The organism is Actinomyces wuliandei, assembly GCF_004010955.1.
In the GTDB taxonomy this organism is placed as follows: domain Bacteria; phylum Actinomycetota; class Actinomycetes; order Actinomycetales; family Actinomycetaceae; genus Actinomyces; species Actinomyces wuliandei.
In genome coordinates this window covers 922747-979993 of sequence record NZ_CP025227.1, presented here as the reverse complement: position 1 = coordinate 979993, position 57247 = coordinate 922747, and the positions used below count along the sequence as shown (strand labels likewise).

Below are 57247 nucleotides of genomic sequence, written 5' to 3'. Positions count from 1 at the left end.
AAGCGCTCACCGAGCTCGGCGCGGCTGAGGGGGCCGGAGGCCACCAGTGCCACCAGGACCCGCGCCCCCAGCGTGCGTCCGCTACCTGCCGTAGACCTCACGAGACCTCACACCTCACGTCGAAACCCTGGTTCATCCCTGATACCGCCCGCAACAATAGTCGCCGTCGCCCCGCAGGCCCAGCACCCCGGACACTGCCCCCAAGCATGGCTGATCTCACAGAGTGACCCAAGGCACCGAGGTGCTAACCTTTCTTTTCAACTTACAAGAAACTGGTTCCCACCACCCCTGGAAGGACGATGATGACCCTCCACCTGCGCAACGCGGGCACCTCCCTGGTCCTGGACCTCCCCGAGGACCGTCTCCCGGTGGTGCGCCACTGGGGCCCGGACCTCGGCGACGTCGAGGGCGCTGAGCTGGCTGACGCGGCCGCAGCCGCACGCACCAGCCTGGGCAGCAACACCCACTGGATGCTCAACGACCTGCCGGTCCTCCCCCTGCCCCACCTGGGCTGGTCCGCCCGCCCGGCGGTGGGGGTGTCGCGCACCGACGGCGACGCCTTCTCCCCCCACCCCACCAGCCTCTCCCACGAGTACTCCCAGGAGGTGGCTCCCACCGGCACCACCCACCGGGTCCGCTCGCTCGCCACCGACCCGGTCCACCTCCTCACCCTGGGCACCGAGCTGCGGCTGGAGCCCTCCGGCCTGGTGCGCCTGCGGGCCTGGGTCAGTGACGACCGCGACGACCATGACGACCGCGATGGCCGCCCTGCCGGGAGCGAGGGAGCAGACCTGGTGGTCACCGAGCTCACCCCGGTCATGCCCGTGCCCGACGCCGCGGTAGAGCTCCTGGACACCAGCGGGCACCACCTCCTGGAGCGCCAACTGGTCCGCACCCCTTTCTCTCCCGGTGCGCGGGTCCGCGAGTCCTGGGAGGGACGCCCCGGCCACGACGCCGCCACCTGGCTGGCAGCAGGCACCCGGGGCTTCGGCTGGCGCAGCGGGCGGGTCCACGCGGTCCACCTGGGCTGGTCCGGCAACAGCCGCCACCTGGCGCTGAGCACCACCGCAGGCCCCAAGCTCCTCGGCGCCGGGGAGCTGCTCCTGCCCGGCGAGGTGACTCTGGGACCAGGGGAGGTCTACACCACGCCGTGGGTGTACTTCTCCTGGGGGGAGGGACTGGACGCCCTGTCCCACCGCAGCCACGACTGGCTGCGGTCCCTGCCCTCCCACCCTCAGCGCCCCCGCCCCGTCCTCCTCAACACCTGGGAGGCGGTCTACTTCGACCACGACCTCGACACGCTCAAAGAGCTCGCCGACGCGGCCGCCCAGGTCGGTATCGAGCGCTACGTGCTGGACGACGGGTGGTTCGGCTCCCGGCGCGACGACACCTCCGGCCTGGGTGACTGGCAGGTCTCCGCCCAGGCCTGGCCCCAGGGGCTGGAGCCCCTGGCGGAGCACGTGCGCTCCCTGGGCATGGAGTTCGGGCTGTGGTTCGAGCCGGAGATGATCAACACCGACTCCGACCTGGCCCGGGCACACCCTGAGTGGATCCTCTCCGACGGTGCCGGGGGCGCCCCCGAGCACCGTCACCAGCGGGTCCTGGACCTGACCGCCCCGGGTGCCTGGGACTACCTCCTGGAGGCGATCTCCTCCCTGGTGGAGCGCCTGGGCATCGCCTACATCAAGTGGGACCACAACTCCCCCCTCCTGTCCCCGGGGCACATGACACCCAACCCCGGGCTGGGGACCCGGCTGGGGGCTGCGGCGGTGCACGACCAGACCCTGGCCTACTACCGCCTGCTGGACGCCCTGCACGAACGCTTCCCGGAGCTGGAGATCGAGTCCTGCGCGGGTGGGGGCGGGCGCGTGGACCTGGGCGTAGCAGAGCGGGTCCAGCGCGTGTGGGCCTCGGACTGCATCGACGCCCACGACCGCCACGACATCCAGCGAGGCACCTCACTCCTGCTGCCTCCCGAGCTCGTGGGGACCCACGTGGGCTCGGGCCGCGCCCACACCACGCTGCGCGACCTCGACCTCGACTTCCGGGTCGGCACGGCCCTGTGGGGCCACATGGGCGTGGAGTGGGACCTCACCGCCGCCGACGAGCCCACGCGCCAGCGCCTGGCTGCCGTCATCGCGCTGCACAAGGAGCTGCGCGGGCTCCTCCACTCCGGGCGGACGGTCCACGCCGACCTCGACCAGGACGAGGCCCTGCGCATTGAGGGCGTCGTCGCCGACGACGGCTCCCAGGCCCTGTTCGAGATCGCCTGCCTGGCCCAGCCCCTGACCTGGCCCACTGCGCCACGGCCGCTTCCCGGCCTGGACCCGGGCCGTCGCTACCACGTCCGCCTGGCGGCGCCCCCCTACCCCGAGCTGGGGTACCAGGCCGGGTGGATGGGCGAGGACGGTGTCGTCCTGCCGGGGTCGTTCCTGACCACCACGGGCCTGGCTCTTCCTGTCCTCCACCCCGACCACCTGGTCCTGGTACGCGCCACCGCCTCGGACTGAACCCGCTGGGCCAGCGGGCCTACTGAGCCCTCCGCGCACGCGCCGCCCCGGCCCTGAGCACCCGTCCACAATCTGTCCGCACCACAGCCCCTGCCCGCAGTCTGTCCATAATCACCGTCGATTTGGAGACCCGATGTCAACCTCGACCCCGGTCGCGCGACAAGCCAGTCGCAGACCCCGCTCCGACCTCAGGCTGGGCCTGGCCTTCATCGTCCCCGCGACGATCGGCCTGGTCGCCTTCTTCCTCTGGCCGCTGGCCCGCGGTATCTGGCTCTCGTTCACCGAGTACAACCTGCTCACCCCCGAGCAGTTCACGGGGTTGTCCAACTACCAGCGCATGGCCTCCGACTCGACCTTCTGGAACGCCGTGTGGGTGACCCTGGAGTACGTCGTCATCAACATCGGCCTCCAGACGGTCCTGGCCCTGGCCATCGCCGTACTCATGCAGCGCCTGACCCAGTCCACTCTGGTGCGCTCGATCGTACTGACCCCCTACCTGGTCTCCAACGTGGTCGTCGCCATGCTGTGGCTGTGGATCCTCGACAACACGCTGGGTATCTCCAACGAGCTCATCCAGGGCCTAACCGGTGAGCGGGTGAACTTCTTCTCCTCGGCCCTGGCCATCCCCACCATCGCCGTCATCAACGTGTGGCGGCACGTGGGCTACACGGCCCTGCTCATCTTTGCCGGGCTCCAGTCGATCCCGGCCACCGTCTACGAGGCGGGCAAGGTGGACGGTGCCAGCGAGTGGACCATGTTCTGGCGTATCACGGTCCCGCTGCTGCGTCCCATCCTGGCCCTGGTGCTCATCATGACGATGATCGGCTCCTTCCAGGTCTTCGACACGGTGTCGGTAACCACCCAGGGAGGTCCGGTCAACGCCAGCCGGGTGCTGCAGTACTACATCTACGACATGGCCTTCGACCGCTTCCAGTTCGGCTACGCCTCGGCCATGGCCGTGGGGCTGCTGGTGGTCCTGGCCGTCATCACGGTCGCGCAGTACCGCATGACCCGCGCCAACGAGACGGACCTGGACTGAGAGGGGAACCACGATGAGCACAGACACCACCAGCACAGCCGTGGCGGGAGCCGGGAGGGCCGCGACCGGGACCATAGCACCGGCCACTGCGCCCAGGAGCGCCACCTCCGAGGAACGGCGCCTCAACCTGGGACGGGCACTGGCCTGGGTCGCCATGTCCCTGGTCATCATCATGACGATCCTCCCCTTCTACTGGGTGCTGCGCACCGCCCTGTCCTCCAACGCCGGGCTGGCCTCGGACCCCACCTCCGTGCTGCCGGTGGACACCAACCTGCGCGGGTTCGCCCGGGTCTTCGGCATGCAGTCCACCGAGGAGGCCATCGCCGACGGTGGCTCCGGCGCCTCAATGAACTTCTGGCTCTACCTGCGCAACTCCGTCATCGTGGCCACCCTGGTCACCGTCTGCCAGGTCTTCTTCTCCGCCATGGCGGCCTACTCCTTCGCCCGCCTGCGCTGGCCAGGCCGGGACACCGTCTTCTCGGTCTTCCTGGCCGCGCTCATGGTGCCGTCGATCTTCACGCTCCTGCCGAACTTCGTGCTCGTCAGGCAGCTGGGACTCATTGACACCCTGCTGGGCGTAGCCATGCCAACAATGTTCATGACCCCCTTCGCGGTCTTCTTCCTCAAGCAGTTCTTCATGAACATCCCCAGTGAGCTGGAGGAGGCGGCCCTGCTGGACGGCGCCTCGAAGATCCGCGTGTTCTTCCAGCTGATCCTGCCCATGGCCAGGGCCCCGATCACCACGCTGGCGATCCTGACCTACATCACCGCCTGGAACGACTACTTCTGGCCCCTGCTGGTGTCCTACACCGACTCCTCCCAGGTGCTGACGGTGGCCGTGGCCGTCTTCAAGTCCCAGACCCCCCAGACCGGCCCCGACTGGTCCGCTCTCATGGCAGCCACCCTGGTGGCCGCCCTGCCCATGCTGCTGCTGTTCATGGCTGCGGCCAGGCGCATCGTCAACTCCATCGGCTTCACCGGGATCAAGTGAGGAACAACGATGACCCCCACATTCTTCAGACGCACTGGCCTCGCACGCACTGACGGCTCCGGCCCCGCTGCAGCGCCCTCCTCCCTCCTGCTGACCAGACGGACCGCGCTGTCAGCCCTAGCCGCCTCCACTACCGCTCTGACCCTGGGTGCCTGCGCCCAGAGGTCCTCTGACGGGGACGCCAGCACCATCGACTACTGGCTCTGGGACGCCAGCCAGCTGCCCGGGTACCAGCAGTGCGCGAAGGTCTTCGAGGAGAAGACCGGGATCACGGTGCGTATCACCCAGCTCGGCTGGGACGACTACTGGACCAAGCTGACTGCGGGCCTCCTGGCGGGGACCGCCCCGGACGTCTTCACCGACCACATCGCCCGCTTCGCTCAGCTTGCGGACCTGGACGTCCTGGTCCCCCTGGAGGAGCAGCCCGCCTGGGCCGAGGTTGACGAGTCAGCCTTCCAGGAGGGCCTTATCGACCTGTGGAAGGGTGAGGACGGCCACCAGTACGGCTGCCCTAAGGACTGGGACACCGAGGCAGTCTTCTACAACAAGGACATGGTGGCCCAGGCCGGCCTCACCGAGGAGGACCTGGCAACCTGGGAGTGGAACCCCGAGGACGGGGGCACCTTCGAGAAGATCCTGGCCAGGCTCACCGTGGACCGCAACGGGGTGCGCGGGGACGAGGAGGGCTTCGACCCCCAGCACGTCGCCACCTACGGCATCGGTATCCAGGACTCTGGGGGCTCTGACGGCCAGACCCAGTGGAGCCCCTTCACCGGCACCCTGGGGGACTGGATGTACACCGACCAGGAGACCTGGGGCACCCGTTACCGCTATGACGACCCCCAGTTCCAGAAGACCATCGACTGGTACTTCGGCCTGGTGCGCAAGGGGTACATGAACCCCAACGGCGCCTTCTCCGACGCCACGGGCACCGACGTCCAGATCGGCTCGGGCAAGGTTGCCCTGGCCATCCACGGCGCCTGGATGTTCAATACCTTCGCGGGCCTGGACGTCAACATCGGGATCACCACCACGCCCAGGGGCCCCAACGGCACCTCCGCCTCCCTGCTCAACGGGCTGGGTGACTCCATCGTCAAGCAGTCCACGAAGATCGAGGCCGCCTCCAAGTGGGTGGCATTCCTGGGAACCGCTGAGGCACAGGACATCATCGCCTCCCAGGGGGTGGTCTTCCCGGCGATCGCCTCCTCCACCCAGAAGGCTGTGGCCGTGTTCGAGGAGACGGGCCTGCCCACGCGGCCCTTCACCAAGCACGTGGAGGAGGGGACCACCTTCTTCTTCCCCCTGACCTACTTTGGCTCCGACGTCACCGCCATCATGACGCCCGCGATGGAGGACGTGTGGGCCAACGGGGTGCCGGCCTCCTCCCTCACCGGCTACAACGAGCAGGTGAACCTGCTCTTCGAGACCTCCACGCACGAGGACGAGGAGTAGTCGAGAAGCAGTCGGCAGCCGAGCCACCCAGCACCCTGGCACCGGCACGGTCCTGGTGCCAGAGGCAGCAAGCAGCTCGCCCCGGTGACCCCTGACGGAAGGGAGCCACCGGGGCGAGTGCGTCTCAGGGCGCCCCTACGCGGACTCGTATGCAGACTCGTCCCCGGCCTCCGGCACCGCCAGGGCCACAGCGCGCAGGGTCAGCTCGTGGCCGTACCCCTTGCGCCCCAGGTAGGCGCTGAGGCGCCGCCGCCGCACGGCGGCCGGAAGAGCGGTCATGGTGGCCGCACGTCTGCGTGCCAGGCGCAGCGCTGCCGCCTCCTCGTCCTCAGAGGTGATCTGCTCCAGGGCGCAGGAGACAGCCTCCTCCTCCACGCCCTTGCGTCGCAGCTCCTCAGCGACGGCCCGCCTTGCCACACCTTTCTCTGCGAACCGCGTGCGGGCCAGGGTGGCGGCGTAGGCCTGGTCGTCGACAACTCCTGCCGCCTCCAGCCGGTCCAGGACCTCTGCGGCGACCGAGGGGTCCACACCCTTGCGCTCCAGCAGGGAGGCCAGGGCAGCCCGGGGTACCGCACTGCGGTCGAGGCGACGCAGGACGATGTCACGGGCGGCCTCGACCGCCTCAGCGCGGGGGTCCGCAGCAAGCCACGGCATCAGAAGCCGCCCGCGTCCTCACCAAAGATGGTCTCTGCGGCCTCTGCGGGGTCCGTGGTGGCCTTGGCGGCTGCCATCCCAGCCTCCGAGGCCTGTCTGCCGCCACCCCTGGTGGCAGACCCCTTGGCCCGGCCGCCGGGCTCCCGCGCGGTCTTCCTACCCCGCCCCCGCGCCCGGGGCGTCTCAGCAGGTGGGTCAGCCTGCGGCGAGGCGGTTGCACCCCCACCTGCAGCCTGCAGCGCGGCCTGCGCCTCCTCCTGGGCGGCCTCCTCACGAGCCCGGCGCCCCGGCTCACCAATCCCCAGGGCGGCCAGGATCTTCTCCTCGATCTCCGCAGCAAGCTGGGGGTTGTCCTTGAGGAAGGTGCGCGCGTTCTCCTTGCCCTGGCCCAGCTGGTCCTCCCCGTAGGTGAACCAGGCACCGGACTTGCGCACCACCGCGTGCTCGACCCCCAGGTCCAGCAGGCTTCCCTCCCGGGAGATCCCCTGGCCGTAGAGGATGTCGAACTCAGCCTGCTTGAAGGGCGGGGCCATCTTGTTCTTGACGACCTTGACCCGGGTCCGGTTGCCCACGGGCTGGTCACCGTCCTTGAGGGTCTGGGTGCGGCGCACGTCCAGGCGCACCGAGGAGTAGAACTTCAGCGCCTTCCCCCCCGTCGTGGTCTCCGGGTTACCGAAGAAGACGCCGATCTTCTCCCGCAACTGGTTGATAAAGATAGCCGTGGTGCCTGTCGAGGACAGCGCTCCGGTGATCTTGCGCAGCGCCTGGCTCATCAGCCGGGCCTGCAGGCCGACGTGGGAGTCCCCCATCTCCCCCTCGATCTCCGCCTTGGGCACCAGGGCGGCGACGGAGTCGATGACGATAATGTCCAGTCCTCCCGAGCGCACCAGCATGTCGGTGATCTCCAGGGCCTGCTCACCAGTGTCAGGCTGAGAGACCAGGAGGTTGTCGATATCCACCCCCAGGGCCTGGGCATAGACCGGGTCCAGGGCGTGCTCGGCGTCGATGAAGGCCGCGTTGCCGCCAGCAGCCTGCGCGCTGGCCACGGCGTGGAGGGCCACGGTCGTCTTCCCTGAGGACTCCGGTCCGTAGACCTCGATAATACGGCCCCGGGGGAGCCCCCCCACACCCAGCGCCACGTCCAGGGCGACCGAACCGGTGGGGATGACGGACACCGGCGGGCGTGTGTCGTCACCCAGGCGCATGACGGAGCCCTTGCCGAAGGACTTGTCAATCTGTGCGAGGGCGGTGGCCAAGGCCTTGGAACGGTCCTGGGTCTGGGTGGCTGCAGGCATGTGCTCTACCTCGGGTACTCGGGCGGCTCTCAGCCGCGGTGGGCGTGGCTGGTCATTGCTGAGGTCCCCTCTCCGGGGCTCACGGACGACGGTATGCCTGACCACTGACACGTAAGACTGCCTCTGGACATCCTGTGGAGCCGAGGGGTAGCGGCGTCGTCTGTGGAGAAGAGTAACCGAACACGTGTTCGACTGCGAGGCCACCAGGACCGGCGTGTCAGCGTGTCACAGAGCGTCCGTCACAGAGTCTTGTCAGGCAAGCGTGACCGTCGCCGGGAGTCGTCGCGCAGCACCCACCGCTCCGCGTCACTTCGCTGCGTCTCGTCGCACAGGGCGTGCCACACCCTCCGGGGAGCGACGCCGTCAGCCAGCGCCTCCAGGCAGGTCGCCCCCAGGCCGGGCAGAACCAGGTCCTGAGCCAGGGAGCGGCCGTAGCCGGACCCGAAGACAGCCTCCACCGCCTCCCAGAACTCCGAGTACCTCACCCAAGCCTCCCACCACCGGCTCGCCCGCTGCCAGCCGGACCGTGCAGACTCTTCCGGGAGACAGGAGCAGGCCCCCGGGCCACCAGCAGCGGCTCGAGGACCCGGGGACACACCGCCGCGCGCAGCGGCAGAGAGAAAGAACCTGGGAGGAGGTCAGTGTAGAGAGGCACTCTGCTGACGGATCAGCTCGTCAGGGACAGTGTCAGGGATGACGACACCCTCGGTCAGGGCGATCCTGTCAGAGACCTCACGCAGCACCGTGGACAGCGGCGCCCCCAGTGCCTGGCAGATCGAGGCCAGCAGCTCGGAGGAGGCCTCCTTCTGCCCCCTCTCCACCTCAGACAGGTAGCCCAGGGACACACGTGCCTGACTGGAGACCTCTCGAAGGGTACGGCCCTGATGCTGACGCACCGAACGGAGCACCTCACCAATCTCCCGGCGCAGGAGGACATTATCTTGCTTGGTCGTGTCCACGGCAGCAGCATAGCCCGTTGTGGACGCGCCCTGCATCGGCATCTTGCTGAGCGGACGGGTGGTGCGGGTGCGAGTCACGTTGTTCATCATCTGGCACAACCATTCGCGTCGTGGATTCATTCCCGTCCTCGTTGACACAGCCTCCGAAGACGTCACGACGATCTTCACCGCCCTTCCTGAAAGCAATCTCAAAAACCTCTTAGCCACACCCTTGTCATCCGTCGCGCACCTATGCGCGCAGGAGAGCTCTGTTGGTCGGGGAACGGACGGTACGGGCGGCTCAGCCCCTCACTGACGCACGCCCCCGGACAGGTCAGTCCCCCTCGGTCTGCCGACCGCCCTCACCCGGCACACCAGAGGTCAGGAGCTGCGTCACCATCTCAAGCGCCTTGACCGTCGTCGCGTACCGCACCTGTGTCCGCCCGCCCGGAAGGCGCAGCCCCTGGAGCCGCGCACCCCGGCCGGAGACTACCGCGAGGTAGACCGTGCCCGCCTCGTGACCGTCAGCACTGCCCGGTCCGGCGACACCGGTTGTGGCCACACCAAGATCGGCACCCATGAGACGCGACACCCCTGCCGCCATCTGCTCGGCAACAACACTGTCCACCGGGCCGACCTCCGCCAGGCGCACCGGGTCGACGCCAAGGACCTGGTGCTTGACCCTCGTGGCATAGGCCACGACGGCACCGACGAGCACACGAGAGGCACCGGGCACGTCAGCAAGAGCCGAGGCCACCATGCCTCCGGTCAGGGACTCCGCCACCGCCAGGGTCAGGTGCCGTCGACCAGCCTCGTGCAGCAGGCGCTCCGCAGCCTGGCGCACCTCCTCAGCCATCTCCCTAGTCACGTGCTTAGTCATGCGCCACTCACCCCTGTACCACCCTCGCGCGGGACAGAGCCACCGCCTGGCGCACGTAGTCCAGGCCGGTGACCACCGTGACCACCAGCGCGGCGGCAATAACACCATAGAAGACCTGCACCAGGAGACCTGCGACAGAGGCGGACAGAAACAGGCCCCAGGGAGCGAGCAGCCCGATCAGCCCGATCATCTGGAGGGTCGTCTTGACCTTGCCGCCACGTGACGCCGCCATGACAGCGCGACGCAGCATCACGAAGCGCATCGCCGTGATCCCCAGCTCTCGCATCACGATCAGCGCGGTCACCCACCACCACAGGGTCCCGTCAATGCTGAGAAGGACGAAGGCCGACAGCGTCAGTGCCTTGTCCGCCACCGGGTCAGCCAGCTTCCCGAAGCTGGTCACCAGGTTCCGGGACCGGGCCAGCTGTCCGTCGAGACGGTCGGTGACGGCCGCGACGCAGAAGACCACGAGGGCAGCCACCCGCGCAGCGCCTCCCGGAAGCAGCATGAGCCAGACAAAGACCGGGACAAGAAGTAGTCGCAGGACGGTCAGGACGTTGGCGATGTTAAGCAGGGGAGGCTGCTCAGACGGCAGGTCGGGGGCCGGGGTTGCGCTCATCAGGGACAGCGTAGCCTCCCTCACTCCGCAACGGGGCCGAACGCCCCGGCCACCCGGTCCGGGACGGACGGGGCACAAGGCTGCAGGGCGCCCAGCACCGCGCCCGCCGGGGCATCGGCCGCAGCACCCGACAGAACCTGCGGCTACTCGTCGGCACTCCGTCGGCACCTCTGTCGCGGGTCAGCGCCCTCCTACCACGAAGGGCCCCGGCCGGTCAGGGACCAGGCGTCCTCAGAGTCCCCCTCGGCGGAGTCGTCCCACGGCTCCGCCTCAGGCGCACCCGAGCCCGCCCTCAGAGGATCTGTGCTGTAGCGGCGGGGCGAGGAGGAGGCGCCTCCACGTCCGACCGCCTCCGGCTCGTCCTGGGAGGCCTCCTGCCCGGAGCCCTCCGCCACGCTACGCGTCCCGTCCTGCCCGTCCTCCTCAGCCTCTACAGCCTCCACGGCACTGCCCGGTGAGCGGGCACCGCCTCCGGGAGCCGTGGCGTCGCCCTTGATCCACGCCAGGGTCTCCTCCAGCTGCTCCGGGGCCACCAGGACCTCACGGGCCTTGGAGCCCTCGGAGGGGCCGACGACCTCACGCGACTCCAGCAGGTCCATGAGTCGTCCCGCCTTGGCGAAGCCCACCCTCAGCTTGCGCTGCAGCATTGACGTCGAGCCGAACTGGCTGGAGACGATGAGCTCGGCGGCCTGCAGCAGCAGGTCCATGTCGTCACCGATCTCCTCGTCGATCTGCTTGCGGGCCTCCGGGACCACGACGTCCTCGCGGTACTCGGGTGTCAGCTGAGCCTTGACGTGGTCCACGACCTGACGGATCTCGGACTCAGTGACCCAGGACCCTTGGATACGTACCGGCGCCGAGGCCCCGGGCCCCAGGTAGAGGGCGTCACCCTGACCGGTCAGGGTCTCGGCACCGTTCTGGTCCAGGATGACGCGCGAGTCCAGCTGGGAGGCCGTGGCAAAAGCCAGCCGGGAGGGGACGTTGGACTTGATGAGGCCGGTGACCACCTGGGCCACAGGGCGCTGCGTGGCCAGGATGAGGTGGATGCCCGCAGCCCGGGCCAGCTGGGTGATGCGCTGGATGGAGGCCTCCACGTCCTTGGGAGCAGTCATCATGAGGTCAGCCAGCTCGTCGACGACGACCAGCAGGTAGGGGTAGGCGCTGATCTCCCGCTGGGAGCCGGGCAGCGGCTGCACCTCCCCGGCCCTCACCGCCTTGTTGAAGTCGTCGATGTGCTTGTAGCCGAAGGAGGCGAGGTCGTCGTAGCGGGTGTCCATCTCCCGTACCACCCACTCCAGGGCCTCGGCCGCCTTCTTCGGGGAGGTGATGATCGGGGTGATGAGGTGCGGAATGCCCTCGTAGATCGTCAGCTCCACACGCTTGGGGTCCACCAGCACCATGCGTACCTCCTCAGGGGTGGCACGCATCATGATCGAGGTGATCATGGAGTTGACGAAGGAGGACTTTCCCGATCCCGTCTGGCCGGCGACCAGCAGATGGGGGGTCTTGGCGAGGTTGGTCACCACGTAGTCGCCCTCGACGTTCTTGCCCAGCCCCACCACCAGGGGGTGGGACTGCCTCCTGGCCGCCGAGGAGCGCAGGACGTCACCGAGGTTGACCATCTCACGGTCGGAGTTGGGGATCTCGATACCGATGGCGCTCTTGCCCGGGATCGGGGTGAGCAGGCGGATCTCGTCGGAGGCCACCGCGTAGGCAATGTTCTTCTCCAGGCCAGTGATACGCGAGACGTTGACCCCACGACCACGCTGGACCTCATAACGGGTGACCTGAGGGCCTCTGGTGTAGCCGGTCACGGTGGCGTCAACGTTGAACTCAACGAAGACGGCGCTCAGGGCCTCGACAATGCGGTCATTGGCCTCCGTACGGGTGGCGTGTCCCGGCCCGGCCGACAGGAGCTCCTCCTGGGGCAGGCTGTAGGTGGAGCCGTCAGGCAGCGCCATGGCGCCCAGGGCGATCTGGTCGGCAAGGTCCTCCAGGGCCTGCCCCCTGGCACCCGTGACCTCGGGGGTCTCGACCGTGACGGCGTCAAAGTCGGGCGAGCCCGGGTCCGGGGCAGCCGACTGGCTCGCGGAGCGGGCAGAGGCAGGCCCCCCACGGCTACCCCGGCCTGCACCTGTCCGGGCAGCCGACTGCGGTGAGGTGTCCATGACTGTCGTCGCCGAGGTGCCCGAGCCCACTAGCGCGTCGTCGGCCCCGGCAAGGACCTGGGTCCCTGCGGGCTCGTCAGGGCCGCTGTCAAGAGCGGAGGAGCCTGCCTGGGAGTCGGGTCCGGGCAGCACCGAGGTGGACCCCCCTGCCTGCTGCCGCCCCCCACGGCCACCGCCCTGCTGGAGACCGTGCTCCACCGAGCGCCGACGGCGACCGCTGCCGCGCGGGCGCTGCCTGGTCTCCCCCGGCGTCTCCCCCGGGTCCCTTCTCTCCTCCGCCTCCTTCTCCTCTGTCTCCAGGGCGGAGCGGAAGGCCTCATCACCGTCGTAGGAGTCCAGGACCGTAGTCTCGGCAGACTCGACCACCCGGGCGCCTGCCCTGGCACCACGCCCGCGTCCTGCGCCGTCCCGGACGCGTCCCAGGGCGCGCCGGGCCAGCGAGTCCGCCCTCGCCCCGGGGCCGCCGTCCGCGGCGTCCTGCTCACGGTAGGCGGCTGCACGCTCGCGCAGCTCGGCCACGGTTGTCCCCGACAGGACAAGGGTGGAGAAGGCAGTCAGGAGGACAAACAGCAGGAAGGCCCCGACGGAGGAGAACAGCACGACCAGGGGGTAGCCCACCACCCAGCCGAGCAGCCCGCCAGCGTCCTCCAGCCCGGCGATACCGTCGACAAGACGAGGGTTCCCTGCGCCTACCTGGATCATGCCGGTGACAGCCACGAGGAGCCCCAGGCAGCCTACCGCCACCCTGGCATGGACCGCTCCAAGCCGGTAGGAGCGCAGCATGGCCACGCCCAGAGCCGCCAGCAGCAGCGGCACCACCAGGCTCAGGACCCCCACAGGCCCAGCCGCGACGTGGTGCAGCACACCGCCGGCGGTCCCGGACACGCCGAACCACTCGCGCAGGCCCAGCAGCACCGCCAGGCCGATGATCGCAAAGCCCCAGGCCGTGCTCCAGTAGCGGCCGCCCACAGGCCCACCACGCCCGGTCCCGGCAGGACCAGGAGCGGAGGCACCCCGGCTCCCCCCCCGCCCCTGGGACGCGGAGGAGGACGCTGCGGAACGGGAGCTGCTCACGGTTCGACGAGTGGCCATGATGCCCAGAAACTATCGGAATCTGCCCGGGTATCCGCCTGCCACGCCGCCGGTCCCCGGTGCGACCACTCACGTCCCGACGCAGGCCTGTGACGGGTCAGCCCTGGCGCAGCAGGGCGTCGATCTCCTCGCGTCGTGGCGCTCGTGCCGGGCCGACGCGTGCCACCGCCAGCGCCGCCGCCGCGTTCGCCCGGTAGGCGGCAGCCACCGGGTCCAGCCCGTCCATAAGACCCACGACCAGGACCCCCGTGTGGGTGTCACCCGCTCCTGTCGTGTCCACGACGTCACGCGCGAAGCCGGGGACCTCGGCGCGGTCCTGCCCCACCGGCCACAGCACGCAGCCGCTCCCCCCCGTACGCCACACCAGGAGGGCGTCCGGACAGGCCTCTCGGATCTCCTCAATGGCTCCCATCCGGGCGGCCAACCGTGTCATCTCCAGGTGGTTGCCGGTCAGCAGGGAGGTACGGCGCAGCAGGGGAAGAAGCACCTCGTCAGGGATGTCCGGCTGGACCGGCCCGAGGTCCACGACCAGGCCCACCCCCGGGGGCAGGGCCACGAGCCAGTCCACCAGGACCGCACGGCTGCTGGGGTGCACCAGGTCGTAGCCCGTGGCGTGGACCCAGTCCCCGCGCATCAGGTCGAGGCGCTCCAGGTCCTCCCGCTGCGGCTCCGCCTCGACGCCCTCGGTGGTGACGTAGGTACGTCGTCCTGAGGGCTCGATCAGCGTGGTACAGGTACCGATGTCCCCGACAAGCTCCTCGACGAGGAGCTCGATGCCGTCGATCCTCATGGACTCACGCACCTGGGCGGAGTTGGGTCCGGTCCCCAGGGTGGCAGCCAGGGCGGCAAACGTCCCTTGGCGGGCCACGGCAGACACGACCGTGTAGCCGCCGCCCACCATCGGCCCCGAGGAGACTCCGGTGACCGCACCTCCCGGCGCGGGGAAGCGCCCCACGTGCAGGGGCAGGTCGATCAGGACCGAGCCGGTGGAGATGAAGCAGGCTGGACGGAGCCGAGTCATGGTCTACCTCACGCCTCAATGACCACGGGGACGATCATGGGCCGCCTCCGCAGCCGCCGCCCCACCCACCGGCCCAGCGTGCGCCGCATGACCTGCTGGAGCGAGTAGGCGTCAGCACGACCGCCTTCCAGGGCCTGGGCCAGGGCCTCAGTGACGTCGGGCAGGACGTCGTCGAAGACGGCGTCGTCCTCGGCCATCCCCCGAGCCTGGATGTGGGGGCCCGCGAGGATCGTCCCGGTTTTGGTCTCCACGACCGCGTAGACCGACACGAACCCCTCCTCCGCCAGGATCCGGCGGTCCTTGAGCTCGGTCTCGTCAATCTCACCCACCGAGGCGCCGTCAACGTAGACGTAGCCGCACGGGACCTGCCCCGCGATGGCGGCCCTGCCGTCAACGAGGTCGACGACAACACCATCCTCGCACAGGACCACCCGCTCCGGGTCGATTCCCGTCTTGACCGCCAGCGCGCCGTTGGCCACCAGGTGCCGGATCTCGCCGTGGATCGGCATGACGTTGCCGGGGCCGACGATGTTGTAGACGTGGAGCAGCTCCTCGGAGGAGGCGTGGCCGGAGACGTGGACCTTGGCGTTGCCCTGGTGGACGACCCGGGCGCCCAGCCGCATCAACTGGTTGATGACACGGAACACCGAGTTCTCGTTGCCAGGAATGAGAGAGGAGGCGAAGACCACGGTGTCACCCGGCTCGATCGTCACCGACCGGTGCTCGGAGTGGGCCATGCGGGACAGCGCCGCCATGGGCTCTCCCTGGGAGCCTGTCACCATGAGGACGCGCTCGTCGGGGGGCAGCGTGGTGACGTCACGGGGATCGATCAGCACCCCGTCAGGCACCTTGAGGTAGCCGCGGGCGGAGGCGATCCCCATGTTGCGCACCATGGAGCGCCCCACCAGCGCCACCCGGCGGTCGTGGAGCGCGGCGGCGTCGAGGACCTGCTGGACGCGGTGGACGTGGCTGGCGAAGGAGGCAACGACGATCTGCCCCGGGGAGTCGGCGAACACCCCGTCGAGCACCGGACCGATCTCCCCCTCGTGGCCGATCATGCCGGGGACCTCCGCGTTGGTGGAGTCCACGCAGAACAGGTCCACGCCCTCCTCCCCGAAGCGGGCGAAGGACCGCAGGTCGGTGACACGTCCGTCGATAGGCAGGGAGTCCATCTTGAAGTCACCGGTGACCAGGATGCTGCCCGCGCTGGTGCGGACCATGACAGCCATGGCGTCGGGGATGGAGTGGTTGACGGCCACGAACTCCAGGTCAAAGGGGCCGTAGGCGGTGCGCTCGTGCTCACGGACCTGGTGCAGGACCGGACGGATGCGGTGCTCGGACAGCTTGGCCTCCACGAAGGCCAGCGTGAGCTCGGAGCCCACCAGAGGGATGTCCTCACGCAGCCTCAGCAGGTAGGGCACCCCGCCGATGTGGTCCTCGTGACCATGGGTGAGGACCAGGGCGACGATGTCGTCGAGCCGGTCCTCAATGGAGGTGAAGTCCGGAAGAATAAGATCGACGCCGGGCTGGTCCTCCTCTGGGAAGAGCACGCCGCAGTCAACCACGAGCAGCCTGCCCTCGACCTCGAAGACAGTCATGTTGCGCCCGACCTCCCCAAGCCCCCCCAGGGCGGTGACACGCACCGCTCCCTCAGGAACCGGGCCGGGAGCCTTCAGTGCAGGAAAGTTCGTCACCTCGGAAGTGTAAGCCAGCCGAGAAGGTCCCCCGGCAAAGGAGCCCGGTTGAGCAGACACGTGCCGCACCTGCTCAACCGGGCTTCGAGGCACTCCAGGCCTCCCCGTACCCCCAGCCGGATTCGAACCGGCGCCGCCGCCGTGAGAGGGCGGTGTCCTAGGCCGCTAAACGATGGGGGCAAGTCAGTATGAAATTGTGGTCGGAAGACATAACGAGTCCACGCTCAGCACCACGGCGCATGACCGAAGGACCCTGACTACGGCAACTGACCACAGCCGAGCACGTGCTCCGTCTCCGTACCCCCAGCCGGATTCGAACCGGCGCCGCCGCCGTGAGAGGGCGGTGTCCTAGGCCGCTAAACGATGGGGGCAAGTCAGTATGAAACTGTGGTCAGGAGCCGAGAGGCTCCGCTGGGGTACCAGGACTCGAACCTAGAATAACTGAACCAGAATCAGTCGTGTTGCCAATTACACCATACCCCACAGGAGAGCCTTCCGAAAGCCGGTTGCTCCCGTGCAGCGGATAGTAATGTACACGTCTGGCAACCCGGCAGCCAACTCGTCTCGGCGTGAGTGCAGCCACAGCAGGACGACAGCCCCTCTGCGACTCCCCCCGCCCCCGGGCGTCACCTAGAATCACTCCCGTCATACCTCCCAGCCCACCCATCCCGTTCCAGAGGTTCCCGTGAACACACCCACCTCCCCTTCAGGCCTGAGGCGCTCCCGCCAGGTCCGTGCCGTCGCGGTGTCGACGCTCCTGGCAACCACCCTGGTCCTGGGAGCATGCGGCCTCCTGGGCGGCTCCGAGAACAGCACCCGGGCAGGATCGGCCACATCCGCCTCACCACGCCCCCCACAGGCGACCCCGGCGGCGGAGGAGTCCCCGACCCGCTCCGGAGCGGTCGTGACCCGGCAGCCCAGCACCGCGACGCCCACTCCTGCCACCACCACACAGCCCTCCACCGCCCCCACGCAGTGGCCCGGCCCGGACGTGAAGTTCTACAACGAGGACGACTCGATCTGGTACCAGGACGACAGCGTCGCCAACTCCGAGGCCGTCGGGGACGAGGGCAACATTGAAGGGTACCGCACCAACAACCACGCCTGCATCGGCTACGTCGCCCGGGAGTCGGGTGAGGAGCTCTTCTCACCCGACGGCAACGACAACTCCCTGACCAAGACGCAGATTGAGAGCAGGGAGAGCGCGCTGGAGGACTACGCCGCCGACGACCCTGTCATCGTGGACCTGGTCAGGGACGACGACGCCACGATGGAGGGCTACGAGGCCACCTTCACCGCGACCTACGGGTCCGGCCCGGTCGAGGGCCACCGCTTCGCCAGGACCGTGAGCCAGCAGGGCTTCCTGTTCTCCGCCATGGTGATCTGCGACTCCGGGTCCGGCCTGACCACCGAGCAGTGGCACACCGTCCTGTCGGGGCTGCGGCTGGAGGGCATCGACGCCGCGCCAATGTGAGCCGCCCGTGTGCGCCTCCCGGCGGTCCAGGCGCCTCATGAGCCCTGGGGCTGGGCTCAGCCCAGGCGCGCCCTCAGGGAGCGCAGACGGCTCAGGCAGGAGACGGCCCCCAGGATCTCCATCGACTCGAACAGCGGCGGAGACACCTGGCGCCCGGTGATGGCCACGCGCAGGGGGCCGAAAGCCAGGCGAGGCTTGATGCCCTCCCCTCCTGGCATGCCCGTGCCCTCCACGACCGCCTCGCGCAGCAGCTCCTCGACCCGTGCTGCCGACCACTGCTCGGGCTCCAGGCCTTCCAGGGCTGCGATCCCCGCGTCCAGGACGGCAGGCGCGGAGTCCTTGAGCCTGGCCACGGCCCTGTCGTCGGTCATCCTGGCGGTGAGCTCCTCATCGCTGACGAGCAGGAAGCCCAGCATGTCCCGGCTCTCGCGCAGCAGCTGGACGCGGGTCTGGATGAGCGGCGCCGCCTGGTCCAGGACCTCCTGCTCACGGGGCGTGAGCCCGGAGTACGTCGGCGCGCTGACCAGCGGTACCTGCGCCGCCTCACCAGCAGGGTCGGGGTAGGCGTCAGCGAGGTAGGGCACCAGACGGTCCCGGAAGTCCTCAGGCGCCAGGAGCCTGATCTGCTCAGCGTTGATCGCCTCACACTTCTTGAGGTCGAAGCGCGCCGGGTTGGGGTTGACGTCATGGACGTCGAAGGCCTCGACCAGCTCACGGGAGGAGAAGACGTCGCGGTCGGCGCTGAGCGACCAGCCCAGCAGGGCAAGGTAGTTGAGCAGCCCCTCGGGCACCATGCCCCTGTAGCGGTGGATGAGCAGGTTGGACTCAGGGTCACGCTTGGACAGCTTCCTGCTGCCCTCCCCCATGACATAGGGCAGGTGGCCGAACTCGGGCACACCCGGGGCCCGGCCAATGGCCACAAGGGCACGGTAGAGGGCGATCTGGCGCGGTGTGGAGGACAGCAGGTCCTCCCCGCGCAGGACGTGGGTGATCCCCATGGCGGCGTCGTCCACCGGGTTGACCAGCGGGTACAGCGGCTCCCCGCCGGCACGGACCACGACGTAGTCAGGCACGCTCCCGGCCCTGAAGGTGATGGGGCCTCGTACCAGGTCAGTGAAGGTGATGTCCTCCTCAGGCATGCGCAGGCGCAGTACGGGGCGACGTCCCTGGGCCCGCAGCTCTGTCTTCTGCTGCTGGGTGAGGTCCCGGTCGTAGCCGTCGTAGCCGAGCTTGGGGTCCTCACCCCGCTCACGGTGGCGGGCCTCGATCTCCTCCGGAGTGGAGAAGGACTCGTAGAGGTAGCCCGCCTCCAGGAGCTCGGCGGCCACCTGGCGGTAAAGGCCCATACGCTGGGACTGCCGGTAGGGCTCGTGCGGACCGCCACGCCCCACGCCCTCGTCCCAGTCCAGGCCCAGCCAGGTCAGGGAGTCCAGGATCGCCTGGAAGGACTCCTCGGAGTCGCGGGCGGCGTCAGTGTCCTCGATACGCAGCACGAAGGTGCCGCCCGTGTGACGGGCGTAGGCCCAGTTGAACAGGCAGGTGCGCACCAGGCCCACGTGCGGCACCCCTGTGGGTGAGGGGCAGAAGCGGACCCGGACAGGGGCCTCGTCCCCGGAGGGGGTGGCGGAACCGGCCGTCTCGGTAGCGGCCGCCGTGTCGCTCATGTCAGTCACCTCTGGCACCTCGGTCATCGCATGGCTCGTTGCGTGAGTTGTCGCGCGGGTCGTCTCGGTCACGGTGGCCTAGCCTAGCGGCGTGACAGCCACCCCGTGCACCCCGCCCTTCAGGATTCCTCTCCCGGTCGGTAGAGTCAGGGTATGTCCGAGAGCATGTCCGGTCTGTCCGAGCCAGCATCTGTCCCGGCCCCTGACCCGGGCTCAGCCACGTCGCTGACACGCTCCTTCGACGCTCTGACCCCGGAGGTCATGTGTGAGCGCGGTTCCCTGAAGTGGACCTACTACCCTGGTGACGTCATCGGCGCCTGGGTGGCGGAGATGGACCTGGGCACAGCCCCGGCGGTGGCAGCGGTGCTCCAGCGCTGCGCGCAGGAGGGGACTATCGGCTACCTTCCTCCGGAGACCGCGCAGGCGGCCTGCCAGGAGGTGGCCCGCTACCACCGCGAGGCCTTCGGCTGGGACGTGCCCGTGGAGGAGGTCAGCCTCCTTCCAGACGTGCTGTCGGCTCTCAACGCCGTCATCGCCTTCCACACCCGGGAGGGCTCACCGGTCATCGTCCCGACCCCGGCCTACATGCCCTTCCTCAGCATCCCGGGCCACCACGGCCGTGGCTGCCTCCAGGTCCCGGCGCTGGAGCGGCGGAACCATGACGGCTCACCGCGCTGGGAGCTGGACCTGGACGGGATCGAGGCCGCCATGCGGGAGGGGGCCGGGCTCCTGGTGCTGTGCAACCCCTGGAACCCCGTGGGGCGGGTCCTGTCCGCCGAGGAGCTCAGCGCTGTCGCCTCCCTGTCCTCACGCTACGGCGTGCCCGTGTTCGCCGACGAGATCCACGCCCCCCTGGTCCTGGACCCCTCCCTGGCCCACATCCCCTACGCCTCTCTACCGAGCACAGACCCGGCCCTGACGTACACGGCCACCGCCGTCTCCAAGGGCTGGAACATCCCGGCCCTCAAGTGCGCCCAGCTGATCGCCTCCGGGCAGGCCCGGGCGCGGTGGGAGGCGGACCCCCGCAGCGCGGGCCTGTCGCACAGCGCGTCGCTCCTGGGGGCGCAGGCGGCCCTCGCCGCGCTTCATGACGGCCAGGACTGGCTGGCACAGGTACGCCGCTATATCCGCACCAACGCCGAGCTGGTACACCAGCAGGTCAGCGCCGTGGAGGGCCTGGAGGTCACCCTCCCAGAGGGGACCTACCTGGCGTGGCTGGACTGCCGTGGCCTGGGGACGGGCAGCCCGGCACGCTTCTTCCGTCACCAGGCAGGAGTCGCCATGAACGAGGGTGTGACCTTCGGGGAGGCCTGGGCCGGCTTCTGCCGCCTCAACCTGGCCACCGGCCGGGGCATTGAGGAGGAGACGGTCCGCAGGATCGTCACGGCGGCCCGCCAGCACCCGGTCAGCGCCTGACGACCGGGTTGGAGAATGACCCGATCCCCTCGACCTCCACCTCGACCCTCTGACCCGCACGGATCTCACCGACCCCGGCGGGCGTGCCGGTGAGCACCACGTCGCCGGGCAGCAGCGTGAAGACGGTGGACACGTAGGAGACAAGCTCGGCAACGCTGCGAACCATGTCCCTGGTCCTCCCCTCCTGGACGAGCACGCCATCCACGCGTGCACGCACCACCGTGTCCCCCGGGTCGAAGGCAGGCTCACGCCCCGGCTCCGGGACCTCGATCCACGGCCCCAGGGGGCATGAGGTGTCAAACCCTTTGGCCCTGACCCACTGGGGCTCGGTGCGCTGGCGGTCACGAGCAGTGACGTCGTTGGCCACCGTGTACCCCAGGACGACGTCGGGCACGTCCTGGACCGAGACGTCCTTGGCCAGGGTCCGCACCACGACCGCCAGCTCTGCCTCATAGCTGACCTCACTGGTCCACCCCGGAAGGACGACCGGTACGTCGGGACCGATGACGCTCGTGTTGGGCTTGAGGAAGACGACCGGGGTCTCCGGCGGACCCGGCTGCCCCATCTCCAGGGCGTGCTCACGGTAGTTGCTCCCGACACCCACCACCTTGGAGCGGGGAATGACCGGGGAGAGAAGGCGGGCGTCGCGCAGCTCCACCACCTCCCCCGTGGCCTCCGGCAGGGAGAACAACGGGTCCCCCCTGAGGACCAGGAGGTGGCCGTCACAGTCCCCGGAGGGGGCGGTCTCGCTGTCAGGAACTCCCTGGACGATGCCGTAACGCGGCTCGTCACCGGTGGAGAAGCGCGCAATCCTCATAGGGAGAGCCTAGGCCGCCAGGAGGCTGGCCTGCTCCCTTCCTACTGGTGGTGTCGGCAGGTGCCGACTGCCCGTGCCGGGGCCAGAGGCAGCCTGCTGCGGCCGCGCGGGTCAGGCCTTGTCCTCGGGCAGCACCGTCACCGACTCAGGCGCGTCGTCCGGGGCGGACCACACCTGGCCCGGAAGGACCCCGGGCAGGTGGGGGTTGTCTGTGGCCACAAAACGTACCTCCCTGGCCCGGCCCTGACGCACCGCAGCGTTCTGGGCCTCCCAGTCCCGCAGCGCCCCAAAGGCCCACCGTCCCAGGAGGATGATGGCGACGATGTTGATGACGGCCATGACCCCCATGGCGATGTCCGACAGGTTCCACACAAACTCCAGGCTGGCCACGGAGCCGATGAACGTGGCCACGACGATCATGGCCCTCAGGAACAGGTGACCGGAGGTGCGCGAGCCCCGGCGCAGGAAGTCGACGTTGATCTCCGCGTAGGTGTAGTTGCCCAGGAGAGAGGAGTAGGCGAACACAAAGATGACGACTGCCATGAGCCCCTCGGCCCACGGGCCCAGGACGGCCGCGACCGACTGTGCGGTCAGGGTGTTGGCGTTGAGCGTGTCCGCCACCGCAGGGTCAGGACTGTAGACCCCCGACAGCAGCACGATGAGGGCGGTAGCCGTGCACACGACCATGGTGTCCATGAACACCCCGAAGGACTGGATAAAGCCCTGGTTGACCGGATGCGGAGTAGAGGCGGTGGCAGCGGCGTTGGGTACCGAGCCCTCCCCCGCCTCATTGGAGAACAGGCCTCGCTTCACCCCGTTGATCACCGCTGCGGTAATACCACCCGCCGTGCCGTAGAAGGCCTCCTGCAGGCCGAAGGCACCCTGGAGGATCATGTTGAGCGCCCCCGGGATGGCCCGGATGTTGACAAGGAGGATCACCACGGCGAGCACCGCGTACAGCAGCGCCATGACCGGGGCCACCCACTCGGTGATGCGGGCCACGCGTCGAATCCCTCGGAAGACGACCGGGCCGGTGATCGCCACCAGGACCACGGCGGTCAGCCACCTGCTGACCCCGAAGGTCCCCTCCAGCGCGCCAGAGATGGCGTTGGCCTGGGTGGCCTCGTAGGCGAAGCCGAAGACAAAGGTAATAATGACGGCGAACACCGAGCCCCACAACCGCGACCCCAGCCCCCGGGAGATGTAGTAGGCGGGACCGCCCCGGAAGGTCCCGTCGGGGCTGGCGACCTTGTACATCTGGGCAAGGGTGGACTCGACGAACCCTGTCGCCATGCCCACCACGGCCACGACCCACATCCAGAACACCGCACCGGGGCCGCCCAGCGTGATAGCGATGGCGACGCCGACGATGTTGCCGGTCCCCACCCGGGAGGCCAGCCCGACGGTGAATGCCTGAAAGGCGGAGATACCGCCTGCGGCGTTGCTGCGGGACCTGGCGATGGTCGCGATCATGCGCCCGAAGAGGCGGACCTGGACACAGCGCGTGCCCGCGGTGAAGTAGATGCCTGCGGCCAGGAGCAGCCACGCCAGGACCTGGGTGTAGAACCGGTCGCTGACATCAGCCAGGAAGGCGGTGGACGCGTCGAGGACGCTGGCGCTGACGACGAGCTGGCCACAGGGCATAGTGCCTCCAGGAGTGCTGGTGCGCACGCGCACCTGACCCGCCTGGCAGCCGGGGCAGCCGACCCCCGCAGGAGGAGGCACCCTGACCCCGGGGAGACCGTGCGGGGCAGGCCCGGTCGTCCCGGAGGCAGCCAGGTGTGAGCAGGTGGAACGTGATGCGGACGAAGATCCCGGGAGGATAGAGGAGCACCTGTTTCGTCCTCGTAACACCCCCGTGCAGCGGTCTCGGGCGGGGTCGGCAGGAGCCTGTCCGCAGTCGCCGGGGCTCCGAGACAGGGCACCAGGCCACCCCTGGTCCCTTAGCCGCTGGCCCCCTGGCCGCCCTGAGAAGCACCCTGAGGACCCACTGGGCTCCTGCTGTCGTGGCCCTGTGCCGCCAGGGGCCACGCACCAGTGGTGAGAGGTGCGGGCAGGTAGGGGGAGTCGGCGTGGAACCGGGGCCGCCCCGGGGCGGCCGGGCCAGCTGCGCCTTCGCCCCCCTCCGGGGACGGGCTGGCGGTCAGGACGCCACGCTGAGCCTCCCAGTCCCGCAGCGCGCCGATGACCCACCGCCCCAGCAGGACCAGGGCGACCAGGTTGAGGACGGCACCGATCCCCAGGAGCACATCCGCCAGGGTCCACACGGTGGTCAGGGGCTGGACCGCCCCCAGGGCGCCGCAGCACACGGCGGCGACCTGAAGGCAGCGGGAGGCCAGGGAGGAGCGGGTGAGGTAGTCCAGGCAGACCTGGGCGTAGGAGAAGGCTCCGATGATCGTGGTGTAGGCCAGGACCATGACCAGGACCGCCATGGGCCACCGGGTCCACTCCCCCACCAGCCCGGCCACGGCGTCCTGCGTCAGGTGCCCGGCGGTGTCGTCACTGGTCGCCCCCGCGACGTCGACGCGCTGCCCGGCCACGAGGATGACCAGGGCCGTCGCCGTGCAGACCACCAGGGTGTCCACAACGACGCCGAAGGCCTGGATAAAACCCTGCTGGACCGGGTGGGAGACGGTTGCTGACCCTGCGGCACACGCGGAGCCTCCCAGGCCTGCCTCGTTGGAGAACAGCCCTCGGCGCACGCCGTTGAGGACGGCGGCCATGATCCCGCCGGCCGCTCCTGCCAGCCCGGGACGCAGACCCAGGGCGTGGGCGAAGATCGAGCGCAGGGCCTCCCAGGCCTCACCGGGGTGGGTCAGCAGGATCACCAGGACGAGCAGGAGGTAGGCCAGGGCCATCAGCGGGGCCAGGTACTCAGCCACCCGGGCCATGGCGCGCAGACCTCCCAGCAGGACGGGTGCCGTCAGGGCCGTGACCAGGAGCGCGCCGCCCCAGGCGGGCAGACCGCTGGCAGCACCCAGGGAGGCGGTGATGGCGTTGGCCTGAACCATGGGCATGGCCAGGCCGTTGGCGACCATGAACACGACAGCGAAGACGCCGCCCATGACTGGCAGCCCCAGCCCCAGCGACATGTAGTGGGCCGGACCTCCGCGGAACGTCCCGTCGCCACGCCGCACCTTGAAGACCTGCGCCAGGGTGGACTCGGCAAAGGCGGTGGCCGTGCCGAGGACGGCCACCAGCCACATCCACAGCACCGCGCCTGGGCCGCCCAGGGCCAGGGCCAGGGCGACGCCCACGATGTTGCCGGTGCCCACCCGGCAGGCCAGCCCTATGGCGAAGGCCTGGAAGGAGGAGATACCTCCCTGCGCCCCTGACCGTGATCCCGCCACAGCACCGGCGATACTGGCCGCGTGCCGCAGCTGGACCGCCCGGGTACGGATGGTGAAGTACAGGCCCACGGCCAGCAGCAGCCACACGAGCACCGTGGAGAAGAGGAGGTCGGAGGTGCTGGTCAGGAACGAGTGAAGAGCAGACATGATTCTCCTGGTTCTTCTGAGCGGGCTCTCCCGAAGCGGTCCCCAGGTCGCAGCAGTGGTTACAGGGCACCAGGGAGGCTTCGGAGCGGGGTCACGCACGGCTCGTGGGTCCTGCGGTCCGGTCGGCACAGGCCCTGCGTGCCGTGAGGAGCGGGGCCTACCGGAAGGGGACCTCGGCTCCCGGCTCCTCAGGCTCCCAGACACCCTCGACGACGTCACCGGGCAGGTAGGGGTTGGCGTGCCCGGAAAACACTGGGTCCCGGCCCTCCCGGCGCTGGGCCTCAAAGTCGCGCAGCGCCCCCAGCGCCCATGGTGACAGCAACACGATCACCACCAGGTTGAGCAGGCCAAGCAGCCCCAGGGCGATGTCTGTCAGTGCCCACACCACGGGCAGCGTCAGCACGCACCCGGTGAAGGCCGCAGCAGTCAGCAGCACGCCGAAGGCCTGCTCGGCACGGTGCTGACCGCCCAGGAAGTTGACGTTGACCTGGGAGTAGGAGTAGCAGCCCAGGACCGTGGAGAAGACGAGGACGAAGATGAGGACCACCATGGGCCAGGTCGTCCACGACCCCAGGTGTTCCGCCACGGCCTGCTGGGTCAGGACCGCCCCCACGAGGGAGTCGTTGCCAGGCTGGTAGGTGTCGGTGGCCAGGAGGATCAGCAGCCCGGTCGCCGTGCACACCACGACCGTGTCCACGAAGACCCCGAAGCCCTGGATGAGCCCCTGCCGCACCGGGTGGGAGACCGTGGCCGTGCCGGCGGCGTTAGGCACGGTCCCCAGGCCGGCCTCGTTGGAGAACAGGCCGCGGCGCACGCCGTTGACGAGCGCGGCGACCATCCCGCCCGCAGTCCCGAACAGCGCCTGGTCAGCCCCGAAGGCGCCGCGCACGACAGAGGCGAGCACTCCCGGGACCTCGGCGATGTTGGCCACGATGACCACGAGGGCGACGACGACGTAGACCAGCGCCATCACCGGGGACAGCCACTCGGTCACCCGCGCCACGGACCTCAGCCCGCCCAGGACCACGGGGCCGGTGAGCAGCACCAGGCAGACCCCGACCATCCACGGCTGGACGGAGGGCACGGTCGCGCTGACCACCCCCGCCAGGGCGTTGGTCTGGACCATGACCACGGTGACGCCCACGGAGACGATGCACATGACTGCAAAGACGCTCCCCAGGAGCCGCGAACCCAGGCCGTTCTTGATGTAGTAGGCGGGCCCACCCCGGAAGGTGAAGTCGCGTCCCCTCTCCTTGAAGACCTGGGCCAGCGTGGACTCGGTGAAGCCTGTGGCCATGCCGATGACGGCCACCACCCACATCCAGAACAGGGCACCCGGTCCTCCGGCGACGACGGCGATGGCCACCCCGGCGATGTTGCCGATGCCCACCCGGGCCGCCAGGCCGACGGCGAAGGCCTGGAAGGAGGAGATCCCTCCGCGCGCGCCCGTGCGCGAGCGCACCACGGAGGCCAGCATGGTGCCCCAGTGACGCACCTGGACGCCGCGGGTGCGCACGGTGAGGTAGATGCCTGCCCCCACCAGGAGGACCGCCAGGACGTAGGTGTAGAAGGTGTCGCTGACCAGCTCGAGGACGGTGGCGACCTGCTCCTCCAGGCTCACCGGTTCCTCGGCCTGTGCGGCCAGGACCGGGGCCAGGACGTTGGGTGGGGCTCCTGTCACGGTCGGGGCTCCTTTCGTGTGTCTGCTGTGTCTGCTGCGGTGGCAGGGGGTGCCTGCCGGAGATGCTGTGGAGCGTTCTCACCTGTCGCCACGTCCCACACGTCCCCGAGGAGGGGGCCGGGCAGGTAGGGGTTGTCCCTGGCGACGAAGACGGGCACGGCAGCGCCCGCGCGCTTCTGCGCCTCCCAGTCCCTCAGCGCTCCCAGGCCCCAGCCCGACAGGGCGAGGAGGGCGACGAGGTTGGTCACCGTCATGACCGCCATGGCGATGTCAACGGCGTTCCACACCACCTCCAGGGAGAGCAGGGCGCCCACCGTGGCGGAGAGGACCGACAGCAGCCGCACCGCCCACGTGGCCCACCTCCTGCCCCCGGTCAGGAAGGACATGTTGGTGTCGGAGTAGACGTAGGCGGCGATGATCGAGGAGTAGGCGAGCACGAAGACCAGAACAGCCATGGGCAGCACCGTCCAGGCCCCCAGCTCGTGGGCGACCGCCATCGTCGTGAGGGAGGAGGGGTCCGCCCCCGGCGCCTGCCACACCTCAGGCCCCGCGATGAGGATGACGAAAGCGGTCGCGGTGCACACCACGATCGTGTCGATGAACACGCCCAGGGACTGGATGAGGCCCTGGTGGACGGGGTGGGTGACCGTGGCCGTGGCAGCGGCGTTGGGGGCGGTGCCCTGGCCCGCCTCGTTGGAGAACAGCCCCCGTCTGGTGCCGTTGATGACTGCGGCCAGGATCCCGCCGCCCAGGCCGCCCACCAGGGGACGGGGCGAGAAGGCGGAGGTGATGATCTCCCTGAGGACGGTGAGGAACTCGCCGACATGCGTCAGGCAGATGACGAGGACCATGACGATGTAGACCAGCGCCATGATCGGGGCCATCCACTCGGTGACACGGGCCACGGCCCGCACGCCGCCAAGCACCACCATGGCGGTGAAGACGAGGACGAGGGCGGCGATGACCAGCTGGGCGGCACTGAGTCCGCCCAGGCCAGGAAGTGTCGAGCCGCCCGTGCCCACCGCCGACAGCAGTGTGCCGGCGATGGCGTTGGACTGCACCGAGGTGATGACAAAGCCGCAGGTAACCACCGTGATGACCGCGTAGACGCCAGCCAGAACCCGGTTTCTCATCCCCCGGGCCATGTAGAAGGCGGGTCCGCCGCGGAAGGAGCCATCGGGGTCGCGCACCTTGAACAGCTGGGCCAGGGTCGCCTCGAAGAAGGCGGTGGCCATGCCGACCAGGGCCACCACCCACATCCAGAACACGGCGCCCGGCCCTCCCAGCAGCAGGGCGGCGGCGACGCCGAAGATGTTGCCCACCCCGACCCGTGCGGCCAGGGAGATGGCGAAGGCCTGGAAGGAGGAGATTCCCCCGTGCGCGCCTGAGCGGGAGCCGAGGACCTGGCGCAGCATACTGCCCAGGTGGCGGACCTGGACCACACGGGTGCGCACGGTGAGAACCAGCCCGGTGCCGATGAGGACCCACATGGTGACGTGAAGGGTCACCCAGTCGGCGACGGCCTGAAGGTCAGCAGCGAGAGCATCCATGAGACACCTGGGCCTTCCGGGTGGTGGCAGGGTACCGGCGCATGCTCTCACACTGGGTCGGACCGAGGGAAACACGGCGGTCACGTCATGAGCGGGCCAGGGCGCTCCGGCGCCGACGCCTCCTCGCGGCAGAGCCGACAGAGCCACTCTGTCCGGGACCGGGCCTCCGTCGGCTACTCGTCGTCGCCCGTCACCACGGCTGGTGGGAGGGCAGGCTCCCGCAGGACCCCGTAGTCAACTACCAACTGCACCGGCTGGTCATGAGCGTCGAGACCCCAGTACACGCCGTAGCCGCCATCACCCCACCCGGAAGTGGTGATTACCCCAATGGGGCTGGACTCACCACCCAGGAGCGTCGCCCTGCGCGACAGGGAGCCCCTCCACGCCGAGGTCCACTGCCGGTTCGTCATGCCCAGGTACGCGGCAGCGTCCACAATGGCCGCCGAGCCGGAGTCCACGCCCACCACGTGCCCTCCTCCTGGCACCAGCACTGCGCGCTTCCACCGGAGGGGGTCGGCCTCAGCAAGGACGGCCCGCACTGCGGCCACTCGCGTGTCCTTCTCCACCTTCCCCCCGCGAGTCCTGGTGAACGTCGCCAGCACCACCTGAGCGACGGCGAGGGAGGGGTCAGCCTGTGCGCTGCACACCAGCATCGCGCCCGCCCTGCCCCCAGCGTCACCGACCGCCAGGACTCCCTCGTGACGAAACTGGCCGACATCCACAACCGTGGTCGGGACGACCTCCGCGTTGTGCCGGGCCTCAGCCAGGACCTGCTGCCACGCCTCCCCCTCTGTCTCGTCCGCCTCGCGCGCCAGCTCATAGACATCAACGGGCTCGCGTGCCCAGCCTGCGGCGAACAGGGAGCCGGGGTCGGGGTTGTCGCTCTCGTCCTCGTCCTCCCCGACCAGGTCAAGATCCCGCCACGACGGCATACCCCTGGCCTTGCTGAACAGCTGGCTGCGCTGGCTGTCAGGCATGAGAGGGTCACCAGGATCGGTGTAGTAGTCGTCGATCGTGTCAATCAGCCAGTCCTCGCCGACGCGGACCAGCGTCACCTCAAGAACCGGACCCCCGACGCCCCGAACGGACCGAGCCAGCCTGACCCTCGCCCAGGTGCCGTAGGCCTCGACCCGCTCGACTGCCGTGTGCTCCGGGCTGAACTCGCACTGGCTGGAGAAGGAGAACGCCTTGGTAGAGGGCTCGCCAGCCAGATGCGCTAAGTCAACCTGGTGTCGCCTGTCACCCCAGACCCGGAAGGGGTCCGAGCTGTCGGTATCGGTCCTGCTTGCTGACGGCAATGAAGGACGACGACCCCTGGCCCCTGTCCTCGAAAAGAGGCTTGACCTCAGCGTGGGCACGGGCATAGTCACGGAGAAAGGCCTCAACCCGACTACGTGGATCTAGCGACACTATCCGGGCTCCTCGTGCTGGTCGGGTCTCCTGCCTCTCCTCCCCAGGCTGCCATGAACTGTTCCTGCTCACAAGGGCCAGTCAGGTCCCGTGAGACGATACCGGCATGACAGCCCCGGCCCTCAACGTCATGCTCGACTCCCTCATCCCGGCTGACGACCCGCAGCAGGCGCCCGAGCCCGAGGAGGTCTACCTGGCCTTTGCCGAGTGGGCCGAGTCGACAGGCCGCCCCCTCTACCCACACCAGGACGAGGCGCTGTCCCAGATCCTTGAGGACCGCCACGTCATCGCCGCCACCCCCACGGGCTCAGGCAAGTCCGTCATTGCCCTGGCTGCCCACACCGCCTCCCTGGCCCGGGGCGGGCGCTCCTACTACACCGCCCCGCTCAAGGCCCTGGTCAGCGAGAAGTTCTTCGAGCTCGTGGGGCTGTTCGGTGCCGACAACGTCGGCATGGTCACCGGTGACACCTCCATCAACGCCGACGCGCCCGTCATCTGCTGCACCGCCGAGATCCTGGCCAACCAGGCGCTGCGCGAGGGCGAGGACATGGACGTCGACTGCGTCATCATGGACGAGTTCCACTACTACGCCGACCCGCAGCGAGGGTGGGCGTGGCAGGTCCCTCTCCTGGAGCTGCCTCAGGCCCAGATGGTGCTTCTGTCGGCGACCCTGGGGGACGTCAGCTTCTTCGTGCGGGACCTGGAGGCCCGCACCGGCCGCCAGGTCGCCGTCGTCGACGACGCCGTGCGCCCCGTGCCCCTGGAGATGGACTACGTCGTGGAGCCGGTCGGTGAGCTCCTCCAGCGGCTCGTGGGCCAGGACAAGACGCCAGCCTACGTCGTCCACTTCTCCCAGAAGGAGGCCGTGGCGCGTGCGACCGCGCTGCTGAGCACGGACCTGGTGCCCAGGTCCCGCAGGGAGGAGACCGCCCGGGCGCTGGGTGACGTCCGCTTCACCAAGGGCTTCGGGACCACGCTGTCGCGGCTGCTGCGCAGCGGGATCGGGGTGCACCACGCCGGGATGCTGCCGCGCTACCGCAGGCTCGTCGAACGGCTGGCCCGCGAGGGGCTGCTTGCCGTCGTCTGCGGGACCGACACCCTGGGGGTCGGCATCAACGTGCCTATCCGCACCGTGGTCCTGACCTCCCTGGTGAAGTTTGACGGGTCCCGGGAGCGCCACCTCACGGCGCGGGAGTTCCACCAGGTCGCGGGCCGGGCCGGGCGGGCGGGTTTCGACACCCGCGGCTACGTGGAGGTCCAGGCCCCAGAGCACGTCATCGACAACGCCCGGGCGCTGGCCAAGGCGGGTGACGACGAGCGCAGGCGGCGCAAGGTCGTGCGCAAGAAGGCCCCTCCCGGCCGGGTGAGCTGGACGGAGGGGACCTTTGCACGCCTGCGCGACGCCGCCCCGGAGACGCTGACCAGCCAGTTCCAGGTCACCACCACCATGGTGCTGGCCCTTATGGAGCGGCCCGGCGACCCGGTGGCCCACATGGCCGCCCTGCTGGGGCGTGCCCACGTCACACCCGCTGAGCGGCGCGTGCACGTGCGCCGGGCGCTGGACATCTACCGGTCCCTGCGCACCGCAGGGGTGGTGGAGCACGTCTCCTCCGCCCAGGCCGCCGCCGACGGGCAGCCACGCCTGCGCCTGGCGGTGGACCTTCCCTGGGAGTTCGCCCTCAACCAGCCCCTGGCACCCTTCGCCCTGGCCGCCATGGACGTGCTCAACCTGGACTCCCCCAGTCACACGCTGGACGTGGTCTCAGTGGTGGAGGCCACGCTGGAGGACCCGCGCCCGCTCCTGTACGCCCAGCAGAAGGCTGCCCGGGGAGAGGCGGTGGCAGCCATGAAGGCTGAGGGCCTGGACTACGAGGAGCGCATGGCGGCCCTGGAGGAGGTCACCTGGCCGCGCCCCCTGGCTGACCTGCTGACCCCTGCCCTGGAGATGTACCGGGCTGCCAACCCGTGGGTGGCCGAGTACGAGCTCTCCCCGAAGTCCGTGGTGCGGGAGATGGTGGAGAACGCCATGACCTTCTCCGACCTGGTGGCTCGCTACGACCTGGGGCGCAGCGAGGGGGTCGTCCTGCGCTACCTCACCGACGCCTACCGGGCGCTGCGCCAGGTGGTGCCCGAGGAGCACCGCACCCCGGAGGTGCTCGAGCTCGTCGAGTGGCTGGGCGAGCTGGTGCGGGCAGTTGACTCCTCCCTCCTGGACGAGTGGGAGGCGCTGGGGGCCGCCCAGGTGGGGGCGCTGGAGACGGCTGCGACGCAGGGGACGACAGTCCTGCGCCCGGGCCAGCGGCTCGGGGAGCCCTCAGCAGGCGTGGAGCGGGCCTTCGGCGCTGACGCTGACGGCAAGGTCGCCCTCACCCGCAACCTGCACGCCTTCCGGGTGGCGGTCCGCCGTGAGATGTTCCGGCGCGTGGAGCTTATGGCCCGCGACGACGTCGAGACGCTGGGACGGCTGGACGCCTCCTCCGGCTGGGGTGAGGACCGGTGGGACCAGGTGCTGGGCCGCTACTGGGAGGAGTACGACTGGATCGGCACCGACACCTCCGCCCGTGCGCTCGCCCTGGCTCCCCTGGACGAGGACCCCGACGAGGCTGCGCTGGCCGCTGCGGGCGTCAGCGAGAGGCTGCGTGAGGCCCTGGAGGTACAAGGTCGGCGAGTATGGTTGGCCACACAGGTTGTCGACGACCCCGAGGGGGATCACGACTGGCGCCTGACAGCCCTGGTCGACCTGGCCGAGTGCGACCGCCAGGAGAGCGTCGTCGTCCACCTGCTGCGCGTGGGGCCGCAGGGCTGAGCAGGCGTACCCAGACCCTGCGGGCGCGCCCGGCAGGTCGTCACCGCCCCGGGCGGCCCCCGACCGCCCCGGCCAGGACCTCGGTGTCCTCGGGCGTCGTACGGCAGCACCCACCGACCAGCCGCACGCCCGCCTCGACCCAGTCCGGGGCCAGAGCGGTGAAGCGTCCCGCTCCCCGGGCGGGCGTCCACGTCTTGGTCACCGGGTCGTAGCAGTCCCCCGAGTTGGGGTAGGCCACCAGCGGCTTGGCCGTGGAGCGACGCAGCACGGGAAGCGCCCGGGCCACGGTCTCGGGCGCCACGCAGTTGAGGCCGACAGCCACCACCGCCGGGTGGGTGTCAGCCCATGCGGCCGCCTGGGCCAGGGGCGTGCCGTCAGCCAGGTGGGCGCCGTCGGGCCGGACCTGGAAGGAGACCCAGCACTCGGCGCCGGGGGCGGCCTGCGCCAGCACCGTGGTCACGAACCGGACCTCATCAAGACGGGGCATGGTCTCCATGGCAAAGACGGTGAGCCCCTCGGAGGCAAGGGCCTCGATGCGCGGGCGGTGGACCCGCTCCAGCTCGCTCTGGCTCACCTCGTAGGCGCCGGTGTACTCCGACCCGTCAGCCAGGAAGGCGCCGTAGGGGCCCACGGAGCCCGCGACGAGGGACGCAGGGTGCTGACCGGCCCCGTCCCGCCGCCTGTCCCACAGCCTGGCTGCCTCCAGCGCCAGGCGGGCTGAGGAGGCGATGAGGTCACGCGCACCGGCCTCGTCGTAGCCGACGCCAGTCAGCGCCGGGACGCTCGCCTGGTAGGAGTTCGTCTCAATGACGTCGGCCCCGGCAGCGAGGTAGGTGGCGTGGACCTCGGTGACAGTGCCGGGGGCGTCCAGCAGGGCCTGGGCCGACCACAGCGTCCGGCTCGTGTCCACGCCTCTGGCCTGGAGCTCGGTACCCATGGCACCGTCAAGGATGACGGTGCCGGTGTCCAGCGCCTCTGCGAGCGATGAGGCGGCAGGCACACGTGGCTCAGGTCCCGTGGGAGCCGTCGGGTCGGCTAACCTGCCCGCGCCGAGGGAGCTGCTCATGCCATGAGCATAGCGCGGCCCGTTCACCCTGTGAGAAGCCCGGGCGCCGCGCCCCGAGCGGGAATACTGTCCGTCCATGGCCCCCACCGATTCTGTCGTGACGAGCCCCCACACCGCTGCCCCACCGGCCGCCCCGGCCGGTTCCACCCGCGTGACGGCCCTGGAACGCCGCATGAACAGGCGGCACCTCATGATGATCAGCTTCGGCGGAGTCATCGGGACCGGCCTGTTCCTGTCCACCGGCTACACGATCAACCAGGCCGGCCCCTTCGGCACCGTCCTGGCCTACGCCATCGGCGCCCTTATCGTCTACCTGGTCATGGTCTGCCTGGGCGAGCTGAGCGTGGCCATGCCCTTCACCGGGGCCTTCCACGTCTACTCACGCACCTACATCGGCCCAGCCACCGGGTTCGTCACCGCCGTCCTGTACTGGCTGACGTGGACGGTCGCCCTGGGCAGCGAGTTCACCGGCGCAGCCATGATCATGAACGGGTGGTTCCCGGCCGTACCCGTATGGGTGTGGGCAGCGGCCTTCATCACCCTGGTACTGGTGCTCAACATGGTCTCCGTCAGGGTGTTCGCCGAGGCAGAGACCCTGCTGTCAGGCGTCAAGGTCATCGCGATCATCCTGTTCATCATCATCGGCGGGGCCGCCGTCGTGGGCCTGCTGCCCTACGAGGGCACCACCTCGGCCCCGCTGCTGTCCAACCTGACCGCAGGAGGGCTCTTCCCCAACGGCTTCGCGGCGGTCTTCACCACGATCCTCGCTGTCAACTTCGCCTTCTCTGGCACCGAGCTGATCGGGATCACCGCCGGGGAGGTCAAGGACCCGGCTGCCACGATCCCCCGAGCCATCCGGGCCACCCTGGCGCGGCTGGTCATCTTCTTCATCGGCTCCGTGCTCGTCATCGCAGCACTCATCCCCTGGAGGCAGGCGGGTGTGGAGGAGAGCCCCTTCGTCACGGTACTGTCCCGGATCGGCGTCCCCTTCGCCGACGACCTGATGAACGTCGTCATCCTCACCGCCATCCTGTCGGCGGCAAACTCGGGCCTCTACGCCTCGACACGCATGCTGTGGTCCCTGGCGAACGAGGGGACCCTGCCTGCGCTCCTGGCCCGGACCAACCGCTACGGGGTTCCCGCCCTGGCTATGGCCCTGTCCATGGTCGGGGGCCTGGCCGCGCTGCTGACCTCCGTCTACGCCGCCTCCACCGTCTACCTGGTGCTGGTCTCGGTCTCAGGCCTGGCGGTGGTGCTGGTGTGGGTGGCCATCGCAGCCTCGCACTACCGGTTCCGCCGCCACTGGCTGGCCGAGGGGCACAGCACCGAGGAGCTGGCCTACCGGGCACCGGGCTACCCGTGGGTGTCCCTGGGTGCCCTGGTGCTGTCCGCGGCGTCGTGCCTGCTCATTGTCTTTGACCCCCTCCAGCGTCCGGCGCTGGCGATTACCGCCGTCTTCCTGGCAGTCTGCTATGCCGGGTACTGGGCAGTCTCACGCAGGATCAGCCTGTAGAATCCTGCGTGACACCACCCGTGATATACCACTTTCGCACTGCCTGCGGCCTCAGCGCAGCACGCGCCGGGAGCTCACGATCTGCTTGCCGAAGGGGAAGCAGGTCACCGGGATGAGCTTGATGTTGCCGACAGCCAGCGGGATGCCGATGATCGTGACGGCCTGGGCCGCCGCTGTGGTCACGTGACCCACAGCCAGCCACAGGCCTGCGACCAGGAACCAGATCAGGTTCGCCAGCCCGCTCATGGCTCCCGCTCCCGGGGCGGGGACCACCTCCCGCCCAAAGGGCCACAGCACGTAGCCAGCGATCCGGAAGCAGGCGACCCCAGCGGGGATGGTGACCACCAGCAGGCAGGCAAGGAGCCCAAAGAAGAGGTAGCCCAGAAAGAGCCAGAAGCCTCCGAAGACGACCCAGATGACGTTGAGGACACTACGCATGCCCGCGTGTCTAGCACGACTGCGGACGCAGCGCCTCCGTTGGCGCAGCGGTGCTGGTCAGCCGCCCATGAGTGCTCGACCTGCCAGGCCGCAGGCGCATGCCCAGATCAAGGACGCCAGGGTCCCGATGATGAACCGCTCCGCGGCTCCAGGGCTCCCTTGAAGGTCCGCCCAGCGCCCCAGGCCTTTGACGGCGACGACGACGACAACCATCTCAGCGTGGCCGCTCAGCAGCGCCCCGGTGGTGGCCAGCCGCTCCAGCACCCCGATCCAGGTTCCGCCGCGCAGCACCGGCGGAGCGTTGCTGCCCGCACCCACCCTGTCCAGGACGGGGACGTGGCGTCCGTCCGGTGAGGCAGTGTGTCCCGCAGGAGGGTCCGGGACGCGAGCCACACGCAGCACGCCAGCCACAGCACCCCACCCTCCCAGGACAGAGACGACCAACGTCACGACTACGACCACGGCATGCACCTTATGCGCCTCCTGCCTGCACCACCTGCACCGGCCCCTGGTCAGCAGGCCGGTCAAGGGCGTCGAGAAGTGCCAGGAGAACCGGGAGGACCTCCTTCTCCTCCGCCAGGCCCGAGGCGATTCGCCGCTGCGAGAACGCCTGCTCCGTCACTCCTAGCGTTCGTGCCGCCTGCTGCCCGCTCACACCGCTCTCGACCAGGTCTACCGCCTCCCACTGCAGGCGGGACCGTCGGGCCAGGAGGACGACCTGGAGCCGCAGGACCGCCTGCGCCCGGGCAGCCGCCTCCGGGTCGTCGGCACGTACCGCCAGCGGTACCCGGGACCGCTTGGCGGCCTCAACGGCCTCACGCGCTGCCACGAAGGCCGTACCGCCCCCTGAGCGCGCGCCTCCGTCAGCACCCACGCGGCCGGCCCCTCCACCGATTCCGACGTACCAGCAGCCGGCACGGGCGGCAGCGCGCACAACCGCGTACAGGGCCGCTGCGTCAGCAGGAACTCCCTGGACCTCGTCCCCCGCAGTCCGCTCAAAAGGGGCGATGACGGACACGTCGGCAAGGGAGCGCAGCAGCGCAGGCACGGCGTCACTGGTCGAGCGGGACGCCTTCTGGTCCATGGTGACGACAAGCACCTGTCAAGGGTGGCATCCCGCACCACCCTGGTCAAGGCATTCACCTTGATACACCCTAATCAAGGACAGCACCTTGATCAGGGTGCCGCGTCGGCGCGGACGGCCCAGGGCGCCCGCCTGAGCCTCACCAGAAGACCCGCTGGGCGATAGCGTCCGCGAAGCCGTCCAGCGCCTCCGACGAGGTCCCCAGGTAGAGAGCGGCGTCAATGAGTGAGACCTCCATGAGGTAGAAGCCGCCCCTGCCGTCACTGACGACGTCCACCCGGTTGAAGAGCAGCTGGACGTCACGCCCGGAGGTCTCCTTGATGAGGGCGTGGATGGCCTTGCGGACACGCTCTCCCCACAGCCACTCCTGCTCGCTGGGGTCGCGGGCGGAGACCTCCTCTCCGTGCACCTCGTCGGTGGCACGGAAGGAGGGGTGGAGCATCGGGTCCTTCTCCACCGCGTGGGAGAGCACCCCGTTGAAGTAGACCAGGGACACCTCCCCCCGCCGGTCCACCTCCTCCAGGTAGCGCTGGACCATCACCGAGCGCCCTCGGCCCAGGTGGTGCACCGCGTTGCTGATCGCCGCCGACCGGGAGCCGGCGTCAGTGGCCGTGTAGCGCCCGGTCCCGCGCCCACCGGAGGAGATAGCCGGCTTGACCACAAAGTCCCCGTAGGCGGGGAACCTGGTGTGGACCTGGTGCTTGGAGTAGCCCGCACCCGGCTCCAGCCAGGTGGTGGGGATTGTGGGGACGCCCAGCTCCGCCAGACGGATGAGGTAGTGCTTGTCGGAGTTCCACGCGACCACGTCGGGCTGGTTGAGCAACCGGGGTACCGACCGGGTCCAGGCAAGGAAGTCCGCGTAGGTGCGCGTGACCGCGTAGTCACGCACGCTGCGCAGCACCACCGTGCCCGAGTCCCCCCAGTCCACCTCCGGGTCGTCCCACACCGCGATCCTCGGCTCGATCCCGCGCTGCCGCAGGGCGTCGGGCAGGCTGCGGTCGTCCTCGTCAAGCTCGGGGTAGTCCTTGGAGGTGGCCAGGGTCACGACGGGATCAGTCACGTGGCCCACAGTACCGCAGCTGCCAGGGCAGCGCCCGCCCCGGCTCGGTCAGGAAGCCGCCACGAGGGCAGCAGCACCAACAGCGGCACCAACGCCACCTGAGATATCTGGCACAGTAGAGCGGTTTCAGACCTCTCCGGCTAGACTGACGCCGACTCACCTCGTAGAGTCTCCCTCTGGCACCAGGCACCGTTAGCTCAATTGGCAGAGCAACTGACTCTTAATCAGTGGGTTCAGGGTTCGAGTCCCTGACGGTGTACCAGGCCTCGGCCGGGACGCCAGCCCGTGCCTGGCTGCGCACCGCTAGCTCAATTGGCAGAGCAACTGACTCTTAATCAGTGGGTTCAGGGTTCGAGTCCCTGGCGGTGTACCACGGCGGACCACAGGGGCTTCCAGCCCTCCGGGTACTCCCAGGCCCCTCATCACGGGGGCAGGCCCCGCCCGCCACTGGACGGGTGCCGCCATGCCCCAGGGCTGTCAGCGGGGGCAAGAGACCAGAGGGACCAGGTAGTCGGCCAGAGTCTGCCAGCAGGCACCCAGCCTGCACGTCGGCACGGCAAGCCGCCCCGGCGTGCAGACGGTGCCGCCCGGACTGCGCGCCGCTGAGGCCGTCAGCCCGGCCCGGGACGAGCGCTCTCCACAGGCTGCGGCCGTGGCGCGTCGTCAGGGCACCAGCCAGGCAGCAGCACTGCGGAGCCCTGAGAACGTCATAGCCCAGTAGTGGCAGCGACGACAGTCCCGCCCGCACAGCGCGACACAGCGGCGACTCAAGACAATGACAGGACGTTAAGGAGCAGAGATGAGCACGCAGACGACCAGCAGCACAGCACCAGCCCGTACAACAGGCTTGCCGGGAGCACCTGCCCGCCGGATCAGGCCACGCCATGACGCCGTTCCGGCCATGACGTGCGCCTGCGCCCTCGAGACCCCTCCGTGGGTCCGACGTGAGCAGGCCGAGCGCGAGCTCGACGCCGCGCAGGCTGAGGTCGCCTCCCTGCCTGCCAGAACCTCCCCCTCCCGCCTGGAGCGCGCCCAGGAGCGCCTTACAGCCGCCCGAGGAGCCCTGGAGAACCTGAGGTGCCCCGAGACCGACGGCGACCGCGAGAAGAGCCCGGCGGCCCTGGCCGCCTGAGTCCCGCCGGGAGCGGTCCTCCCACATCCTCAGCCATCTCCTGAGAGCGAACTCCGTAGGTCCGTGCGTGGCACGCAGCCGCTCAGGGCGGCTCCCGGTGAGAGGATCACTCGCGTCGCGTGCGCCAAAGGAGGACCAGAGGAGGACTCATGCCCCACCTGTCAGCCGGAGACGCTGCTCCGGGCTTCGCCCTGCCCGACGTCGCAGGACAGACCGTGACTCTCAGCGACCTGCTGTCCCGTAGCGACGCAGGGCTGATCGTGTACTTCTACCCCAAGGCGTGCACGCCAGGGTGCACCAAGGAGGCCTGTGACTTCCGCGACTCGGTGGAGAGCCTGGAGCGCGCGGGCTACCAGGTGGTCGGTATCTCTCCCGACTCCCCCGCCACCCAGGCCAGGTTCTCCGAGCGCCACAGCCTGCCCTTCCCCCTGCTCTGCGACGTCGACCACTCGGTCATGGAGGCCTGGGGGGCCTGGGGCGAGAAGAGAAACTACGGCCGGACCTACACCGGGGTGATCCGCTCGACCGTCGTCGTGGCACCGGACAGCAGCGTCGTCCTGGCGCGGTACAACGTCAGGGCCACCGGCCACGTCGCGAGGCTGCGCGCCGAGCTGGGCCTGGACCAGCCGGGCCCGGCAGCCTGAGCCAGCCCTTGCGCGCCCCCGCCCACAGGAGGGTAGAGTGCGTGGCCGAGCGCGAGTGGCGGAACTGGTAGACGCCCCAGGTTTAGGTCCTGGTGCCTTCGGGCGTGAGGGTTCGAGTCCCTTCTCGCGTACCGTGGATGCGGTGTGAGGGCAGTCTCCCCCACGTCCCAGCGATGATCGTCCCAGCGGCGATGCCAACCGGGCGGTACCAGACGGCAGGAAAGCGCAGGGTGCTGCCCGGATCTGGACGGAGGCCAGAGGACACCTGGCCGCCAGCGCGGCGGAAACACACAGAGGCAGGGTGCGGCTGGGGTGGGGCGCCACTCTGCGGTTCCAGGACGGTCACCATACCGTGCGCCTGGTTGGTGCCAGTGTTTAAGGACACAGCAGATCCGCTGCTCTGGAGGCCGCCCGGACGCGCCTAGCACACATCGCCTCCTACGATCCGGCCAGCACCCGCTCACCCCTGTCAGCCTCGCAGCGCTGACAGGGGTGAGCGGCTAAAGGCGGGCCCGGGTCGCACCCGCCTAATCCGCCGCCCCTGCGCGTCTACTCGTCGTGCTGGACGACCTCGAAGCCCAGGACCTCGATGCTCATCCCGCGGCGCACGTCGTCGCTGTGGTCAGCACCGGAGCGCGCCTCCAGCCAGGCCTGGTAGTCCTCACGGGAGTCCCACCTGGTCACCACGAAGTAGCGGTCCTCCCCGACAACAGGGCGCAGCAGCTCAAAGCTCTGGAAGCCCTTCGAGGTGTCCACGGCCCGCTTGCGCGCCGCAAAGCGCTGCTCGATCTCGGCCTCGGCACCCTCGGGGAAGGTCAGGGCGGTGATGTTGACGTAGGTCATGGCTCTTCTCTCCTCACTGCGGCAGAGCTTCGGTGCTCTCGGCGCCTCCACCGCGACGGCTCCGTGTGAGGCTATCCTATGCGGCATACACCATGGTTGGACTGTCACCAGGCTGGGGACAACCGCCCTGCCGCAGGTCCCAAGCCCGGCTGCCCAGGTACCCTGTTCCGCGTGACCACCACCAGCACCTCCCGCTCCTTCACCCGCCGTGACGGCCGTTCCACCGACGAGCTACGCCCCGTGACCATCACCCGCCACTGGCTGGACCACGCCGAGGGCTCCGTCCTCATCACCTTCGGCCGCACCCGGGTCCTGTGCGCCGCCTCCTTCACCGAGGGCGTGCCACGCTGGCGCAAGGGCAGCGGCGAGGGCTGGGTCACCGCCGAGTACGCGATGCTGCCGCGAGCCGGCTCGGAGCGCTCGGGACGCGAGTCGGTACGAGGAAGGCTGGGGGGCCGCACCCACGAGATCTCCCGGCTGGTCGGGCGCTCCCTGCGCGGCGTCATCGACGTCGCCGCCCTGGGCGAGAACACGATCACGCTTGACTGCGACGTCCTCCAGGCGGACGGCGGCACCCGTACCGCCGCCATCACCGGCGCCTACGTAGCCCTGGCGGACGCCGTGGCCTGGGCCACCGCCAGGGGCCTCATCCGTGCCCGCTCCGGCAGGCCGGTGCTGTCCGACTCCCTGTCCGCGGTCTCGGTCGGCATTATCGACGGCGTGCCCTGCCTGGACCTCCCCTACGAGGAGGACGTGCGGGCACACACCGACATGAACGTGGTCCAGACAGGCTCGGGACGCTTCATCGAGGTGCAGGGCACTGCCGAGCACGCAGCCTTCGACCGCTCCGAGCTGGACGCGCTGCTGGACCTGGCTACCGAGGGGAACAAGGCGCTGGCCCTCCTCCAGAGCCAGGCGCTGGAGGGTCCTGGCGACACACCCTGCACCGTCTCCTCCCCGGCCCCTTCCCCTGCATCAGACCACCACGCCCCCACCGTCCCCGGAGCCTGAGCCGTGAACCCGGAGGAGGCCCACCCCCTGGCCGGACGCGTCCCAGACCAGGCACGCCTGGTCCTGGCCACACACAACCCGGGCAAGCTGGCAGAGCTTCGCGACATCCTGGCCCCGCTGGTACCCGACCTGCCCCCTGAGGCGGTCATCTCCGCAGCCGCCCTCAAGGCCCCCGAGCCCGTCGAGAGCGGCCTCACCTTCGCGGACAACGCCCTGCTCAAGGCGCGCGCCCTGGCAGCAGACTGCGGCCTTCCTGCCGTGGCTGACGACTCCGGCCTGTGCGTGGACGTGCTCGGCGGCGCCCCCGGGATCTTCTCCGCCCGCTGGTGCGGGCACCACGGCGACGACACTGCCAACCTCACCCTCCTGCTCAACCAGCTGCGTGACATCGACGACCCGCACCGCACGGCCCGGTTCACCTGTGCCGCGGTCCTGGTTGCACCCGGGGGCGCAGCGGGCAGGCCAGACCAGGAGCGGGTCGTCACCATGGAGCGCCACCTGGAGGGCAGGCTGGCACACGAGCCTCACGGGCACAACGGCTTCGGCTACGACCCGGTCTTCATACCCGCCAGCGAGGACGCGCTCGGGGGCGCAGGGCGCACGACGGCACAGATGGAGCCCGCCGAGAAGAACGCCGTGTCCCACAGGGGCCAGGCCTTCCGCGCCCTCGCCCCTGTCCTGGCGGCCTTACTGGTCTAGCTGCTGGCCTGAGGGCCAGGTGCCGGTCTTCGCCGTCACCCAGGCACGCCTCCCGCCCAGACGCCCTGCGTAGCACCGGCTACGGCGCCACGCCCTCCCCCTGGTCGGCCTCCTGCTCGGAGATCCTGCGGGCCAAGGGGGCGGGAACCAGGGAGTCGTGGGCACGCACGTACCCGTAGAGCCACCGCCACCCTCCCAGGAAGACCAGGAGGAAGGTACCGGTCATCACCGCCCAGGAGGCGTGCCTGCCCAGTGGAACCGCCCCCTGCCCGACCGCGTGCAGCACCGCCCAGACGACCCAGGCCGCACCAGCGACGACGAGCCCCTCAGGGGCGGCCATCTCCAGGTGGTCGCCACGACGGTGGCAGGCGAGCCAGGCCACGGCCCAGCCGACCGCCGCCCCGCAGGCTGCCTGCCACAGGGGCGCGGCAAGGGAGAGGACGGAGCCGAGCGCGTCGGTCGATGCCGCACCGAGCAGGGCCACCAGCGACACCGCCAGAAGGTCTGCCGGGACAACTAGCCACCAGCGGGTGGACCGCCCCCGGGTCCACGGGCAGTCCACGCCGTCGGGCACAAGAGGTGTGTAGGACAGCCGTCGCGTGTCCCCGTCAGCCTCCCCGGCACGGGGGTCCTGGTTGCTCACAGCTGCCACCAGGCCCCTGCGGTGGCAGCCTCCAGGGGACCCGTGAACACGGCCGCAGCCTCCTGCAACGTCACTGCGGGGTCGGTCCAAGGCTGGATGTGGGTGAGCACAAGCCGCCCCGCCCCTGCGTGCGCCGCCAGCTCACCAGCCCGCCGTCCAGTCATGTGCATCCCCGTTGCCGTGTCCCGGTGCTCCACAAACGCCGCCTCCGCCAGGAGGAGGTCCACGCCCTCAGCCATGGTGTCCACGGAGGGGCACCTGTCGGTGTCACCGGTGTAGGCCAGGCTCACCCGCCGCTGTGCGGAGACCTCGCTGGGTCCCTCCACACGGAAGCCGAAAGCCTCCACCGGGTGGAGGGCGCGGAAGGGGGTGATCGTAAGGGGACCCACCTGAACCGGGAGACCGGGCACTGCCGTCTGGAAGACGAACTCGGTACCGTAGGCCTCCCCCTCCCCGGTCCCGTCAACGCCTCGCAGGCGGGGCAGCAGCTCGGAGGGTCCCAGGCACAGGACAGGCCCCAGGGGACCGGAGGGGTTCCAGCGCCGGTAGACGTGCATCCCTACCAGGTCCACCATGTGGTCGGCGTGGCAGTGGGAGATAACCACTGCGTCCAGATCGGCAGGGTCCACGTGGTGCAGCATCTGTCCCATGGCGCCAGGACCCAGGTCCAGAACCACGGAGAAGGTGCGCACAGCCCCGTCACGCCCAGGACCCTGCGCCTGAACCAGGTAGGAGGAGGCCGCCGAGTCAGGCCCTGACATGGACCCTGTGCAGCCGATGACCGTCAGTCGCATTCGCGTTCCTCCACAGCAGGATCGCCAGGAGCCGCGTCGGCAGCAGGCGGGCTGGCGGACGGACCTGTCGCCGTGTCCCCTGCCTGCTGGACGTTCCCGACCTCAGGTCCCAGGAACCGCCGCGCCAGGGCGGCAAAACGCTCCGGGTCCCCTGTGGCCCGAAAGGCGTGCCGGGCGGGGCCAGCCTGGGGGCTGCGCAGAAGGTTACGGGAGGCCAGCGCGCGGTAGACGTCTTTGGCGGTCTCGTCGGAGGAGGTCACCAGCGTGACGTCGTCTCCCATGATGTAGGAGATCGGCCCCATGAGCAGCGGGTAGTGGGTACACCCCAGGACAAGGGTGTCCACACCCGCAGCCTTGACCGGTGCCAGGTACTCCTCGGCCACCTCCAGGACCTCCGAGCCCGCAGTCACGCCGCGCTCGACGAACTCCACGAACCGTGGACACGCCTGACTGGTCAGGGTGACACCCGGGACCACCCCCATGGCGTCCCCATAGACACCGGAGTCGACCGTGCCCTGCGTGGCAACCAGCCCGACCTGGCCGTTGCGTGTCACGTGCGCCGCAGCCCGGGCAGCCGGGTGGATCACCTCGATGACAGGCACCCCCCGGCCCTTGGTGTAGCGCTTGCGGGCCGTGTGCAGGACAGCAGCCGAGGCCGTGTTGCAGGCGATGACAAGGAGCTTGACTCCTGAGTCCACCAGCTCGTCCATGACCCGCAGCGCCAGGCCCCGGACCTCCTCAATATCACGAGGACCGTAAGGACCGTTCGCTGTGTCTCCGATGTAGAGGACCTGCTCTCCGGGCAGCTGGTCGAGGACGGCTCGCGCGACAGTCAGACCACCAACCCCTGAGTCAAACATGCCGATGGGAGCATCATTCACGTGGTGAGACTATTCGGGCACCGTCCCCTCAAGCAGCACGGATACCAGTGATTCCTGCCACCAGGTCAGCATGTCGTAGACGAGGGCGGTGCCTCGGTACCACCGCTGGTGGAAGGTCTCCTCCCGGGGAGGCTCCTCGCAGGCTGCCGCACGGACCGCCTCGGCGTCCTGCGCCGAGGCGATGCCCAGGCGACGCGACAGGACCAGGCGGATGTCATTCATCGCACCCAGCCAGTCAGCCTCCTGCCCGAGGGGGACGACGACCTCACCTTGCCGGGAGGGGGCGCGAAGCTCCCGGGCCACACGGGCCAGGCGCCCGGCCTTGTCCTGACGTAGCCGCTCCCGGGTCAGTGCCCGGACCTCGACCGCGGTGAGGGGGTCCTCAGAGGCCTCGGGCAGGAGGACCTCCAGCAGCTCGACGACCTCAGGGGACACACCAGCGTGCCCCGGTTCAGCCGTCCCGGGTCCACAGGTGCCAGGCTCGGCGCCTCCCCCAGGCGCACCATGTCCGCCAAGCTCGCGCTCCAGCGCTGCCAGCAGCTCGCGGTCACGGTTGCTCTCCTGGGAACGGACCCCGACCCCGGGCGACGTCTCCTGACCAGACCCGCCCGCCCCGTCCTCAGCCTCCAGAAGAGCCTCGGTCTCCAGCACGAGACGGGCCAGCAGCTCACGCTCCCAGTCCGCCACCCTGCTGGCGTAGCCACCCTCAACAGTCTTGAAGGCTCGCATCACGCCTCCCCCGTCGCCTCGTGGGGCGTGCCGTCCCCGCCCAGGGGCTCAATGGTGGCCCGCAAGCCGTAGCCGTGCATGGCGGTGACGTCGACCTCCATGCGCTCACGCGCGCCACGTGAGACTACCGCGCGTCCGACGGTGTGGACCTCGAGCATCCTCGCGTGCGCCAGCGCCACAGGGAAGCCGAAGTAGGAGTGAAAGACCCAGGTGACATAGCTCATGGTGTTGACCGGGTCGTCATGGACCACGGTGCACCACAAGCGCTGTGAGCGGGTGCGAGGCTCTCCCACGGTCTCCGGCTCGGCTACCGGCAGCGCGGCGGTCATCGCGGCGGTCATCGCGGCGGTCATCGCGGCGGTCATCGCGGCGGTCATGGCGTCATGGTACCGGGCACCTGGCAGGCAACGAGCCTGCTCGGCGGACAGGTCCTGCGGCCCCGCACCCGCACCAGCCGCCCGGAGCGGGCGCGCCACCCTGGAGCTGGAGGACGGCCACCGCGAGCATCCCGGACCTTGCCGCGCCAGGACGTCGAAACCGCGAATGCAGGATAGGTTGCTGTCGTGACAGCATCACGGACCACCCACGGCAGTGCTACCAGCACCTCCTTGCTGACCGACATGTACGAGCTGACCATGCTCCAGGGCGCGCTGCGCTCAGGTGTGGCAGACCGTCCCAGCGTCTTCGAGCTCTTCGGGCGACGCCTGCCAGGGTCCCGCCGCTTCGGGGTCGTCGCGGGCACGGGCCGCCTGCTCGACGCCATTGAGGCGTTCACCTTCACTGAGGACCAGATCAGCTTCCTCCGCCACACCGGGGTCGTCGACGACGACACCCTTGACTACCTGCGCAGCTACCGCTTCTCCGGCACGATCCGGGGCTACGCCGAAGGCGAGTGCTACTTCGCGGGCTCACCGCTGCTGACTGTGGAGGGGGGCTTCGCCGAGGCCTGCGTCATCGAGACTCTGGCCCTGTCGATCTACAACTACGACTGTGCCGTCGCCTCGGCAGCCTCTCGCATGACCATCGCGGCGCACGGACGTCCTTGCATCGACTTCGGGGCGCGACGGACCCACGAGCACGCGGCTGTCGCCGCAGCCAGGGCCGCCGTTGTCGGCGGCTTCGCGGGAACGTCAAACCTGGAGGCCGGCCTGGTCCACGGCATCCCCACCTTCGGGACCTCAGCGCACTCCTTCACGCTGGTCCACGACACCGAGCAGGAGGCCTTCGCCGCCCAGGTCGCCTCCTTGGGCACCGGGACGACCATCCTGGTCGACACCTATGACGTGGCTGCGGGGGTGGAACGGGCCGTGACAGCAGCACGCGCCGCAGGCGGCGAGCTCGGAGCAGTGCGCCTGGACTCCGGCGACCTGGTGGCAGGCGCTTTCCAGGTCCGCTCCCAGCTGGACGCCCTAGGGGCGACCAACACCAGGATCACTGTGACCAGCGACCTGGACGAGTACGCTATCGCGGGTCTGGGGGCCGCCCCCGTGGACTCCTACGGTGTGGGCACACAGCTGGTCACCGGGTCAGGGCACCCCACTGCCGCCCTGGTCTACAAACTCGTCGAGCGTGAGGGGCGCCACGGCAGGATGCAGGAGGTCGCCAAGCTCTCCTCCGGCGGCAAGGCGACCGTGGGAGGACGCAAGTGGGCCGGACGGGTGCTGGACGCCAGCGGTACGGCGGTGGAGGAGCTGGTGGTCTCCTGCGCCGCGCAGGAGCAGGGTGAGGCCGTGCTGAGGCAGGCAGGGGCACGCCCGCTACAGGTCACGCTGGTGCACAACGGCCGGATCGTGGAGGACCACCGCGGCACCGCCGCGCTGGAGGCTGCCGCCCAGAGGCACCAGGCCTCACGTGCCGAGCTGCCCTATGACGCGTGGCGCCTGAGCGAGGGAGAGCCAGCCCTGCCGACACGCCTCGTCAACGTGGACGACCTGCCCGCGCAGTCGGCTGCGGCCGCGCTGGACGAGCCGCCCGGACGCCCCTGAGTGCAGGGAGCGGAGCGTCGGGTCACGCCGCCGTCCTCTCAGGGGTCCTGCTGAGGTCCTGCCGGGTCGGTCCTGGGGGTGCCCACCTGCGGGACCCCCTCGTCGAGCCAGGCGACGTCAGCGCCGTCCGACGAACCACCGGCGCAGGGTCTCCACCCGCTGCTCGACCTGCTCAGTCGAGGCCGCAGCCACCTCAGGGCCGCCGCACACGCGCCTGAGCTCGGTGTGGACGACGCCGTGCGGCTGTCCGGAGCGGCGCGCCCAGGCTGAGACCAGCTGTGACAGCTCCTTGCGGGCTGCGGCTCGCCGACGCGCGTCCTCCACCCCAGAGCTCCCCGCCCTGCTGCGGGCCGCAGCAGCCTCACGCTTCTGGGCGGCAATCTGCCTGTCCTGGCGCTGACGCAGCAGCACAGTCACCTGCTCGGGCTCCAGCAGCCCGGGCAGCCCCAGGTACTCCTGCTCCTCGGCCGAGCCCACCATGGCGCCGGTTCCGAACTCACCGCCGTCAAAGAGGACCCTGTCAAACTCTGCCTGAGACCCCATGGCCTCGAAGCCTGGCAGGAGGTCAGCGGAGGCGTTCTCCACCCGGTTGGCCTCAGCCAGGAGCCTGTCCTCCGGGGTGAAGGCAGGATCCTGCGACCCGGCACCCGCCTCCGGTCGGCTCAGGACGTGGTCGCGCGCCACCTCCACCTCAGCCGCCAGCTCCAGCAGGGGCGTCACCGAGGGGAGGAACACCGAGGCGGTCTCTCCCCGTGCCCGGGAGCGGACAAAGCGCCCGACCGCCTGGGCGAAGAACAGGGGCGTCGAGGTGGAGGTGGCGTAGACGCCTACGGCCAGGCGCGGCACGTCCACGCCCTCAGAAACCATACGCACAGCCACCATCCAGCGGTCGGTGGAGTCGGAGAAGGCCTCGATACGGCTGGATGCACCGTTGTCGTCTGACAGCACGACGGTGGGCGCCTCCCCAGTGACAGCCCGCAGCTGCCTGGCGTAGGCACGCGCGGAGGCCTGGTCCGAGGCGATGACCAGCCCGCCTGCGTCAGGCACCTGGCGGCGCACCTCGCTCAGCCGCTGATCGGCAGCAGCAAGGACGGCGGGAACCCACTCACCGGCCGGGTCCAGGGCAGTACGCCAGGCCTGGGACTCCATGTCCTTGGTCAGCGGCTCCCCCAGGCGGGCCGCGACCTCGTCCCCGGCCTTGGTCCGCCACCTCATCTCACCGGAGTAGGACATGAACATCACGGGGCGTACCACCCCGTCACGCAGTGCCTCGGCGTACCCGTAGGAGTAGTCCGCCTGAGAGCGCATGGCGCCCTCGGCGTCCTGCACGTAGCGCACGAAGGGGATGGGGGCCGTGTCGGAGCGGAACGGGGTCCCCGTCAGGGCCAGGCGGCGTCTAGCCGGGCTAAAGGCCTCCCGGATCGCGTCCCCCCAGCTCAGCGCGTCACCGCCGTGGTGGATCTCGTCGAGGACGACCAGGGTCCGGGAGCGGTCGGTCCGGGCACGGTGCAGGTTGGCGTTGGCCGCGACCTGGGCGTAGGTCAGGGCGACACCGTCAAAGTGCGCCCCCAGCGCTCCCTGTGAGTTGGAGTAGGAGGGGTCGATGCGGATCCCGACCCGGGCAGCGGCCTCGGCCCACTGGAGCTTGAGGTGCTCGGTGGGGCAGACCACCGTGATCTTGTGGACGTCCCCGGTGCTGAGGAGCTCTGTGGCGATGCGCAGGGCGAAGGTCGTCTTGCCGGCACCGGGGGTAGCCACAGCTAGGAAGTCCTGGGGCATGGCGCTCATGTAGCGGTCCAGCGCCGCAGCCTGCCACGCACGCAGGGACCCGGCGGTCCCCCACGCAGCACGGCGCGGGTAGGCCGGAGACAGGTTCTGGGCAGCGGAGGTCGATGCCCGTGCGGGGACGTGGTGGGAGCTGTGACCGCGCGGGGCGGGGGTCACTGACCACCTCGCCCAAAGGGGAACCTTGGCCGCCGCGGCCCCTTGCCCCCACCGGTGCCCCCGTCGGCGTCGCTGCCGTCACGCATCTGCTCGTAGATGGCCTTGCAGGTCGGGCACACAGGATAGTTCGACGGGTCACGCCCGGGCGTCCACACCTTGCCGCACAGGGCGACGACCGGCCGCCCCGTGACCGCAGCCGCCGCGACCTTGTCCTTACGGACGTAGTGGGCGAACCGGTCCGCGTCACCGTCATCAGTGGACTGGAGCTCCTCGCGTTCCAGCACCGCCGTGCCTGCGCCCTGCACAGGCTCACCGGCAGGGTCGGACGGCGCACCAGGACCCGCAGGGTCCGCACTGGTGCGGGCGGCAGCAGAAGGGCTGACCAGGAGCTCACTCATGGGCCACAGTCTAGGCCGGTCCCGGACCGCCCCGGGCGCGACGCCGTTGTGTTGCAACTCTCCCTGCCCCTCCCGCTACCGCACCTGGCCAGCCCTCTGCCCCGGCACCAGGGACTGAGGCTCCGCCTCACTGACCCCAACGGCCGGCTGCGGCTCCTGTCCTGGCGGGCGCCAGGGGCTGAGGCCTAGCGGCTCCTCAGGAGGCTGGCAGCCGCAGGGTCCACCAGGACCAGGGCGTCGTCGTGACGCTGCATCACCGTGGCGGGCCAGTCGACGCTGACCTCCCCCTCGACGAGCTGGGCGACAGCCTCGGCCTTGCCCTCGCCGGTGGCAATGAGTACCAGCGAGCGCGCCTCCATGATGGTGGCCAGGCCCTGAGTGATGCAGTGGGTGGGCACGGCGTCGACGTCCCCGCCGAAGAAGCGGGCGTTGTCACGGCGGGTCTGCTCGGTCAGCACGTCCACGTGGGTGCGGGAGTCCAGGGGGCCACCCGGCTCGTTGAAGCCGATGTGTCCGTCAGAGCCGATCCCCAGGATCTGCAGGTCGCAGTAGCCGGCCGCCGCCATGTCCTCCTCGTAGCGCGCACAGGCCGCCTGGAGGTCCTCAGCCAGGGCGTCAGGGCCGTGGAGCGAGCCCGGGCGCATGTCCACGCGGGAGCGCAGGTTGACCTCCATGAAGGTGGCGTAGCGCTCCGGGTGGCCTGCTGGCAGCCCGACGTACTCGTCCAGCATAAAGCCGGTGACCTGCGCAAAGCTGATGCGGCCTGCGGCGCAGCGCCGGGTCAGCTCGTCGTAGAGCGGCAGCGGGCTGGAGCCTGTCGCGGTCCCCAGGACGGCGTCCGGCTTGGTGGTCAGCAGGGCCTCGATCTTGTCCGCGGCTCGCTCGGCGATGGCCTCGGCGGTGTCCAGGATGACAAGCTCCACGGTGGTGTCCTCTCTGAGGTGTCTGTTCTGAGGTGTCTGTTCTGAGAGTCTGGGAGGTCTGGTTGTCGGATGGGACCTGGCCGGGACCGGCGCGCCTGCTCCGGCGGCGTGACAGTCACGACACGTCACTGTACTCCGCAGGCTCCTCAGGTCAGGCAGCCCCGGCAGATGTCGCCGCGCCGCTCACGTCTCCTGGGCGTGCCGGGGCCAGGAGCGGATCGTCGCCAGGATCTCAGGCCCGCGCTGGTCAAGCCAGCGCCCGCCCAGGGTCGTTCCCACCACGACGGCGCCTGCACCCCACAAGGCTCCTACCACCAGGACCACCCAGCCCCACCACGGGGAGGCACCGGACAGGACCGCCCCCAAGGCCGCCCCGAGCACAGGAGCTGCGGCGAGGAGGATGACGAGCATCCCGAGCGTGTGGACCAGCGCCGCGACGACGACAGTCCCCGAGGTACGTGACACCAGAGGGCTCTCGCCCGGGGCATTCGTCTCGTAGGGCATGAGGACGCTGGCCAGGCAGGACCACCCCAGGGAGCACCCGTGCAGCGCCACGCAGGCTCCCACCAGGGAGGCGACCGCGTCCCAGCGGCCGGTCCACCAGCACAGCCCGACCGCAGCAGCAAGGACGACCGGCGCCTGCCAGGGCAGGGCACCGACAGCCCTGCCCAGAAGGTCCTGCCTGCCGGGCAGACCCGCGCTGAGGTTGCTCCACAGCGCTGTGGAGTCCCCACCCAGGTCGTTGTGGACCGACCACCCCACCATCAGCGCCAGCGCGGGAGCCGCCATGAGGAACAGGCCGGGGGCCTGCCCGGCAGCGAGACTGACGCCGACACCGTCGACCTCGGACAAGGCCTGAGCCGACCCTGTGGCCGCGCCGACCACAAAGAACACTGGCAGCATCACGGCTGAGACAGCCATGACCAGGTAGCGGGGGTCAGTCCTCCAGTAGCGCATGCTGCGGGCGGCGACGGCGCAGGCCGGCCCGGGCAGGAGACGGCCCAGCCTGCGTGACCACGGCAGGACGTCGAGGGCACCCGCCCCGAAGGACCCGGGCTCCTGCGAGGTGGGTGCCCCGTAGGTACGCGACCTGCCCGACCCGCGGCCGGGCGTGGTCATGACCCGGGTGACGACGCGCTCCCAGGGACGCAGCAGCAGCACCGGAACCAGCCACGCCCCCAGCGTCAGGGCCGCACCGACCAGTGGCGCTCCCGTGGCAGCGAGCCCGGGCGCGGCAAAGGCCCAGCCCAGCGGTGACAGTGAGACGACCTGTCCGGCCGTGCGCAGGCCGACCTCGACCCCCTCCGAGGTGCTGAGGAACCTGCCCAGGACAGCGGGGACCAGGCAGGCCACGAAGTACACCACCGTGGCAGCCAGGGCCACCCGCTCCTGACCGCGCCGGGAGCCGGAAATCCCTATCCACACGACCACCACCCGTGAGACGACCACACAGGTGGCCAGGGCCGCCGGTGCGCACACCAGGGCCAGCACCGCCGCCAGAAGCTGGCCGGACACCAGCCAGGTCAGGGTCGGCAGCAGGCACACCACAGCCGTGGCGGCCCCGGAGGCCCCGCAGGCGCCGGCGACAAGCAGCCCCTGCGCCAGCCTTCGGGAGGGTGCGGCCCACGCGGCAACGGCGCGCGGGTCGAGTGAGGAGTCAAGGCCTGTGGCCAGGAGCGGCAGGAGGATCCAGCCCAGGACCAGGAGTGCCCCCAGTGACCCGAGAACGACGGACACGGTCTGGGGGTCACCGACCCTCCCCAGAGCGAGCGCTCCGACCGTGAGGACACCCAGCCCGCCCAGGGCCGTGGCTCCCCCGACCACGGTTCCGACCAGTGCCCAGGTGCTGCCGCGCAGGGCGTTCAGGGTCAGGAGCCACCTCATCTTGACGAGGGTTGCAACCATGACAGTCCCTCCGTGCGCACCTCGGCACCGACAAGCTGGGTGAAGCGCTCCTCCAGGGTGCCCCCGGCCGCGACCTCCTCGGTGGTGCCAGCCGCAGCCACACGCCCCGCGTTGATAATGGCCACGTGGTCGCACAGGCGCTCGACGGTGGCCATGACGTGGCTGGAGACCACCACGGTCCCGCCCGCCTCGGCAAAGCTGCGCAGGATGGTCTGGATCGTCTGGGCGGAGATCGGGTCAACCGCCTCGAAGGGCTCGTCGAGGACCAGGATCGAGGGCGAGTGGACCATGGCACAGGCGAGGTGGACCTTCTTGCGCATGCCGGCGGAGTAGTCCGCCACCATGGTGGTTCCCGCCTCCCACAGTCCCAGCACCTGGATGAGCTCGGTCGCGCGAGGCACGACGACGTCGCGGTCCAGACCGCGCAGCAGCCCTGAGTAGGTCACCAGCTCCAGCCCGTTGAGCCGGTCGAAGGTACGCAGGCCGTCTGGCAGGACGCCAAGGTGGGCCTTGGCAGCGGGCAGGTCCGCCCAGACATCCACGTCGTGGACGTGTACACGCCCGGCGTCAGGACGCAGCAGCCCTGTAGCCATGGACAGCATGGTGGTCTTTCCCGCCCCGTTGGGACCGACAATACCGTAGAAGCTGCCAACCGGGACCTCCAGGTCAAGGTGGTCCACGGCGACCTTGGAGCCAAAGGCCTTGACCAGCCCCTCCGCCTGCAGCGCGACCTGGCGCCGGGCACCCTGCCTGCCATCGGCGTCGTCCGGGAGCGGGGGGGGACAGGAAGGAGTCCAGCGAGGCGGCGGGGGCGCTCGCGCGGCGGGTGGACCCGGAGGTGGGGCGGTGTGCCAGACAAGGCTGGAGCCTCCCCGGCGGAGGCGTAGAAGATCTCATTCCTTCAGGTTACTCGGGGCAGGCAGGACGCACCTCCGCCGCCAGGACGATGCGCCTCGGACTCAGGGACGACCTCGGCAGCAGCAGGCCCCGGGCAGGACGCTGGTCCACATGTCCTGCCCGGGGCACTCACGGATCCTCACTGGGTCTGCGCCCCGCAGGTCACTGAGAGACTGCCTTCTTCAGGGAGGAGCCGACGGTAACCTTGACGCCGTAGCCAGCGGGAATCTGGATCTCCTCGCCAGTGCGGGGGTTGCGACCGGTGCGTGCAGCACGCTCGACACGCTCCACACCCATGAGACCCGTGATCTTGACGGACTCGCCCCTGGCGACGTTCTCAACCAGGACGTCCTGGAACGCTGCCAGAAACGCGTCAGCATCAGTCTTGGTCAGGCCAGCCTTCTCGGCGATGGCGGCAATGAGCTCAGTGCGGTTGACGGACATCTCTTCCCTCTCGATCGTGGGTGGGCACCCGTATGTGGTGCCGCTGCTGGCTACGCTACGCATAGAACCTCAGTTTTGTCAGGTACAGAGCGGGTGTCGCGCCGGGAGCTGAGTAACAATTCACCGTTCTCAATCACAACTGTCACACAAGCCCCACGTGGACCAATCCTTGGAATAACGCCGTTTTCTTCTTAGCTCCACCTGGGCGGCCCACTCAGTACCGGGCCACGAGAGCACTACGGAACGGGCACGCAGGGCAGCACCGGGACAGTGACCGAGACAGTGACCAGGACAGTGACCAGAACAGTGACCAGAACAGTGCCGCCAGGTCCTCCTGAGGCTCCCGACGACCACGTCTCCCACGCCTCCACCACGCCTTCCCCCGACCCGCCTGCCGATCCCGGCACCACGGCGCCTGGCGTTGCACTTGTCTCGGGCCTCTGGTAACACCTCTGTCACAGGCTCGGGACCGCGGTTGCCAGCACACGACCGCACGAAGCGACGGACAGCAAAGGACGTGGACGCCATGCAGACACCACTGGGAGTACTGGCTGACCTGACGCTGAGCCCCACGACCCAGTCGTCAGCCGCCATGACAGAGATCAAGGAGTACATCCTGCGGGAGAACCTTCGGCCGGGAGACCCCCTGCCCACCGAGTCCCGCCTGTGCGCAGACCTAGGGGTCTCCCGGTCCTCAGTCCGTGAGGCGGTACGCACCTTGGTCGCCCTGGACATCGTGGAGGTACGGCACGGCCACGGAATGTTCGTGGGACGCGCCTCCGCCCGTCCCGTGGTCGAGTCACTCGTCTTTCGCAGCCGGCTCACCCCGCAGGGTGACTACAGGACTCTGCTGGACCTGATCCAGGTGCGCTCGACGCTGGACCAGGCTGTTGCCGGGCTCGTGGTGGAGGCCTGGCAGGGAAGAGCGGACGAGGACCTTGACGAGACCGCCAGGATGATCAGCACCCTGGCACAGCAAGGACAGCCCTTCACCGAGCAGGACCGTCACTTCCACGTCAGGTTGCTGGAGCCGCTGGCCAACCAGCTGTTCCGGCACCTGGGTGAGGCGTTGTGGGCGGCCCACACGATGGCCGCACCTCTCCTGGGAGCCCCCTCCCCCAGCGACGTGGTCAGCGTGGCCCAGGCGCACACGCAGATACTGGAGGCCGCCCGCAGCGGTGACGTGGCAGCCTACCGTGAGGCGACGGCCCGGCACTACGCCCCGCTGCTGGAGCTCCTCGCTCCTGCGCCCGGTGGGCAGGCACCCCGGTAGGAGGACGCTCAGAAGAAGGCCGGGAAGGTACCAGGACAGGGCGCAGGAGCCGCAGGAAGCCGTCGGCACCAGTCGTGAAGTCTGCCAAGACCAGGAGGAGCAGGAGGAAAGAGGAGACCGGGAGGACTGAGGACTCTATAGGGGAGCAGGAGGCCAGGACGACAAAGCGGGTCCTGGCCGCGCACTGCGGCCAGGACCCGCCTCGGGTGGAGATGCGGGGAATCGAACCCCGGTCCGACGGGCATGCAACAGGGCTTCTCCGGGTGCAGTCCGCTTCTGTCTTTCTCGGCCCCGGCGTCTCACACGGACAAGGACGCCGACGGGCTCAGCCGGTCAGGAGTCCCAGGAAGCCTACCGACACGACTCCCTGGCAGTGGCTCCCAGAATGACGCCAGTCACCGGAGCGGGAGCGCTCCCCGGGCTGACGGACCTCAGGACTCGCTCAAGCGGCGAGGGTGAAGTCGGTGCGAGTGTTATCGGCACCTATTGGTTCGCACAGAGCGTTGACGAGATGACTGTGCATCCTCGACCCGCTTCCCCTGAACCCACGACCGTCGTCGAAACCGATCATCCCCTGTGTAGTTGTGCCTGTCCGAAACCATGCGCCCAAGGAACAAGAAGTCCTTGGACGCAGCACGGCGGACAGTAGAAGAGTACCAAGATCTGGCCCCGCTTGTCCATGCGCAGCAGAACCATCCTCTCCTACCCGGTGCAACCCAGTGCCTGCTACCCAGTGCTCCTGCTGCTCCCACGGCTTTTCTACCCCGCCCGTCCCCCACGTCGCCGCCGGGCCTCAGCCACCGCCCGGGCAGCCTCGCGTCTGTCCTGGGCCTCACGCAGGGCATGGCGCTTGTCCCAGTCCTGCTTCCCGCGAGCCAGGGCGATCTCAATCTTGGCCCGGCCGCGGACAAAGTACAGCTCCAGCGGAACCACGGTATACCCCTTGGCCTGGACCCTGGAGGCCAGACGCTCCAGCTCGCCACGGTGCAGCAGGAGCTTACGCTTGCGCCGCGGGGAGTGGTTGTTCCACGTCCCCTGGAGGTACTCCGGGATGTGCGCGCCCTGCAGCCAGGCCTCCCCGTGGCGGTCGATCTCGATCCAGGCCTCCGTCAGGGAGGCCCGCCCCATGCGCAGGGCCTTGACCTCGGTTCCAGTCAGCACCAGCCCCGCCTCGTAGCGGTCCTCAATGAAGTAGTCGTGGGCTGCCCTCCTGTTACGGGCAACCGTCTGGTGGGCGTCAGCAGCAGCCTTGGCCCTCTGCGCCGCAGTGGGCTTGCGGCCCTTCTGGCCGACGGCGGGCCGCGCAGACTGACCAGTCCTGGGCGTCATGGGGACCTCCTCTGACAGACTCCGGCCGGACAACATGACGGGCCACTACGGCACGACGCAGCCAGGATTCTACGCACCGAGTCAACCTGCTGCCCTCCGCACGTGCTCCCGATGGAGCCTGCCGCGCCCCTGCTCCGCGCCGCCTCCGCAAGACCGCGCAGGAGAAGAACCGCTGTCTGCGGCCTGCGGGGCTCTCAGAAGCCGGCCAGGGTCATCGGGTCCACAGAGACTCCGTTGAGGTAGACCTCGAAGTGCACGTGGGGACCCGTCGCCCCTCCAGTCATCCCCGTCAGGCCGATGGTGTCCCCCTTGGAGACGCTGGCCCCGTTACCCACGGAGTAGGCGGACAGGTGGCAGTAGGCCACCACCACTGACTGGCCGTCCACCATGCCACCGTTGACGAACATCCCGTTGCCGCACGAGCCGTTCTGGTTGTAGGTCACGGTTCCTGACACCGCCGCGTACTGGGGGGTGCCCTGAGAGGCGACCAGGTCCACGCCCGCGTGGAGACGGCTCGTCCCCGTGATCGGGTGCACCCGGTAGCCGTAGGGCGAGGCGACCACCAGGCTTCCGGAGATCGGGCGGGCGATGCTGCCGCTGCCGAGATCCGTGCTGCTGGACGAACTCGGCGGCGGGGCGGAGGTGCCTCGGTTCTCCTCGTCAATCCTGGCGATGGTCGCGGCAGCCTCCTCCTCGTCGGCCCGGGCCTGGGCCTGCTGGTCCTCCAGGTCGGCCTTCTGGTCCTCAAGGGTGGTCGTCGCCTCCCGGGCGCTGGCCTCCAGGGAGGCCACCTCGTCCCGTTTGGTCTGGGCGGCGTCCCTGGCTGTCTGGGCAGCCTGCTCAGCGGCGTCGGCATCGGCCTTGAGCGTGGCGACACGCTCCGTCGCCGCGTTCTGCCGGGTCTCCCGGTTGGCGTCCTGGGCCCGCTCAGCCTCGGCGGCTGC

The 57247-nt window shown here is 69.5% G+C and carries 50 protein-coding genes, 6 tRNA genes and 1 other RNA gene (2 of these 57 running past the window's edge); 17 read left to right on the top strand and 40 right to left on the bottom strand.

What is annotated here, in order from left to right; all coding sequences use genetic code 11:
• Nucleotides 1-101: the beginning of an ROK family transcriptional regulator gene (locus tag CWS50_RS04040; protein ID WP_127841756.1), read on the bottom strand. Its footprint begins 1045 nt before the window's first position; the window shows 101 of its 1146 coding nt (coding positions 1-101); it begins with the start codon at nt 99-101; its stop codon lies off the left edge, out of view.
• 201 nt (nt 102-302) lie between these two features.
• On the opposite strand from CWS50_RS04040, the gene CWS50_RS04035 reads away from it, so the two are divergent.
• The 4 genes from CWS50_RS04035 (at nt 303) to CWS50_RS04020 (ending at nt 5992) form a co-directional block, all read left to right on the top strand.
• On the top strand, nt 303-2510 hold the full coding sequence (locus tag CWS50_RS04035; RefSeq protein WP_127843226.1) for an alpha-galactosidase: 2208 nt from the start codon (nt 303-305) through the stop codon (nt 2508-2510).
• A gap of 133 nt (nt 2511-2643) precedes the next feature.
• Complete coding sequence (locus CWS50_RS04030) at nt 2644-3549, top strand: carbohydrate ABC transporter permease (protein WP_127841755.1); 906 nt, start codon at nt 2644-2646, stop codon at nt 3547-3549.
• Between the two features lie 13 nt (nt 3550-3562).
• Nucleotides 3563-4540, top strand: coding sequence for a carbohydrate ABC transporter permease (locus CWS50_RS04025; protein WP_127841754.1), 978 nt, complete (start codon nt 3563-3565; stop codon nt 4538-4540).
• A 9-nt stretch (nt 4541-4549) separates the two neighbouring features.
• Nucleotides 4550-5992 (top strand): ABC transporter substrate-binding protein, encoded by a 1443-nt coding sequence (locus CWS50_RS04020; RefSeq protein WP_127841753.1) that lies wholly within the window; start codon nt 4550-4552, stop codon nt 5990-5992.
• 135 nt (nt 5993-6127) lie between these two features.
• Here CWS50_RS04020 and CWS50_RS04015 read toward each other — a convergent pair whose 3' ends face one another.
• From CWS50_RS04015 to CWS50_RS03960, 12 genes are all read right to left on the bottom strand, one after another.
• Nucleotides 6128-6646 (bottom strand): regulatory protein RecX, encoded by a 519-nt coding sequence (locus CWS50_RS04015; protein ID WP_127841752.1) that lies wholly within the window; start codon nt 6644-6646, stop codon nt 6128-6130.
• Nucleotides 6646-7941, bottom strand: coding sequence for a recombinase RecA (gene recA / locus CWS50_RS04010; RefSeq protein WP_127841751.1), 1296 nt, complete (start codon nt 7939-7941; stop codon nt 6646-6648). Before recA ends, CWS50_RS04015 begins: the two co-directional genes overlap by 1 nt.
• 239 nt (nt 7942-8180) lie before the next feature.
• A complete protein-coding gene (locus CWS50_RS04005) occupies nt 8181-8426 on the bottom strand; it encodes a DUF3046 domain-containing protein (RefSeq protein ID WP_127841750.1) in 246 nt (81 codons plus the stop codon).
• Nucleotides 8427-8579: 153 nt separating this feature from the next.
• Nucleotides 8580-8987: a helix-turn-helix domain-containing protein gene (locus CWS50_RS04000; protein ID WP_279221971.1), complete on the bottom strand. Its 408-nt coding sequence runs from the start codon at nt 8985-8987 to the stop codon at nt 8580-8582.
• A gap of 226 nt (nt 8988-9213) precedes the next feature.
• Nucleotides 9214-9759 carry a CinA family protein gene (locus CWS50_RS03995; protein ID WP_243118448.1) on the bottom strand — a complete coding sequence of 182 codons (546 nt, stop codon included), beginning with the start codon at nt 9757-9759 and terminating at the stop codon, nt 9214-9216.
• Between the two features lie 7 nt (nt 9760-9766).
• Nucleotides 9767-10378, bottom strand: coding sequence for a CDP-diacylglycerol--glycerol-3-phosphate 3-phosphatidyltransferase (pgsA, locus tag CWS50_RS03990; RefSeq protein WP_127841749.1), 612 nt, complete (start codon nt 10376-10378; stop codon nt 9767-9769).
• Nucleotides 10379-10569: 191 nt separating this feature from the next.
• Nucleotides 10570-13638: an FtsK/SpoIIIE family DNA translocase gene (locus CWS50_RS03985; protein WP_127841748.1), complete on the bottom strand. Its 3069-nt coding sequence runs from the start codon at nt 13636-13638 to the stop codon at nt 10570-10572.
• Between the two features lie 97 nt (nt 13639-13735).
• Nucleotides 13736-14659 carry a PfkB family carbohydrate kinase gene (locus tag CWS50_RS03980; RefSeq protein ID WP_127841747.1) on the bottom strand — a complete coding sequence of 308 codons (924 nt, stop codon included), beginning with the start codon at nt 14657-14659 and terminating at the stop codon, nt 13736-13738.
• 8 nt (nt 14660-14667) lie between these two features.
• Nucleotides 14668-16353, bottom strand: a complete 1686-nt coding sequence (locus CWS50_RS03975) for a ribonuclease J (RefSeq protein WP_243118447.1) — start codon at nt 16351-16353, stop codon at nt 14668-14670.
• A gap of 107 nt (nt 16354-16460) precedes the next feature.
• Nucleotides 16461-16533: transfer RNA gene (locus tag CWS50_RS03970), tRNA-Glu, on the bottom strand.
• A 118-nt stretch (nt 16534-16651) separates the two neighbouring features.
• Nucleotides 16652-16724: transfer RNA gene (locus CWS50_RS03965), tRNA-Glu, on the bottom strand.
• Nucleotides 16725-16764: 40 nt separating this feature from the next.
• Nucleotides 16765-16836, bottom strand: a tRNA-Gln gene (locus CWS50_RS03960).
• A 202-nt stretch (nt 16837-17038) separates the two neighbouring features.
• On the opposite strand from CWS50_RS03960, the gene CWS50_RS03955 reads away from it, so the two are divergent.
• A complete protein-coding gene (locus tag CWS50_RS03955; RefSeq protein ID WP_127841746.1) occupies nt 17039-17827 on the top strand; it encodes a hypothetical protein in 789 nt (262 codons plus the stop codon).
• A 56-nt stretch (nt 17828-17883) separates the two neighbouring features.
• Here CWS50_RS03955 and gltX read toward each other — a convergent pair whose 3' ends face one another.
• The gene (gltX, locus tag CWS50_RS03950; RefSeq protein ID WP_127843222.1) at nt 17884-19491 is read right to left on the bottom strand and encodes a glutamate--tRNA ligase; all 1608 of its coding nucleotides are present in this window, start codon (nt 19489-19491) and stop codon (nt 17884-17886) included.
• A gap of 153 nt (nt 19492-19644) precedes the next feature.
• Between gltX and CWS50_RS03945 the strand changes: the two genes are divergently transcribed.
• Complete coding sequence (locus CWS50_RS03945; protein WP_243118446.1) at nt 19645-20907, top strand: MalY/PatB family protein; 1263 nt, start codon at nt 19645-19647, stop codon at nt 20905-20907.
• Here the strand turns inward: CWS50_RS03945 and CWS50_RS03940 are convergent.
• The 6 genes from CWS50_RS03940 to CWS50_RS03915 form a co-directional block, all read right to left on the bottom strand.
• A complete protein-coding gene (locus CWS50_RS03940; RefSeq protein WP_127841745.1) occupies nt 20897-21724 on the bottom strand; it encodes a fumarylacetoacetate hydrolase family protein in 828 nt (275 codons plus the stop codon). The two genes, CWS50_RS03945 and CWS50_RS03940, sit on opposite strands and share 11 nt — an antisense overlap.
• 111 nt (nt 21725-21835) lie before the next feature.
• Nucleotides 21836-23368: an alanine/glycine:cation symporter family protein gene (locus CWS50_RS03935; protein ID WP_127841744.1), complete on the bottom strand. Its 1533-nt coding sequence runs from the start codon at nt 23366-23368 to the stop codon at nt 21836-21838.
• 299 nt (nt 23369-23667) lie between these two features.
• Nucleotides 23668-25221, bottom strand: coding sequence for an alanine/glycine:cation symporter family protein (locus tag CWS50_RS03930; protein ID WP_127841743.1), 1554 nt, complete (start codon nt 25219-25221; stop codon nt 23668-23670).
• 157 nt (nt 25222-25378) lie between these two features.
• Complete coding sequence (locus tag CWS50_RS03925) at nt 25379-26842, bottom strand: alanine/glycine:cation symporter family protein (RefSeq protein ID WP_243118505.1); 1464 nt, start codon at nt 26840-26842, stop codon at nt 25379-25381.
• 56 nt (nt 26843-26898) lie between these two features.
• Nucleotides 26899-28452 (bottom strand): alanine/glycine:cation symporter family protein, encoded by a 1554-nt coding sequence (locus tag CWS50_RS03920; protein WP_127841742.1) that lies wholly within the window; start codon nt 28450-28452, stop codon nt 26899-26901.
• A gap of 173 nt (nt 28453-28625) precedes the next feature.
• Complete coding sequence (locus CWS50_RS03915) at nt 28626-29507, bottom strand: DUF4241 domain-containing protein (RefSeq protein ID WP_243118445.1); 882 nt, start codon at nt 29505-29507, stop codon at nt 28626-28628.
• A gap of 461 nt (nt 29508-29968) precedes the next feature.
• On the opposite strand from CWS50_RS03915, the gene CWS50_RS03910 reads away from it, so the two are divergent.
• Nucleotides 29969-32668 carry a DEAD/DEAH box helicase gene (locus CWS50_RS03910; protein WP_206610466.1) on the top strand — a complete coding sequence of 900 codons (2700 nt, stop codon included), beginning with the start codon at nt 29969-29971 and terminating at the stop codon, nt 32666-32668.
• 40 nt (nt 32669-32708) lie between these two features.
• On the opposite strand, the gene mmuM is transcribed toward CWS50_RS03910, so the two are convergent.
• Nucleotides 32709-33734, bottom strand: a complete 1026-nt coding sequence (gene mmuM, locus CWS50_RS03905; protein WP_127841741.1) for a homocysteine S-methyltransferase — start codon at nt 33732-33734, stop codon at nt 32709-32711.
• 172 nt (nt 33735-33906) lie between these two features.
• On the opposite strand from mmuM, the gene CWS50_RS03900 reads away from it, so the two are divergent.
• Nucleotides 33907-35247: an amino acid permease gene (locus CWS50_RS03900; protein ID WP_127843218.1), complete on the top strand. Its 1341-nt coding sequence runs from the start codon at nt 33907-33909 to the stop codon at nt 35245-35247.
• Nucleotides 35248-35298: 51 nt separating this feature from the next.
• On the opposite strand, the gene CWS50_RS03895 is transcribed toward CWS50_RS03900, so the two are convergent.
• The 4 genes from CWS50_RS03895 to CWS50_RS03880 form a co-directional block, all read right to left on the bottom strand.
• Nucleotides 35299-35685 carry a YccF domain-containing protein gene (locus tag CWS50_RS03895; protein WP_127841740.1) on the bottom strand — a complete coding sequence of 129 codons (387 nt, stop codon included), beginning with the start codon at nt 35683-35685 and terminating at the stop codon, nt 35299-35301.
• Nucleotides 35686-35742: 57 nt separating this feature from the next.
• On the bottom strand, nt 35743-36147 hold the full coding sequence (locus tag CWS50_RS03890) for a hypothetical protein (protein WP_206610465.1): 405 nt from the start codon (nt 36145-36147) through the stop codon (nt 35743-35745).
• A gap of 10 nt (nt 36148-36157) precedes the next feature.
• Nucleotides 36158-36784, bottom strand: a complete 627-nt coding sequence (locus CWS50_RS03885) for a hypothetical protein (protein WP_127841738.1) — start codon at nt 36782-36784, stop codon at nt 36158-36160.
• A gap of 124 nt (nt 36785-36908) precedes the next feature.
• On the bottom strand, nt 36909-37829 hold the full coding sequence (locus tag CWS50_RS03880; RefSeq protein WP_127841737.1) for an ATP-grasp domain-containing protein: 921 nt from the start codon (nt 37827-37829) through the stop codon (nt 36909-36911).
• Between the two features lie 186 nt (nt 37830-38015).
• Between CWS50_RS03880 and CWS50_RS03875 the strand changes: the two genes are divergently transcribed.
• From CWS50_RS03875 to CWS50_RS03855, 5 genes are all read left to right on the top strand, one after another.
• A tRNA-Lys gene (locus CWS50_RS03875) sits at nt 38016-38091 on the top strand.
• Nucleotides 38092-38126: 35 nt separating this feature from the next.
• Nucleotides 38127-38202, top strand: a tRNA-Lys gene (locus CWS50_RS03870).
• Nucleotides 38203-38628: 426 nt separating this feature from the next.
• Nucleotides 38629-38961, top strand: a complete 333-nt coding sequence (locus CWS50_RS03865; RefSeq protein ID WP_127841736.1) for a hypothetical protein — start codon at nt 38629-38631, stop codon at nt 38959-38961.
• 149 nt (nt 38962-39110) lie between these two features.
• On the top strand, nt 39111-39605 hold the full coding sequence (locus CWS50_RS03860; protein WP_127841735.1) for a peroxiredoxin: 495 nt from the start codon (nt 39111-39113) through the stop codon (nt 39603-39605).
• A gap of 49 nt (nt 39606-39654) precedes the next feature.
• Nucleotides 39655-39736, top strand: a tRNA-Leu gene (locus tag CWS50_RS03855).
• A 418-nt stretch (nt 39737-40154) separates the two neighbouring features.
• Here CWS50_RS03855 and CWS50_RS03850 read toward each other — a convergent pair.
• The gene (locus tag CWS50_RS03850) at nt 40155-40448 is read right to left on the bottom strand and encodes an antibiotic biosynthesis monooxygenase family protein (RefSeq protein ID WP_127841734.1); all 294 of its coding nucleotides are present in this window, start codon (nt 40446-40448) and stop codon (nt 40155-40157) included.
• A 171-nt stretch (nt 40449-40619) separates the two neighbouring features.
• On the opposite strand from CWS50_RS03850, the gene rph reads away from it, so the two are divergent.
• Nucleotides 40620-41459, top strand: coding sequence for a ribonuclease PH (gene rph / locus CWS50_RS03845; RefSeq protein ID WP_243118444.1), 840 nt, complete (start codon nt 40620-40622; stop codon nt 41457-41459).
• Nucleotides 41460-41462: 3 nt separating this feature from the next.
• Nucleotides 41463-42158: an RdgB/HAM1 family non-canonical purine NTP pyrophosphatase gene (gene rdgB / locus CWS50_RS03840; protein WP_127841732.1), complete on the top strand. Its 696-nt coding sequence runs from the start codon at nt 41463-41465 to the stop codon at nt 42156-42158.
• A gap of 79 nt (nt 42159-42237) precedes the next feature.
• On the opposite strand, the gene CWS50_RS03835 is transcribed toward rdgB, so the two are convergent.
• The 5 genes from CWS50_RS03835 to clpS are packed head-to-tail and all read right to left on the bottom strand — an operon-like array spanning nt 42238 to nt 45534.
• Nucleotides 42238-42801, bottom strand: coding sequence for a DUF3054 family protein (locus CWS50_RS03835; protein ID WP_127841731.1), 564 nt, complete (start codon nt 42799-42801; stop codon nt 42238-42240).
• Complete coding sequence (locus tag CWS50_RS03830) at nt 42798-43595, bottom strand: MBL fold metallo-hydrolase (protein WP_127841730.1); 798 nt, start codon at nt 43593-43595, stop codon at nt 42798-42800. The genes CWS50_RS03835 and CWS50_RS03830 overlap by 4 nt, the downstream gene beginning before the upstream one ends.
• Nucleotides 43586-44455 (bottom strand): glutamate racemase, encoded by an 870-nt coding sequence (gene murI, locus CWS50_RS03825; protein WP_218973383.1) that lies wholly within the window; start codon nt 44453-44455, stop codon nt 43586-43588. The genes CWS50_RS03830 and murI overlap by 10 nt, the downstream gene beginning before the upstream one ends.
• Before the next feature lie 30 nt (nt 44456-44485).
• The gene (locus CWS50_RS03820) at nt 44486-45205 is read right to left on the bottom strand and encodes a DUF2017 family protein (protein ID WP_127841728.1); all 720 of its coding nucleotides are present in this window, start codon (nt 45203-45205) and stop codon (nt 44486-44488) included.
• Entirely contained in the window at nt 45205-45534 is a 330-nt protein-coding gene (gene clpS, locus CWS50_RS03815; RefSeq protein WP_127843217.1) for an ATP-dependent Clp protease adapter ClpS, read from the bottom strand. Before clpS ends, CWS50_RS03820 begins: the two co-directional genes overlap by 1 nt.
• Before the next feature lie 234 nt (nt 45535-45768).
• Between clpS and CWS50_RS03810 the strand changes: the two genes are divergently transcribed.
• The gene (locus CWS50_RS03810) at nt 45769-47190 is read left to right on the top strand and encodes a nicotinate phosphoribosyltransferase (RefSeq protein WP_279221964.1); all 1422 of its coding nucleotides are present in this window, start codon (nt 45769-45771) and stop codon (nt 47188-47190) included.
• Nucleotides 47191-47307: 117 nt separating this feature from the next.
• On the opposite strand, the gene CWS50_RS03805 is transcribed toward CWS50_RS03810, so the two are convergent.
• The 6 genes from CWS50_RS03805 to CWS50_RS03780 all read right to left on the bottom strand — a co-directional run bounded on the left by CWS50_RS03805 (nt 47308) and on the right by CWS50_RS03780 (nt 53701).
• On the bottom strand, nt 47308-49062 hold the full coding sequence (locus CWS50_RS03805; protein ID WP_479722558.1) for a DEAD/DEAH box helicase: 1755 nt from the start codon (nt 49060-49062) through the stop codon (nt 47308-47310).
• A 68-nt stretch (nt 49063-49130) separates the two neighbouring features.
• Nucleotides 49131-49532: a DUF3039 domain-containing protein gene (locus CWS50_RS03800; protein ID WP_127841726.1), complete on the bottom strand. Its 402-nt coding sequence runs from the start codon at nt 49530-49532 to the stop codon at nt 49131-49133.
• A 185-nt stretch (nt 49533-49717) separates the two neighbouring features.
• The gene (nagB, locus tag CWS50_RS03795) at nt 49718-50455 is read right to left on the bottom strand and encodes a glucosamine-6-phosphate deaminase (RefSeq protein ID WP_127841725.1); all 738 of its coding nucleotides are present in this window, start codon (nt 50453-50455) and stop codon (nt 49718-49720) included.
• 183 nt (nt 50456-50638) lie between these two features.
• Nucleotides 50639-52360 (bottom strand): transporter, encoded by a 1722-nt coding sequence (locus CWS50_RS03790; RefSeq protein WP_127841724.1) that lies wholly within the window; start codon nt 52358-52360, stop codon nt 50639-50641.
• Nucleotides 52336-53085: an ABC transporter ATP-binding protein gene (locus CWS50_RS03785; RefSeq protein ID WP_127841723.1), complete on the bottom strand. Its 750-nt coding sequence runs from the start codon at nt 53083-53085 to the stop codon at nt 52336-52338. The genes CWS50_RS03790 and CWS50_RS03785 overlap by 25 nt, the downstream gene beginning before the upstream one ends.
• Nucleotides 53086-53419: 334 nt before the next feature.
• Nucleotides 53420-53701 (bottom strand): HU family DNA-binding protein, encoded by a 282-nt coding sequence (locus CWS50_RS03780; RefSeq protein ID WP_119836144.1) that lies wholly within the window; start codon nt 53699-53701, stop codon nt 53420-53422.
• A 526-nt stretch (nt 53702-54227) separates the two neighbouring features.
• Here CWS50_RS03780 and CWS50_RS03775 point away from each other — a divergent pair.
• The gene (locus CWS50_RS03775; protein ID WP_127841722.1) at nt 54228-54974 is read left to right on the top strand and encodes a FadR/GntR family transcriptional regulator; all 747 of its coding nucleotides are present in this window, start codon (nt 54228-54230) and stop codon (nt 54972-54974) included.
• A 204-nt stretch (nt 54975-55178) separates the two neighbouring features.
• Here CWS50_RS03775 and ssrA read toward each other — a convergent pair.
• The 3 genes from ssrA to CWS50_RS03760 all read right to left on the bottom strand — a co-directional run.
• Nucleotides 55179-55549, bottom strand: a transfer-messenger RNA (tmRNA) gene (ssrA, locus tag CWS50_RS03770).
• A gap of 184 nt (nt 55550-55733) precedes the next feature.
• Nucleotides 55734-56303 carry an SsrA-binding protein SmpB gene (gene smpB, locus CWS50_RS03765; protein ID WP_127841721.1) on the bottom strand — a complete coding sequence of 190 codons (570 nt, stop codon included), beginning with the start codon at nt 56301-56303 and terminating at the stop codon, nt 55734-55736.
• A 194-nt stretch (nt 56304-56497) separates the two neighbouring features.
• A protein-coding gene (locus CWS50_RS03760) for a peptidoglycan DD-metalloendopeptidase family protein (RefSeq protein ID WP_127841720.1) crosses the window boundary here: on the bottom strand, nt 56498-57247 show its 3' portion. The gene runs 567 nt beyond the window's last position; the window shows 750 of its 1317 coding nt (coding positions 568-1317); the start codon falls outside the window, past its right edge; it ends in the stop codon at nt 56498-56500.

Bases quoted from the DNA above. Each gene is read 5' to 3' on its own strand.
- CWS50_RS03985 (WP_127841748.1), bottom strand. From the start codon at position 13,638: ATGGCCACTCGTCGAACCGTGAGCAGCTCCCGTTCCGCAGCGTCCTCC.
- CWS50_RS03900 (WP_127843218.1), top strand. From the start codon at position 33,907: ATGAACAGGCGGCACCTCATGATGATCAGCTTCGGCGGAGTCATCGGG.
- gltX (WP_127843222.1), bottom strand. From the start codon at position 19,491: ATGAGCGACACGGCGGCCGCTACCGAGACGGCCGGTTCCGCCACCCCC.
- CWS50_RS03860 (WP_127841735.1), top strand. From the start codon at position 39,111: ATGCCCCACCTGTCAGCCGGAGACGCTGCTCCGGGCTTCGCCCTGCCC.
- CWS50_RS03865 (WP_127841736.1), top strand. From the start codon at position 38,629: ATGAGCACGCAGACGACCAGCAGCACAGCACCAGCCCGTACAACAGGC.
- CWS50_RS03775 (WP_127841722.1), top strand. From the start codon at position 54,228: ATGCAGACACCACTGGGAGTACTGGCTGACCTGACGCTGAGCCCCACG.
- murI (WP_218973383.1), bottom strand. From the start codon at position 44,455: ATGTTTGACTCAGGGGTTGGTGGTCTGACTGTCGCGCGAGCCGTCCTC.
- CWS50_RS03945 (WP_243118446.1), top strand. From the start codon at position 19,645: ATGTCCGAGAGCATGTCCGGTCTGTCCGAGCCAGCATCTGTCCCGGCC.
- CWS50_RS03930 (WP_127841743.1), bottom strand. From the start codon at position 25,221: ATGTCTGCTCTTCACTCGTTCCTGACCAGCACCTCCGACCTCCTCTTC.
- CWS50_RS04000 (WP_279221971.1), bottom strand. From the start codon at position 8,987: ATGAACAACGTGACTCGCACCCGCACCACCCGTCCGCTCAGCAAGATG.
- CWS50_RS04035 (WP_127843226.1), top strand. From the start codon at position 303: ATGACCCTCCACCTGCGCAACGCGGGCACCTCCCTGGTCCTGGACCTC.
- CWS50_RS03910 (WP_206610466.1), top strand. From the start codon at position 29,969: ATGACAGCCCCGGCCCTCAACGTCATGCTCGACTCCCTCATCCCGGCT.
- CWS50_RS03980 (WP_127841747.1), bottom strand. From the start codon at position 14,659: ATGACTCGGCTCCGTCCAGCCTGCTTCATCTCCACCGGCTCGGTCCTG.
- CWS50_RS03940 (WP_127841745.1), bottom strand. From the start codon at position 21,724: ATGAGGATTGCGCGCTTCTCCACCGGTGACGAGCCGCGTTACGGCATC.
- CWS50_RS03920 (WP_127841742.1), bottom strand. From the start codon at position 28,452: ATGGATGCTCTCGCTGCTGACCTTCAGGCCGTCGCCGACTGGGTGACC.
- pgsA (WP_127841749.1), bottom strand. From the start codon at position 10,378: ATGAGCGCAACCCCGGCCCCCGACCTGCCGTCTGAGCAGCCTCCCCTG.
- CWS50_RS04020 (WP_127841753.1), top strand. From the start codon at position 4,550: ATGACCCCCACATTCTTCAGACGCACTGGCCTCGCACGCACTGACGGC.
- CWS50_RS03790 (WP_127841724.1), bottom strand. From the start codon at position 52,360: ATGGTTGCAACCCTCGTCAAGATGAGGTGGCTCCTGACCCTGAACGCC.
- CWS50_RS03820 (WP_127841728.1), bottom strand. From the start codon at position 45,205: ATGCGAGCCTTCAAGACTGTTGAGGGTGGCTACGCCAGCAGGGTGGCG.
- CWS50_RS03935 (WP_127841744.1), bottom strand. From the start codon at position 23,368: ATGCCCTGTGGCCAGCTCGTCGTCAGCGCCAGCGTCCTCGACGCGTCC.
- clpS (WP_127843217.1), bottom strand. From the start codon at position 45,534: ATGACCGCCGCGCTGCCGGTAGCCGAGCCGGAGACCGTGGGAGAGCCT.
- mmuM (WP_127841741.1), bottom strand. From the start codon at position 33,734: ATGAGCAGCTCCCTCGGCGCGGGCAGGTTAGCCGACCCGACGGCTCCC.
- CWS50_RS03995 (WP_243118448.1), bottom strand. From the start codon at position 9,759: ATGACTAAGCACGTGACTAGGGAGATGGCTGAGGAGGTGCGCCAGGCT.
- CWS50_RS03895 (WP_127841740.1), bottom strand. From the start codon at position 35,685: ATGCGTAGTGTCCTCAACGTCATCTGGGTCGTCTTCGGAGGCTTCTGG.
- recA (WP_127841751.1), bottom strand. From the start codon at position 7,941: ATGCCTGCAGCCACCCAGACCCAGGACCGTTCCAAGGCCTTGGCCACC.
- CWS50_RS04025 (WP_127841754.1), top strand. From the start codon at position 3,563: ATGAGCACAGACACCACCAGCACAGCCGTGGCGGGAGCCGGGAGGGCC.
- CWS50_RS04030 (WP_127841755.1), top strand. From the start codon at position 2,644: ATGTCAACCTCGACCCCGGTCGCGCGACAAGCCAGTCGCAGACCCCGC.
- CWS50_RS03830 (WP_127841730.1), bottom strand. From the start codon at position 43,595: ATGCGACTGACGGTCATCGGCTGCACAGGGTCCATGTCAGGGCCTGAC.
- smpB (WP_127841721.1), bottom strand. From the start codon at position 56,303: ATGACGCCCAGGACTGGTCAGTCTGCGCGGCCCGCCGTCGGCCAGAAG.
- CWS50_RS03800 (WP_127841726.1), bottom strand. From the start codon at position 49,532: ATGAGTGAGCTCCTGGTCAGCCCTTCTGCTGCCGCCCGCACCAGTGCG.
- CWS50_RS04015 (WP_127841752.1), bottom strand. From the start codon at position 6,646: ATGCCGTGGCTTGCTGCGGACCCCCGCGCTGAGGCGGTCGAGGCCGCC.
- CWS50_RS03780 (WP_119836144.1), bottom strand. From the start codon at position 53,701: ATGTCCGTCAACCGCACTGAGCTCATTGCCGCCATCGCCGAGAAGGCT.
- CWS50_RS03850 (WP_127841734.1), bottom strand. From the start codon at position 40,448: ATGACCTACGTCAACATCACCGCCCTGACCTTCCCCGAGGGTGCCGAG.